The organism is Sphaerisporangium sp. NBC_01403 (assembly GCF_045040145.1).
GTDB lineage: Bacteria > Actinomycetota > Actinomycetes > Streptosporangiales > Streptosporangiaceae > Sphaerisporangium > Sphaerisporangium viridialbum.
The window spans coordinates 9,889,918-9,947,588 of the sequence record NZ_CP109534.1 but is presented as its reverse complement, the minus strand read 5'-3'; the positions used below and the strand labels follow the sequence as shown (position 1 = coordinate 9,947,588).

The following is a 57,671-nucleotide window of genomic DNA, read 5'->3' as shown; positions in this document are numbered from 1 at the left end:
CGCGTCATGTGGGAATCTCTCCGGCAGATTACGCGGGTATGCGCTACTAACGAACCTAATAAGGGTTCCCCGAATCACGGCACCCCCTAATCCCCCCTGTCACCCCCCCTCACCCACCCCACCCGATAGGGGTTCCCCTATTCGGGCGGCCGTGATTACGCTGGGCCCGAATCCGAGGAGGACGTCGATGCCCACCCGTGTCTGGGACTACCTGACGGAGTACGACGCCGAGCGCGAGGACATCGCCGACGCCGTGGAGACCGTGTTCCGCTCCGGGCAGCTCGTCCTCGGCGAGAGCGTCCGTTCCTTCGAAAGGGAGTTCGCGGCCTACCACGGAGTGCGCCACTGCGCGGGCGTCGACAACGGCACCAACGCCATCAAGCTCGGCCTGCAGGCCCTGGGCGTCGGCAGGGGCGACGAGGTGATCACCGTGTCCAACACGGCGGCGCCGACGGTGGTCGCCGTCGACGGGGTGGGCGCCACGCCGGTCTTCACCGACGTCGACCCGGACACCTACCTGATGGACGTCTCCCAGGTCGAGGCCGCCATCACCCCGCGCACCCGGTGCCTGCTGCCCGTCCACCTGTACGGGCAGTGCGTGGACCTGGCGCCGCTCGAACGGCTCGCGGCCCGGCACGACCTGGTGATCCTGGAGGACTGCGCGCAGGCCCACGGCGCCCGCCGTCACGGCAGGGTGGCCGGGTCGACGGGCGCGGCGGCCGCGTTCTCCTTCTACCCGACCAAGGTGCTCGGCGCCTACGGGGACGGCGGGGCGACGATCACCTCCGACGACGCCGTGGACGCCAACCTGCGCAGGCATCGCTACTACGGCATGGAGCAGACGTACTACGTGGTGGAGACGCCGGGGCACAACTCCCGGCTGGACGAGGTGCAGGCCGAGATCCTGCGCCGCAAGCTCCGCAGGCTCGACCGGTACATCGCCGGCAGGCGGGCCGTGGCGGCGCGCTACGCCGAGGGCCTCAGCGACACCGAGCTGGTGCTCCCCTCGGTCGCCGAGGGCAACGAGCACGTCTACTACCTGTACGTCGTGCGGCATCCCCGGCGCGACGACATCATCGAGGCGCTGCGCGCGCACGACATCCACCTCAACGTCAGCTACCCCTGGCCGGTCCACACCATGTCCGGCTTCGCGCATCTCGGTTACGCGCGCGGCAGCCTGCCGGTGACCGAGGAGCTGGCCGGCCAGATCTTCTCCCTGCCGATGTACCCCTCGCTGCCTGTCGAGGTGCAGGAGAAGGTCATCTCCACACTGCGCGAGGTGCTGAAGACTCTTTAGCCCCCCGGTTCAGGGCCGCCCGAACCCCTTCTCGACGGCCAGGCAGGCCTCGTACCTGGGCAGCATGCCGCGCTCCGCGGCGCCGGACACCGTGGGGGCCAGCATGTCGCGCTCCGACAGGATCGGGTCCCGCCCGGACGGAAGGCGCAGCCCGATCTCCGCGTCGAAGACCGACACCGCCAGCTCGTTCTTCTTCCGGTACTCCCGCGAGAGCAGGTAGCACACCACCGTGTCGTCGTCGAGCGCGGCGAAGGCGTGCCCGACGCCCGGCGGGAGGTAGACCGAGCGGCAGGTGTCGCCGGCCAGCTCCACCTGGTCCCAGCGGCCGAAGGTCGGCGACCCCACCCTGAGGTCGACCACCATGTCCAGCGCCCTGCCCCTGGTGCAGTACACGTACTTCGCCGTCCCCGGCGGGGCGAGGGTGTAGTGGACGCCCCGGACCACTCCCCGCTTCGACGTGCTCTGGCTGGCCTGCGCGACCGGGAACAGCGGGTGCCCGACCGCCTCGGCGAAGGCCGCCTCCTGGAAGGTGGAGACGAAGGCGCCGCGGTCGTCGGGGAACGTCTCGGGGACGAACTCGAAGGCGCCGGTCACCGCCAGCTCGCGGTGTCTCATGCCCGCCCGCCCGCCACGGAGACGACCGTGCGGCGCAGCGCCTCCTGGAGCGGCACCCGCGCCGTCCAGCCGGTGCGCCGCCGGAAGGCGGCCGGATCGGCCACCACGCTCTTCAGGTCCATGAGAGTCGCCCCATCCGGCGGTGGTGTGGAGATGACGGGCACGGGAGGGGCTCCGGTGTACTCGGACACGGCCTCCGCGATGGCGGTGAAGAGGTCGCGGACGCTCGTGCCCCGGCCCGTGCCGAGCAGCCAGTGCCCGCCTGCGAGCGCGTCCGCGTGGTCGAGCGCCGCCAGGAAGGCCTCGGCGGTGTCGCCGACGTAGAGCAGGTCGCGCTCGACGCCGCCGTCGCCCCACATGGTGAGCGGCTCGCCGGCCAGGGCGCGGCGCGCCATCGCCGCGACCACGCCGCGGTCGGCGTCCGGCGTGACGCCGCCGCCGAACACCGTGGGCAGGCGCAGCGTGACGCCGCGCACCACCCCCTGCGCCGTGGCCGCCTTGAGCAGGCCCTCCGCGGCCGTCTTCTGCCGGTCGTAGGGGGTCTCGGGGTCGTCGGGCTCCGTCCCGTCGATGCGGGCCGGGACCCGCGAGCCGGCCTGCGACGTCGACCCGGGGAACAGGACGACCGGCGGCGGGCCCGGCCCGCGCTCGGCCCGGATCGTCTCGACGATGTCGCTCACCACACCGCGGTTCACCTGGTCCACCGCGTCCGTGGCCGTGCGCCAGTCGCCGTGCAGCAGCATGTTGACCACGACGTCGGCCCCCGCGACCGCCTCCGCGACCTGGCCGGGGACGGCGAGGTCGGCGCGGCGTACGTCGACCTCCGCCGGGCCGCCGCCGGGGACCGGCGAGAGCCGGCGCGCCACCAGGCGCAGCCGCACGCGACGGAGGACGAGCTTCTCGACCAGGGCGGAGCCCACGAAGCCCGAGGCGCCGAGGACCACGACGAGCGGCCCGCCCGGGTCAGACAAGGCGCACCTCCGGGACGTACAGGATCCACCTGCCGCCCGCCTCCCTGAACGCCCGTTCCTTGGCCATGATCTCTTCCGCGTGGTTCCAGGCGAACAGCACGGCGTACTCGGGGTAGGGGCCCGCGAACGCCTCGGGCCCCCTGACCGGGATGCCCGACCCGGGCGTGAGCCTGCCCTGCTTGGCGGGGGTGGTGTCGCAGATGAAGGGCACCAGCTCGGGCCCGATGCCGCAGTAGTTCAGCACGGTGGCGCTCTTGGCGGTCGCGCCGTACCCGGCCACCGTGGCCCCCTTGTCGCGCAGGCCGGTCAGCAGCTCCACGAGCTCGTCGCGCGTGCGCTCGACGCGGGCGGCGAACCCCCGGAGCGTAGCCAGGTCGGTGACCCCGGCCGAGGCCTCGGCGGCCAGCAGCTCGTCCACCGCCGGGCTCCGCCGCCTCGCGCCCGCGCGCGCGAGGGTGTAACGGACCTCGCCTCCATGCACGGGCAGCCGCTCGACGCCGACCAGCTCGAACCCCGACCGCCGCGCCATCTCCTGGACGGACCCGGCGGCGAAGAAGAAGAAGTGCTCGTCGTAGATCTGGTCGAAGGAGGCGCGCTCCAGGATGTCCGCGAGGTAGGGGTCCTCGAACACGAAGACGCCGTCCGGCCGCAGCAGCGCGTCGACCCCGCTCAGGATCGACTCCATGTACGGGATGTGGCACAGGGTGTTGGCGGCGTAGATGACGTCCGCCGGGCCGTCGGCGTCGCGGATCCGGCGCGCGGTGGCCTCCTCGAAGAAGTCCTTGACCACCCGCACCCCCTTGGAGGCGGCCAGGTCGGCCACCCCGCCGGACGGCTCGACGCCCAGGTGCCGCACGCCCGCCTCGGCGATGCTCCTGAGCATCGTGCCGTCGTTGCAGCCGAGCTCGACGACGAAGGGGTCGGGCCCCGACAGCTCCGTGGCCAGCAGGGACTTGGCCAGTGCCTGGAAGTGCTCGCGCATGACCGAGGAGCCGGAGGAGAGATAGGGGTAGGCCTCGTGGAACATGCGCTCCCGGGGGACCTCCTCAAGCAGCTGCACCATCGTGCAGGTCTCGCAGATCCCTACCGCGAGCCGGAAGGAGAACTCCTCCCTGGTGTCGCCGGGGGTGACGAACGCGTCGGAGACGGGCTGGCGCCCGAAGTCCGCGAACTCGGTGAGCCGACCCGAACAGACCCGGCATGACATGAATGACTCCTTCGGTAGTGTCGACGATCCCCGGCCGACCGGGACGGCCCGCGCACCACCGGCGGCACCCTGCCGGGCCACGCTCAGACACGAGGGCGGCGGTACCTCACCCAGACGTCGCCGATCCGCACGTGACCGAAGAGCCGCAGCGTGACCGCGTCCGGAGCCGGGGGATGGTGGGGCTTGTTGTGGACGCTGCCCATCGACCTGGTGATCACCTCGTCGGCGCGGACCCGCCAGCCGTGCGGAACCAGCAGCACGATGTCCCCGAGTCCGCACTCCACCTCGACGGAGACCTCACCGTGGTGGCAGATCGCCTGGGTGAAGTCGATCCTGACCTTGCCCCACGCGACCTTGGCGCTGATGTGCGGGGGGACGACCCAGTATCCGGTCTGCCTCAGGTTCCTTCTGCCGCGCGTGTGGAGCCGCAGTATGTCGGAGGTGTCCGCCAGTGGCGCGGGCAGATCGCCCGCCTGCGGCAGGTCGGCCACGATGACGTCCAGCTCTCCGCGGGTGCGCGCCGCGTACGTGCGGTCGAGCCGTTCGTGCAGCTCTTCGATGTCGATGCGGCCCTCGCTGAGGGCGACGCGCAGCGTCTCGGCCACGTTGTCCCGGTCACGGTCGCCTGCCCGGATCTCCGCGTGATCGGTCATGGCGCCCACTCTAATGATCAGATTTTCATGCTGCCAGCCCGCCCGACCCGCGGCTCCCATAGCGATGAACGCCCCGATCGCCTCGCAATGCCCTTACCTCCATCGGATCCCGAGGCTATTAGGGGGTCGACCCGGGGAGAACCCCTGTTTCCCCGCGCCGGGCGGAATAGGGGTTCCTGAAAGCGACAGGGGGGTTGAGCGGGCCTATACCGCCGTGGCATGTTCGCCGTTGAGCGTGGATGGCCGCCACGTGTGTGAGCCGCCCGTTAGGAGCCCACCATTCCCACACTCTCCGCCCAGCCGGCACAGGTGAGAATCGCCGAGTCCGCTCTTTCGGGAGGGGCTCATTTCAGGCACGTCACGGCCGTCCGCCATTGGCTCTCCAAATTATCGGCACACTCATATATGAATGTGGACCGGCTGGCGCTCGACGAGCTGGCCGGCTGGCGCCACGACGCGGTGACAGGGAACATCGTCCACCGGAGCGGCAGGTTCTTCACCATCGAGGGGCTGGACGTCCGGTTCCCCGGTAGTCCCGTGGCGGCGTGGACGCAGCCGATCATCAACCAGCCGGAGGTCGGCATCCTCGGCATCCTGGTCAAGGAGTTCGACGGCGTCCTGCACCTGCTCATGCAGGCCAAGAACGAGCCGGGCAACCACAACGGGCTCCAGCTGTCCCCCACGGTGCAGGCCACCCGCAGCAACTACACGCGGGTGCACCAGGGCAGGCCGGTGCCCTACCTCGACCACTTCCGCAACCCCTCTGGACGCGTGCTGGCCGACGTGCGGCAGTCGGAACAGGGGGCCTGGTTCTACCGCAAGCGCAACAGGAACATGGTCGTGGAGGTCACCGAGGACGTCGAACTCATCGACGGCTTCTGCTGGCTGACGCTGGGGCAGGTGCACGAGCTGCTGTCCGTGCCGGACCTGGTGAACATGGACGCCCGTACGGTGCTGGCCTGCCTGCCGTTCTCCGGCGAGGGGACGGCCGCGACGCTGGGCTCCGGCGACGACGGGTTCCGCGCCGCGCTCGTCCGGTCCTGCGATCCCGGCCAGGGCGGCCGGCACCGCATCGAGGAGATCCTTAGCTGGACCACCGGCATCCGTTCCACGGTGGAGATCAGGACCGAGCGGATCCCGCTCAACCGGCTGCGGCACTGGCGCCGGGCCGGCGGGAAGATCTCCCACGAGACCGGCAGGTTCTTCGACGTCATCGGCGTGAGCGTCGCCGCGAGCGGCCGCGAGGTCGGCCACTGGACCCAGCCGATGATCGAGCCCGTCGGCATGGGGGTCATCGCGTTCCTCGTCCGCGAGATCGACGGGGTGCTCCACGCCCTGGTGAACGCGCGGGTCGAGCCGGGCAACACCGACATCGTGGAGCTGGCGCCGACCGTGCAGTACACCCCGGGCAACTACGACCACCTGCCGCCCGAGGCCAGGCCGCTCTTCCTGGACGAGATCCTCGGGGCCCGGCGCGGCCGCGTCCGGTTCGACACCATCCTGTCGGAGGAGGGCGGGCGCTTCTACAGTGCCAGGAACCGCTACCTCATCGTCGAGACGGACCTGGACCCCACGCTCGGCCATCCGGACTTCCGGTGGCTCACCCTGCACCAGCTGGGAGAGCTCCTCCGGCACAGCTACTACGTGAACGTGCAGGCGCGCACGCTCAGCGCCTGCCTGTACAGCCTGACCTCCGCGAGCGGGGGCGATTCTCCGCGCGCTTAGGGCCGGGGGCCCGAAACGCGCCTCGCGCGGTTTCCCGGGTGCGCACGGGAGCCTTTCGATCACCTCCCGCGCGGCCTTTCCCGGGGTGATCAAAAAGGACCGTTCCCATGGATCATGAATATCGCCCGTGTTGTGGTGCCATTTAATACATATAAGCGACTTAAATTGATGCCCTGCTGTATGCTCTGGACCCTTCGAAGTAAGTGATATTTGTGTGTTTGACTGTACTTTGACCGAGCTTTGACTACACTTTGACCGACGCCAGATATCACTAGAAATGCACGAGTCTGGGATAGGCGGGCTAAGGGGTCCACTTGCGTTACACGAGGTTGGGACAGACAGGGCCGGTCATCTCGAATATCGGACTCGGCTCACTTGCCCTCACCGGCGCCTACGGCCACGTCGACAACGCCGAGGCGCTCAGCCTGATCCGCAAGGCGCTCGACGCGGGCGTGACCCTCATCGACACCGCCGGCTTCTACGCCGCGGGCCAGGTCGAACGCCTGGTGGGCCGGGCCGTAGCCGGCAGGGCCCACGAGGTCGTGGTCTGCACCCGCGGCGGCGTGCGCCGCGCGCGGCCGGGGCGGCCCACCAGGTTCGACGGGCGGCTCGACTACCTGGAGCGGTCCTGCGAGTCCTCCCTCGAACGCCTCGGCATCGACTCCCTCGGCCTCTACTACCTCCACTGCCAGGACGAGCGCGTGCCGGTGGAGGCGAGCATGGCCCGCCTGTCCAGGCTCGTGACGGCGGGGAAGATCCGGTACGTGGGCCTGTCGAACGGCACACCCCAGCAGCTACGGCGGGCGCACGCCGTGCACCCCGTCACCGCGGTCGCCGTCGAGTACTCGCTGTGGGGGCTGCGCGCCCAGCCCGCCCTTCTCGCCGCCGCCCGGCAGATGGGCATCACCGTGGTCGCCGCCCGCCCGCTCGGCCGGGGCTTCCTCACCAGCCGCATCCGCTCCCCCGTACAGCTGGGCCCGGGCGACTGGAGACATGAGGACCCCCGTTTCCAGCCGGAGAACCTGCGGCTGAGCGTGGGCCCCCTGCGGGAGGTCGAGGCGGCGGCGGCGCAGCTCGACGTCGGCGCCGGCCGACTCGCCCTGGGCTGGCTGCTCTCCCAGGGCGACCACATCGTCCCCGTCCCGAGCACCCGCGATCCTGTGCACCTGGAGATGAACCTCGCCGCGTCGGCCGTGGAGCTCGCGCCCGCGACGCGGGACAGGCTGGGAAGGATCTTCCCCGCCGCGAGGTTCGATCAGTCGCCGTCGCTCCTGCTCTGAGGGGAGATGAGCGACGCCGCGAGGGCCTTGTTGACCGCGTCGATCCGGGAGACCGCGTTGAGCTTGACGAAGATGTTCCGCATGTGCCGCTTCACGGTCGCCTCGGCGAGACCGAGGCACCGGGCGATCTGGCCGTTGCTGAGCGCCTGGGCGGCCAGCTGGAGCACCTCCTGCTCCTTGCTCGACAGGACGCCGGAAGGAGGCCCCTTCACCTGGGCGAGGCTGTGGCGCGAGACCGCGAGCACCACCCTCGCGGGATCCTCGTGGACGCTCCGCACCGCCGCGATCAGCTCGTGGCGGTGGACGCTCTTGAGCAGGTAGCCGCAGATGCCCGCCACGAGGAGCCGGGTGAGCAGCTGCGGCCCGTCGTACATGCTCAGGATGATGATCTGGGTCTCCGGCGAGATCTCCCTTATCCGCGTGACGGTCTCGGTGACCTCGTCGCCGGGGATCTCGACGTCCAGCAGGACCACGTCCGGCCGGGTCTCCTCGACGAGGGCCAGGGCGGAGGAGGAGTCCCCGGCCTCACCCACGATGCCCATGTCCTCGACGGCCTCAAGGATCTCGCGCAGCCCTTCCCGGAAAAGCGCATGGTCGTCCACGATGGCGACGGAGATTCCGCTATTACGATTCGTCCGATTCATGGGACTGTCTCTTTAGGGGGATGAAGAGCTCGACTAAGCAGCCGTTCCCTGGTTCGCTTGAGATGGTCACCCGGCCTCCGAGCAGCTCCGCGCGCTCGCGCATGGAAGCGAGACCCACGCCTCCGCGCACCCGGGCGAGCAGCGGATCGAAGCCCTGCCCATTGTCCTGTACGGACGCGAGCAGCTCGTGCGGAGCGATGTCCACCCGCATGAGGATCACCGAGGGACGTGCGTGGGTTATCGCGTTGCGGGCGGCTTCCCTGACGATGAGAAAGGCCTGGTCGAGCACTCTGGGCTCGGCCCACGACTCGTCACCGTTCACGTCGAGCCCGACGGAGACGTGGTCGTCCTCCACCGCTTCGAGGAAGCCGAGCAGCGCCTTCTCCAAACTCTTCACCGGCACCTGGGGATAGAGCTCGGACGTCATCTGCCGCAGGTTCTCCATGGTCTCCTGGATGGCCTGCTGCGCGACCGCGATCTTGGCAGACGCCCTGGCGGGGTCCGTGGCCCGGTGGACCTCCGACAGCGCCAGTTGCTGGTGCGCGACGCTGATCCCGTGGCCGACGCGGTCGTGGAGCTCTCGCGCTATGCGGCGGCGCTCCTCTCCCTGGGCCTCCTGCACCTGGTTGAGGAGAAAGCCGTGATAGCTCTCCGACGCCTCACGGATTCGCCGGGAGAGGCTCTCCTCCATTCCGGTCGCCACGAGCGTGAAAAGCTCCCCGGGCGCCTCGGTGTCCACCGCAATTCGCCGTGCGAGGTGGGCCAGAGCGGTCCTGAAGAAAAGTGAGCCGGCCTCAAGAGATGCCTTGGGGTGAACTCCGCTGGCGGCGCGAGTACTGCCGACTTCCCAGGAGTGGAATTTATAGAGCTCGTTGACCTGCACTTTTCCGGCGCGCAGCATGGCCGCCACATCGTCGAGGACGTAGTGGGCGGTCATAAGGGCCTGGCGGGTCGCCTGCGGGTCCGAGGAGAGAACGTTGCCACTGGCTTGCAGCTCAGCCTCGAATTCCGAAAGGATTTCTTTCCGGCACGCGTCGACGAATCTCGCTGGGTCGTTCCTGGCCCCGTGTGCCGCATCCAAGGAAGTCCCCTCCGCCATGGGACGCGCGTGCCCCCAACTATCTCGCAGCTACGTCTTTAAAGCAACATATAGGATGACATATTGCTGATCAACGCGGTAATGTGCACAAGGTGTTGCGTCGCCATGAACGCTCGGTAAGGCCGCCGTTGTTGACGGCGAGTTCCCTTGGAGGAGGCGGCGCGACCGCTCACGATGACCGCCGCGGCGCCCGCGCTCATGGCGACGAACGCGCCGATCAGCGGAATGCCGAGGATCAGGATGGTGGCGCCGAATGCGGCCGCCAGCACGGCCGCCGCGACGGACATCACATACCGTGACGTCCGCTCTCCCAGTGTGACGCCGATCGTCCGCCGGCCGGCAGCGGCATCTCCCTCGATATCGGACAAGTCCTTGGCCGGTACTCCGACAAGTGTCATCCAGTAAGTGGCGGCCACCGCGAACACGATGAGTTCGAGCGGCGTGGACACCCTTTCACCGCCCGTGGAAACGAAGAACCCGCACCAGTAGGAGAGCAGACCGGAGATGCACAACACGATGATTGTGGCTCCGGATCCGCTTTTCAGATGAAATGGCGGCCCGGAGTACAGGTATCCGAGAACCAGGTTGGCCCCTACCATCCACGTCACCTGGGCGGGCAGCCCCAGCGTGGCGGCGAGCGAGAGACCGGCCGCGACCAGGACGACGGTCATCGCGGCGCGCGGTTCGAGATCGCCTCGGGCGATCGGCCTGCGGGAGCCGTTGATCCGGTCCTCGGTGACGTCGGTCACCCCGTTGAAGAGATAGATGGCGAGGGTCGACAGGACCCAGGCCACCGCCCCCTGTGCCACCCTCGCCGGGTCGGGAACGGCCGCGACGGGTACGGCGAGCGCGGCTCCCGTCAGGAATCTGAGCATCGAAATCGCTAGGACGGCAGGCCGCGCTTCGACGACGCACAGCCCCAGCACGCGAATACCGGACCGCAGGGCGGAAGCGCCGTTGGCCTGCCTCGTTGCCCATATGCTCGTCATGCCCGGATTGTTACCCGAAGCCGGCGGCTCGTTAAGAGGATGATCCGAAGGTTGTAGCCGGCACTGATTCTTTGGATACCACCCGTACCACCATCGGATATCTGCGCCGATCTCCTCGGGCACCCGTATTGTCGGGCCGCGCCCACCCCTATAGCTTGAAGCCAGCGGAAAACGCCAGAAAGGCGGGCTCCCACCTCTGACGGAGGCTGGGCAATTTCACCTTAGGGAATCTGATGCCGGATTTCAAGCTACTCGGGCCGATAGAGGTGCTCGACGAGCGCGACCGCCCTTTCACCCCCAGCGGGCCAAAGGTCCGGCAGGTCCTCTCACTTCTGGCGCTCAACGCGGGGAAGATCGTCGATGTCAACCTCTTTGTAAATGAGCTGTGGGGGGAAGAGGCGCCGAAAGACCAGCTGAACACCCTGCAGACCCACATTTATCATCTCCGCCGGATTCTCGACCGCATCGGCCCTCCCGCGGGACGGCTGGTCGCCACCCGGGCCCCGGGATACCTGCTGTGCGTGGACCCGCAGCGCGTCGACGCTCTCGTGTTCCCCCGGCTCGTCGAGGAGGGCGCACGGCACTACCGCGCCGGCGACCACGCGACCGCCGAGCAGGTGCTGCGCAAGGCCCTGGACCTGTGGTCGGGCCCCGCGCTCGCGGACGTAAGACGGGGAGCCGTGCTCGGCCCGCACGCGACCGCCCTGGAGGAGCAGCCGAACTCTCCCGCCGTGAGTCATTCAGGAAAGGAAGTTTGACGATGAAAGGCGTCGAGCGCTACGCGGGTTTCACTCCCGTCGCCCTGACCGACCGCACCTGGCCGGGCAATCGCATCGTCTCCGCTCCGCGCTGGTTGTCCACGGACCTCAGGGACGGCAACCAGTCGCTCGCCAACCCGATGACACCCGAGCGCAAGCTCATGATGTTCGACCTCCTTGTCAACATGGGCTACAAAGAGATCGAGGTCGGTTTTCCGGTCGCCAGCCGGAATGACCACGACTTCGTGCGAATGCTCATCACGCGCGACCGAATTCCCGACGATGTGCGCATCTCGGTTCTCACCCAGGCCCGCGACGAACTGATCAGAGGCACCGTCGAGTGCCTCGCGGGCGCGCCCCGGGCGACGATCCACATCTACAACGCCACGTCCCCGCTGTTCCGGCGGATGGTCTTCGGGATGACCCGCGCGGAGTGCAAGGACCTCGCCGTGCAGGGCACCCGGCTGATGATGAAGTACGCCGAGCGGACCCTCCACGACTGCGACCTCGGGTACCAGTACTCCCCCGAGCTCTTCAACGAGACCGAGCCGGACTTCTCCCTGGAGGTCTGCGAGGCCGTCATGGACGTCTGGCAGCCCGGGCCCGACCGGGGGATCATCCTCAACTTCCCGACGACGGTGGAGCGGTCGCTGCCCAACGTCTTCGCCGACCAGATCGAGTGGCTCGGCCGCAACCTCTCCCGGCGGGAGCACGTGTGCCTGTCCGTCCACCCGCACAACGACCGGGGCACCGGGGTCGCGGCGGCGGAGCTGGCCATGCTCGCGGGCGCCGAGCGCGTCGAGGGCTGCCTGTTCGGCAACGGCGAGCGCGCCGGCAACGTCTGCCTGGTGACGCTCGGCATGAACCTCTACGCCCACGGGGTCGACCCGGGCGTCGACTTCTCCGACATCAACGAGGTGCGCCGCACCGTCGAGCTCTGCAACGAGCTGCCCGTGCACCCCCGGCACCCCTATGGCGGGGACCTCGTCTACAGCGCCTTCTCGGGGTCCCACCAGGATGCCATCAAGAAGGGGTTCGACGAGCTGGAGCAGCGGGCGGCCGAGGCCGGCGCCGACGCGGGCGACCTGCCCTGGCGCATGCCGTACCTGCCGGTCGACCCCAAGGACGTGGGCCGCACGTACGAGGCCGTCGTGCGGGTCAACAGCCAGTCGGGCAAGGGCGGCGTCGCGTACGTCATGAGCGCCTGGCATGGGCTCAACCTGCCGCGGGGGCTCCAGATCGAGCTGGCGGCCAAGGTGCAGGCACGGGTGGACGAGCTGGGCGGCGAGCTCTCGCCGAGCGGCATCGGAGCGCTGTTCATGGAGGAGTACCTCCTCCGCGTGGACCCGGCGGACCCGCTGCCGGGGTGGGAGCACGTGATCGCATCGCTGTACGTCGACGGGCGGTTCGACGTCAGCGGGCCCCAGGCGGACGCCTTCCGCACCCTCGGCTCGGTGCTCGGCCGCCACGGCGTCCAGGTGCGCGTCGTGCACCGCACCGGGCTCCCTCTCGACAACGACGACCTGACGCCGGAGCGCGCCGTGTTCGACGGCCGGTCGCGGGACGAGACCGTGATCTACGCCGAGTGCCGCGCCGACGGCGCCGTGGCCTGGGGCGCCGGCATCGACAGGGACGTCGCCACGGCGGCGCTGTCGGCCGTACGCGTGGCGGGCGCGCGGCTCTCACGCGAGGGAGACCTCGCGGCCGTCGAGGCGGACCGCGAGGTGAACGTACCCGAACAGCGCCGCCCCCTGGCGGCGGCCGGACTCCGAGCGGACGGTGGAGGCCGATCATGGCCGTAGACGACCAGCGGAAGGGCATGACCTCCCTTCGGGAGCTGCTGGCCGAGGTGGTGGCGGGCAAGGGCAGGATCGCGATGGTGACGGGGGCGATCGCGACCGGCAAGAGCGAGCTGCTGTACGCGTTCACCGAGCGGGCGTTCGACCACGGCGCGCTGCCCCTCACCGCGACGGGCTCGCGCGCCGAGAGCGGACTCCCGCTCGGCGTGCTGTCCCAGCTCGTCCACGGCGCGCCCCTGACCGAAGAGCAGCGGGCGGCGACGCTGGGCCTGCTGCACGAAGGCGCGCGCTCACAGATGTCGAACGACCCGCGTGCCGAGGCCATCGAGCACGTGGACGTGCAGATCGTCGACGCGCTGTGCACGGTGCTGCTGGAGCTGTCCGAGCGGTGCCCGCTGGTGATCGCCGTGGACGACGTCCACTACGCCGACCGCGCGTCGCAGCTGTGCCTCGCCTACCTCGCGCGGCGGGTGAAGTTCGCGGACGTCATGCTGGTGTTCAGCGCGCCCGACCCGAGCGCGCACCTCCAGTCCCTCTTCCACACAGAGGTGCTGCGGCAGCCGCACTGCCGTCCGATCCGGCTCGCCCACCTGAACCTCGCGGGCGTGGAGGAGAGGGTGACCGACAGGGCGGGCGCCGAGGCCGCCAGGCGGTTCGCGGCCGAGTGCCACGCGCTGAGCGGCGGCAACCGGCTGCTGGTCGACGCGCTCCTGGAGGATCACCAGGCCACCGGCTCCCCCGGCCAGAGGTACGGCGAGGCCATCGTGGCCTACCTGCGCCGCGCGGACCGCCGCATGTCGCTCGTCGCCAGAGGGCTCGCGGTCCTCGGCGACGCCTCCTCGGTCGGCCCGCTGCTCGGCGAGAGCAAGGTGGCGGTGTCCACCTCGATCCAGGCGCTGGGCGACGCCGGCGTGCTGCGGGAAGGCCGCTTCCGTCACGAGATCGCCAGGTCCGCCGTGCTCGCCGAGCTGGACGCCTCCGAGCGCATAGCCCTGCACCGCCGGGCCGCGGAGCTGACGTACGAGGAGGGGTGCCCCCCGGTCGTGGTGGCCGAGCACCTGCTCCACGCGAGCCACGCGGGGGACCCCTGGGCCCTGTCGGTCCTGGAGGAGGCGGCACGGCAGGCGCTGCGCGACGACGGCGTCGAGTCTGCCATCGAGTACCTCAAGCTCGCCTGGCGCGCCTGCGGAGACGAGCGGCGGCGCGCGAGGATCGCCACCGCGCTCATGCGGGCGGAGTGGCGGATCAACCCCAGCACTCCCGCGGGCCACCTCGCGGAGCTGACCGACGCCCTGCACAAGGGCTACCTCGGCGGCGGCGACGCGGTGGTGCTCGCGAAGGCCCTGCTGTGGCACGGCCACGTCGACGACGCCAGGGAGGTGCTCGCCCACCTGAAGGAGCGCGAGAAGCTCGACCAGGAGAGCGCGGCGGAGCTCGCCGCGGCGCGTCCCTGGTTCAGGACCCTGTACCCCTCGTTCCTCACGCATCTGCCGGAGGTCGGCCGGGAGCGGACGGTCGCCGCCGCCTCGTCCCTGCGGGTCGGCCGCCGCATGGAGGCCGCGGACGCGCTGGCGAGCGTGATGACCGAGGGTCCGCGCGAGGACACCGTGGCGACGGCCGAGCTCATCCTGCGCGGCTCGCGCCTGGACGAGATGACCCTGGACACGGTGGAGACCGCGCTCCTGGCGCTGACCTACGCCGATCTGCCCGGCAAGGCGGCCCCGTGGTGCGACGCCTTCATCGACGAGGCGGAGTCACGACGCGCGCCGAGCCGCCAGGCCCGGCTGTCCGCCATCCGGGCGGAGATCGGCCTCCGCAGGGGCGACCTGGCGGGGGCGGCGCAGGACGCCCAGAGGGCTCTGGAGCTCATCCCGGCCGGCAGCTGGGGGGTGACCGTCGGCGGGCCGCTGGGCAGCCTCCTGCTCGCCGGGGCCGCCATGGGCAAGCTGGACGAGTACCTCCAGCATTTCAACCAGCCGGTGCCCGAGGCGATGCTGGAGACCAGGTACGGCCTGCAGTACCTGCACGCGAAGGGCCGCTTCAACCTCATGGCGGACCAGCCCCAGCAGGCGCTGCGGGACTTCCGGCTCTGCGGCGAGCTCATGAGCAGGTGGAAGCTGGACGTCCCGGGGTTCATCGCGTGGCGCACGGACGCGGCCGAGGCGCTGATCCGCCTCGGTGAGCCGGACGAGGCCATGCGCCTGATCAACGACCAGCTCTCGCGGTGCGACTCCCGCTCCAAGCGGGCACAGGGCATCGCGACGCGCCTGCTGGCCTCGGTGAGCGAGCTGCGCCACCGGGCCACGCTGCTCCGCAGGTCGGCCGACCTCCTGCAGTCCGGCGGCGACCGGTACCAGCTCGCCCGTACGCTCTTCGACCTCACCGAGGCCTACCAGGCGAGCGGGGAGTACCGGCAGGCGGAGATCTTCGGGCGGCGTACCCGGGTGCTCGCGCAGGAGTGTCACGCCGAGCCCCTCATCCGGGCCCTGTCTCGCGGTGCCGAGGACGACGAGCCCGACCCCGGCTCGTCCTCCGGCGTGACCGCGATCATGAGCGACGCCGAGCGGCGCGTGGCGGCGCTGGCGGCGGAGGGGTACACCAACCGCGAGATATCGAGGAAGCTCTTCATCACGATGAGCACGGTCGAACAGCACCTCACGCGCATCTATCGCAAGCTCAACGTCACCCGCCGCACCGAGCTGCCGGCCAGGCTCGCGGACGGCCTCTCGGCCCCGGCACCCGAATCCACGAACCACGCATTCAACTGATTTTTCGCGTATTCGGAGGAAAAGGGCGGTCTGGCGATTTTTATGTGGTTTGTTCAAATTGGCGGTGGATTGTAGATGAACGGAGGCCGGGCGTGCGGTGGCAGCCAATCCCCGTAACTTGTTGCCATCGGGGTGGCGGTCAGATACCTGGTATTACCTACCTTTACCTCCTAATCTGACGATATGCAGGTGGGATCGCTCATCGCGTCCGGACGTGACTGTCACATCTTCGAGGCCGGAACCGGCAAGGTGGTCCGGCGGGCCCGCGACGGTCGCAACCTGGAGCGGGAGGCTTCGGTCATGCGCCACGCGCGCAGGCACGGCTTCCCCGCGCCCGAGGTCTTCGACGCCGAAGGACCCGACATCCTCATGGAGCGCGTCGAGGGGGCCAACCTGATGGAGCACGGCCTACGGGAGCCGTCGCGCATGCGGGCCCACGGCCGTCTTCTCGCCGACCTCCTTCGCCGGCTGGCGGCCGTACGGGCACCGGGCTGGCTGCCCGCGGCCGAGGGATGCCCGGGGAACAGCCTGCTCCACCTGGACCTCCACCCGCTCAACGTGCTCGTCACCGGCGACGGCCCGAAGGTCATCGACTGGGCGAACGCCGGCAGGGGCGCGGCGGGGGCCGACGTGGCGTGCACGTGGCTCGCCATGGCGACCGCGCCGGTCTCCGGACCGGACGAGGAGGCGGGGCGCGACGTGGTGCTCGCCGCGTTCCTCGAAAGCATCGACCGCGAGGCCGCCCGGCCGTACCTGAGCGCCCTGGCCGGACGCCGGCTCGCCGACCGCAACACCCGGCCCGGCGAGCGGGCCGACATCGACCGCCTCGTCGCGCGAGAGACCACGGAACGGCGCGAGCCGGTGTCGTGAACCGAGTACTTCGACGCGGGCCCGCCTCGGCGCGGCCCGGGTCGTGACCCCTGGAACCGGGAGAAGGCAGAGGATGGACGAGCGGCGCGACGTGCGGGTTTCGGACAGTGATCGCGAGGCCGCCGCCGAGCGGCTCGGCTCGGCGGTGACCGAGGGCCGCCTCAACCTGCAGGAATACGACGATCGACTGGGCCGTGCCTACCAGTCGGTGACCTACGGCGACCTCGCCGACCTGTTCGTCGACCTGCCGGCCTCGGCGCCCGGCCCGGTGGCGGCGGCTCCGGCGGCTCCCCAGGCCGTGCCCGCCTCCTCCGAGGCGGAGGCCACCCTGCCGAGGTGGCTCAGGGTGGTCTGGACGATCTGGGCCGTCAAGGTCATGATCAACCTGACCGTCTGGGTCCTGGTCAGCCTGTCCGACGGCTCCCTGGTGTACTTCTGGCCCATGTGGGTCATCGGCCCTCCGGCCGCCGCCCTGCTCGTCCTGACGACGATCGTCACGCACAGCCGTCGCGACCGCTGAAAAAAATTCTCCCGGCCTGTCGATCCGGCCCTCCCTCGGTCGACGCACAGGTAGAACCAGTTGAGCGGGTCCGAAGGCACCGCGCCGGACCCGGACCAAGAGGGAGAACGACGATGCGATACCTGCTGCTCCTCAGGACCGAAGAGAACTCCACGCTGGGCGCGCCGCCCAAGGAGCTCATGGACGCCATAGCCGCGTACGGCGAGGAGTCGGCCAAGGCGGGGGTGCTGCTCGACACCGCGGGCCTCGCGCCGAGTGCCACCGGCGCCCGTGTCCGGCTGGCCGGAGGGAAGCTGACCGTGACCGACGGTCCCTTCACCGAGTCCAAGGAGCTGATCGCCAGCTACGCGATGATGGAGGTGGACTCCAAGGAAGAGGCCGTCGAGGCGGCGAGGCGCTTCATGGAGATCCACCGGGACAACTGGCCGGGCTGGGAGGGCGAGTCCGAGATCCGCCGGGTCTTCGGCCCCGCCGACTTCGACCCCACCTCCTTCCCCCAGCCCTGACCCACGCCACACCCCGCCACCGGCCAGGGCATCAGGGGTGGTTCGGAGGCATGAACATAGGCTAGCCTTACCTAAGTTCATGGCCGGGGTTCCGAAGGAGTGCGGATGGGTGCGTCGGGGCGGCATGTTCTGCGACGCGCCATCCGAGGGCAACGGCGGGATGTCACACTCGGCTCGGTGCTCGGAGCCGCGCACCAGGCCGGGGAGGCACTGGTCCCGGTCCTGATCGGCATCGTGATCGACCAGGCCGTGGCCGAGGGCGACGCGGGCGCGCTGCTGCGCTGGCTCGCGGTACTCGCCATCGTCTACGTGGGACTGTCGTTCAGCTTCCGTTTCGGCGCCCGGGCCGGGGAACGAGCCGCCGAGCAGGCCGCTCACGTGCTGCGCGTCCAGCTCGTACGGCGCGTGCTCGACCCGGGCGGCGGGGCGGAGAACGGCAGGCTGCCTGGCACGCTGGCCACCATCGCCACCGAGGACGCCAAGCGCGTCGGCGCCGTGAACATGGCGTTGATGTTCGGGATATCGGCGCTGGCGGGACTGCTCGTCGGCGCTGTCGTGCTGCTGCGGACCTCGGTGCCGCTCGGCCTGACGGTCCTGCTCGGCACCCCGGTGCTGCTCTGGCTCGGGCACCTGCTCAGCAAGCCGCTGGAGCGCCGCAGCGAGGCCGAGCAGGAGCGTGCCGCGCACGCGTCCGGCATCGCCACCGACCTGGTGGCCGGCCTTCGCGTGCTCAAGGGCATCGGGGCGGAGTCCGCGGCCGTCGCCCGCTACCGGCGCACCAGCCGTGACTCGCTGGTCGCCACGCTGCGGGCGGCTCGGGCCGAGGCGCTGCAGAGCGGCATGGTGCTCGCCCTGACCGGAGGCTTCATCGCCGTCGTCGCGCTCGTGGGCGGTCGGCTGGCCGCCCAGGGCGACATCAGCCTGGGCCAGCTCGTCTCCGCGGTCGGCCTCGCGCTGTTCCTGCTGGGGCCGCTGGAGGTGTTCTCCTGGGTCAACGCCGACTTCGCCCAGGGCCGGGCGTCCGCGGGACGTATCGCCGAGGTCCTCGCCGCGCCGCCGGCCGTGCCGTCCGGTGGCGCGCGCCTGCCGCGGCCCGTACGAGGTGCGGTACGGCTGCGCGGGGTCAGCCACGGGGGGCTGCGCGAGCTGGAGCTGGACGTGGCACCCGGCGAGGTGCTCGGTGTGGCCGCGACCGATCCGGCGGACGCGACGGCACTGCTGCGCTGCCTCAGCCGCCAGGCGGACCCCGACACCGGAGTGGTCGAGCTGGACGGCATACCGCTGCGCGACCTGGACCCGGCCGACATCCGCACGGCGATACTGGTCGCCGAGCACGACGCCGCGCTGTTCGAGGGCACCCTTCACGACAACATCACCCCCCCGAAGCCAGACCCTCCCGGCACCGACGACCCCGCCCACCCACTGGCAGCGACCGACGACCTCACTCGCGCGATGGCGGCGGCCGGGGCCGACGAGATCGTCCGGGCGTTGCGGCATGGTGGTGACACGGCGGTCAGTGAGCGGGGCCGCTCGCTGTCCGGCGGGCAGCGCCAGCGTGTGGCCCTCGCCCGGGCCCTGGCCGCCGAGCGACCCGTGCTGGTGGTCCATGACCCGACCACCGCGGTCGACGCGGTCACCGAGGCGCGCATCGCCACGGGTATCCGCGAGTTCCGCCGGGGCCGCACGACGATCCTCGTCACCACGAGTCCCGCGCTGCTGGCGGTGACCGATCGCGTGGCCCTGCTCCACGACGGCCGGGTCACCGACACGGCCCCGCACGCCGACCTGGTACGACGCCACGCCGCCTACCGCACGGCGGTGCTCGCATGACGACCACGACCGCGACCCCCGCCGGCACCGAGCGGGAGGGGGGACGGGTGTTGCTGCCCACGGCCGGTTCGGCGCGGACCTGGGCGGCCGTAAGGGAACTGCTCCGGCCGCACCGGGGGCTGGCCACCTGCGGGTTCGCGGTGATGGTCGCCGCCACCGCGGTCGGCCTGCTGACGCAGCCGCTGCTCGGCCGCATCGTCGACCTCGTCGCCGGCCGGAGCCCGGCCGACGCCCTCACCCTGCCCGCGACGCTGCTGGTGCTCGTCGCGGTGACGCAGGGGGCCGGCACCACGCTCGGGCTGTCGCTGATATCCCGGCTCGGGGAGACCGTGCTGGCCCGGCTGCGCGAGCGGTTCGTCGAACGCGCCCTGCTGCTGCCGCTGGAACAGGTGGAGAAGGCCGGTTCCGGCGACCTCACCTCCCGGGTGACCGGTGACGTCTCGCAGGTGGCCGAGGCGGTGCGGACCGCCCTTCCCGAACTGGCCCGCTCGCTGCTGGCCATCGTGCTCACCCTCGGGGCGCTCGCCGTGCTCGACTGGCGGTTCCTGCTCGCGGCGCTGCTGGCGGTGCCGATCCAGGCGCACACCGCGCGCTGGTACGTGCGCAACGCCGTGCCGCTGTACGCCGAGCAGCGCATCGCGAGCGGAGCCCAGCAGCAGCAACTCCTGGACAGCATCGGCGGCGCTACCACCGTCCGCGCGTTCCGCCTGGAAGCCGAGCACACCGAGCGGGTGACCCGGCGCTCCTGGTCGGCGGTCGAGCTGACGATGCGCGGGGTACGGCTGGTGCTGCGGTTCTACAGCCGCCTGCACCTCGCCGAGTACACCGGCCTGGCGGCGGTGCTGGTGGTCGGATTCCTCCTGGTTCGAAGCGGGTCCACGTCCATCGGCACGGCGACCGCCGCGGCGCTGTACTTCCACAGCCTGTTCGCCCCGGTCAACTCCGCCCTCGTCCTGGTGGACGACGCCCAGTCGGCCGCCGCGAGCCTCGCCCGCCTGGTCGGCGTCGCGGACGAACCGTCACATCAGCAGCCGGAGCACCCGGTGGAGCCCGCAGATCGGCAGGGTCCGGTGGTGATGGTGAAGGGAGTAGGGCACGCGTATGAGGCGGGGCGGCCTGTGCTGCATGACGTGGACCTCGTGCTGCGTCCCGGCGAGCGGGTAGCGCTGGTCGGCGCCAGCGGCGCGGGCAAGACCACGCTCGCCAAGCTCATCGCCGGCATCCACCGGCCGACCACCGGTTCCGTACGGCTGGCGGTCCCCGGGCGGGACACGACCGGCCCCACGGTCGCGCTGGTCACCCAGGAGGTGCACGTCTTCTCCGGACCGCTGGCCGACGACCTGCGGCTGGCCCGGCCCGACGCCGACGACGCCGACCTGCGCGAGGCCCTCGCCGGCGTAGACGCCCTGACCTGGGCGGAAGCGTTGCCGGACGGCCTGCGGACGGTCGTCGGCGAGGGCGGCCACCGCCTCACCGCCACCCAGACGCAGCAGCTCGCCCTCGCCCGGCTGATCCTCGCCGACCCGCCGATAGCCGTGCTGGACGAGGCCACCGCCGAGGCGGGCAGCACCGGGGCCCGCACCCTGGAGAACGCCACCCTGCGGGCGATCGAGGGCCGTACCGCCCTGGTCGTGGCCCACCGCCTCACCCAGGCCGCGACCGCCGACCGCGTCGTCGTCATGGACGGCGGCCGGGTCGTGGAGAGCGGCGGCCACGACGAGCTCCGCGCCGCGGGCGGAACCTATGCCGCCCTATGGGAGGCCTGGTCGGACACCCGATCCAGCGCTCCCCCACAACCCCCCACGCACGACGCACCGACCATCTGACGAGAAGACGAAGGACCCCCTGATGCCCCGCACGATGAGAGGCACCCGGCTCGCCGCGGTACTCACCTCCGTACTGCTGCTCTGCGGCGCCATCGCCGCCTGCGGTTCCGGCTCCGGCTCCGGCTCCGATTCCGCCACCGGCACCGCCGATCCCGGTGCCACCGCGTCAGACGGCGGCGCCTTCCCTGTGACCATCGAGCACAAGTACGGCAGCGTCACCATCCCGTCCGCGCCCAAGCGGATCGTCACGGTCGGCCTGACCGACCAGGACTCCGTGCTGGCCCTCAGCGAGGTGCCGGTCGGCACGACCGAGTGGCTGGGCGGGTACGGGGGTGCCATCGGCCCCTGGGCCACCGGCAAGCTGGGCGGCGGCGCCCTTCCGGCCGTACTGAAGGACACCGGCACGGGACCACAGGTGGAGAAGATCGCCTCGCTCGCCCCCGACCTGATCCTCTCCCTGTACTCGGGGCTGACGAAGGACCAGTACGAGACCCTGTCGAAGATCGCCCCGGTGGTGGCCCAGCCCAAGGAGTACGCGGACTACGGCGTCCCGTGGCAGCGGCAGACCGAGATCATCGGCAAGTCGCTCGGCAAGGAGGCCGAGGCCAAGAAGCTGGTCGAGGACGTCGAGGCCAGGTTCACGGCGGCGAAGGCCGAGCACCCGGAGTTCGCGGGCGCCACCGCCGTGATGGCCACCCCGTACGAGGGCATCTTCGTGTACGGGCCTCAGGACAACCGCTCGCGCATCCTGAGCTCGCTGGGCTTCACGCTGCCGTCCGGCCTGGACAAGGCCATCGGCGACGAGTTCGGCGCCAACATCAGCAAGGAGCGCACCGACCTGCTGGACACCGACGCGATCGTGTGGATCGTCGCCGACCCGGCGACGGACGCGGCCAAGCTGCACGGCGACAAGCTGTACGGCGACCTGGACGTGGTCAAGCAGGGCCGTGAGGTGTTCGTCAAGGAGAACGGGGACTACGGCAACGCCATCTCGTTCGTCTCGGTGCTGAGCCTGCCGTACACGCTCGACCGGCTGGCACCGCAGCTCGCGGCGGCCGTCGACGGCTCGCCCTCCACCGAGGTCACGCAACCGTCCTCCTGACGGCCGGCCCTCGGAGAGGGCCGGCCCGCTTCGTACACACCTGGAAAGGGCTGGGCCGCGAATCGTCTCGCGGCCCAGCCCTTCTTCGCGCCCCCCGGCGGTCAGCCGTCCTGTTCCGCGAGGGTCTTCGGGCGCATGTCGGTCCAGTTGGCCTCGATGTGGTCCAGGCACTCCTGGCGGGTGGCGGGTCCGTGGGCGACGGTCCACCCGGCCGGGACCTCCGCGAAGTCAGGCCACAGGCTGTGCTGGCCTTCGGCGTTGACCAGTACCGAGTAGACGCCTTCGGGGTTCTCGAACGGGTTGCTCATGTCGGGTTCTCTCCTCTTCGGGGAAATATCTGTGTAGGGATGCGGTGGTCATCGGTCTAGGGATGTGATGGTCATCGGTCGTCGCCCAGCGCTTCGGCACGGTCGACCAGGACTCGCAGCACCCGGAACCATGTGCCGGCCAGATCCCGGACCGCCTCCTCGGACATCACCTCGGACGCGAAGGACCAGTGGGCGGCCAGCTCCGGCCCGCCCGGGTGGTCCTCGGTCAGGGCGTTGACGGTCAGGGCGTGCGACATCGGCATGCCCGGATCCGCGTCCAGGTCGGCGGCGTCGTCCTCCGGCGCGTACGACCAGTCGGTCGCCTCGGGACGGCCGAAACGGCCCATGTAGTTGAACTCGATCTGAGGCTCGCCGAGCCGTGCCAGCTCCGGCCCCGTCACCGGGTTCAGGTGCCGCAGCAGGCCGTGCCCGATGCCCGCCGCCGGGAGCGAGGCGAGGTGCGCCTTGACCCGGGCCAGTGCCTCGTCGAGCGCGGGCCCACCGGCGAGCGCGTCGGCCAGGTCCACAGTGCCGGGATCCAGGCGTACCGGGACGACGCTCGTGAACCAGCCGACCGTACGCGACAGGTCCGCGTTGCCCGCCAGTTCCTCCTCGCGGCCGTGGCCTTCCAGGTCAACCAGTACCGCGGTGCCGGGGCTCCGCCCGTCCGTCCGGCGATGCCAGTCGGCGACGGCCAGGGCCAGAGCGGTCAGCAGCACGTCGTTGACGGTCGCCTTGAAGGCGGCGGGCACCCGGCTGAGCAGCGGGGCCGTCCGGTCGGCGGGCAGGGTGAGGGACAGGTAGCGCGTGGTGGCGACCACATCCCGCCGCGGGTCGAGCGCCGGGGCCACGGAGATCGCGTCGCCCTCGGAGAGGATCGAGGTCCACAGCGGGAGCTCGTCCTCGCGGGCCGGGTCCGTGGCACGCTCGCCCAGCAGCTCCGACCAGCGGCGGAACGACAGGTCGACCGGCGGGAGCTCCACGGGCCTGCCCGCCGCGACGTCCTGCCAGGCGGCGGCCAGGTCGGGGAGGACGATGCGCCAGGACACGCCGTCCACCACCAGGTGGTGGACCAGCAGCAGCAGCCGTCCCGGGGTGCCCCGGCCCGCGTCGAACCAGACCGCCCGCACCATCTGACCGGTGTCCGGGTCGAGGCGTGACCGGGCCGCGTGGGCGTGCTCGGCGATGGCCCTGCGAAGCGCCGTCTCATCGGCTCCCACCGTGTCCACCCGCACGAGCCAGGCCGCCACATCGGCCGTGCCCGGGGCGGGAACTCGCAACGACCATTCGCCACGGGTGCGCACCAGGCGGGACCGGAGCATGTCGTGCCGGTCGGCCACGGCCCGGAATACGGACCTGAGTCCGCGCTCGTCCAGGTCGGCCGGGGTCCGCAGCAGCGCCGCCTGGTGGTACCCACTGATCGGGCCGCCGCGCTCCCGCATGGCGTGCATGATCGGGGTCAGCGGCACCGTGCCCGTGCCGTCGTCGTGCGTACGGCCGCCGGCGTCCGGGCCCGGCACGACGGCGACGGTGGCCAGCGCCGCGACCGTACGGTGCTGGAACACCTGGCGCGGGGTGATCCGCAGACCGGCGGCGCGTGCCCGGCTGACGAACTGCATCGCGACGATGCTGTCACCGCCGAGGGTGAAGAAGTCGTCGTCGACACCGGCCTCGGGCAGTCCAAGCACCTCTGCGACGACCGCCAGCAGGGCGCGCTCGACGTCATCGGCCGGCTCGCGCCCTCCGCCGCGCGCGGTGAAGTCCGGCGCCGGGAGCGCCTTGCGGTCGAGCTTGCCGTTGGGCAGCAGCGGCAGCCCGTCCAGGACGACCACCGCCGCGGGCACCATGTACTCCGGCAGGGAGGCCGCGACCTGCGCACGCAACGCGGCCGGATCGACGGGTCCGGGGTTCTCCGCCGGGACCACATAGGCGACCAGTTGCTTGACGCGGGGCCGGTCCTCCCGGGCCACGACCACGACCTGGGCCACGGACTCGTGCCGGTCCAGCACGGCCTCGATCTCGGCGGGCTCGACGCGGAAGCCGCGGATCTTCACCTGGTCGTCGGCTCGTCCTCCGTACTCCAGCCGCCCTTCGGCGGTCCAGCGGGCCAGGTCGCCGGTACGGTACATGCGCGCCCCCGCCTCGCCGAACAGCTCCCCGAACGGGTCGGCGACGAAGCGCTCGCCGGTCAGGCCCGGGCGGCCGAGGTAGCCCCGGGCCAGGCCCGCGCCGCCGAGGTACAGCTCACCGGTGACACCGGGCGGGACGGGCCGCAGGCCGGCGTCGAGCACGTAGGCGCGGGTGTTGCCGACCGGGCGGCCTACCAGCGGGGACCCGCTGTCGCGGACGCGCGCGACCAGGGCGTCCACGGTGGCCTCCGTGGGGCCGTAGAGGTTGAACGCCTCCGTGGACCGCAGGCCGGCCAGGTCGCTCCAGAGCGAGTCCGGCACCGCCTCACCGCCGACACCGACCACGGCCAGCGGGCACTCGCCGTCCTCGATCAGGCCGGCGTCGGCCATCTGGGCGAAGAACGACGGGGTGACCTCGATGAAGTCCAGCCCCTGATCCCGGATGGCGGCGGCCGTCAACTCGGGGTCGCGGCGCGTCTCGTCGGGAAGGACGTGCAGCGCGTGCCCGTCCAGCAGCCACAGCTGCGGCTGCCATGACGCGTCGAACGAGAACGACCACGCGTGGCCGACACGCAGGTGACGGCGGCCGGTGGCGGCCTTGGCCGGGTCGTGGAGGGTCCGGCGATGGCTGTGGAAGAGGTTGACGACGCTGCTGTGGCACACCACCACGCCCTTGGGCAGGCCGGTGGAACCGGAGGTGTAGATCACGTACGCCGGGTGGCGCGGGTCGGGGGTGGTGGTGAGGTCGTCCCCGGGTTGGGCGGCGAGGCGTGCGGCGGTCCGCTGGGTGTCCAGCCGTAGCGTCGGGACACCGCCGTCCGGCAGCACGGTGGCGAACTCCTCGCTGGTCAGGAGGAGGACGGGCCTGGCGTCGCGGAGCATGTCGAGCACCCGCTCGGCGGGCAGGTCCGCGTCCACGGGCAGGTAGGCGGCGCCGGACTTCAGCACGGCGAGGATGGCCAGTATGAAGTCCGCGGAGCGCGGCAGCGACAGGGCGACGATCCGCTCCGGCCCCGCGCCCTCCTCGACGAGCAGCCGCGCGAGCCGGTTGGCCCGCTCGTTCAGCTCCCGGAAGGTCCAGCTGACCGTCCCCGACACCACGGCGACGGCATCCGGGCTCTCACCAACCTGCGCCTCGAACAGCCCAGAAACCGTGCCGGCGTCGGAGGGTTGTGGGGTGGTGGTGTCGTTCCAGGTGTGGAGGATGGTGTGGCGGTCGGCGGGGGTGAGGATGTCGAGGCGGCCGACAGGCTGGTCCGCGTCGGCCGTCATCGCCTCGAAGAGCCGCACCATCGACGCGGCCATCCGCTCGGCCGTCGTACGGTCGAACAGGTCGGGGCGGTACTCGGCGGTCAGGATGAGGCGATCCCCGGGCTCCACCGCCCAGGTGAACGGGTAGTGGGTCGAGTCCTGGTGGTCGAGCACGGCGGTGCGCAGGCCGTCACCGGCCCCGAGCGCGGGCCCCCCGGCGTCGGGGTACGACTCGAAGACGACCAGCGTGTCGAACAGGTCGCCCAGTCCAGCCCTGCGTTGGACATCGGCCAGCCCGGCGTGCTGGTGGGCGATGAGCCGCGACTGCTCGTCCTGGAGGCGGTCGAGGAACGCCGCCAGGCTCTCGCCGTCACGGACGCGGACGCGCACCGGGATCGTGTTGATGAACAGGCCGATCATCGACTCGACACCGTCCAGCTCCGGGGGGCGCCCGGAGACGGTCGCGCCGAAGACCACGTCGTCGCGGCCGGTGAGCCGGGACAGCAGGATGCTCCAGGCGCCCTGGACCAGGGTGTTGACCGTCAGCCCGCGCGAGCGGGCGAGGGCCGACAGGGCCTCGGTCACCTCCCGGGTGACGTGCGTGGTGTGCGTCTCCGGCACGACCGGAGCCCGGTTCGGGTCGGCGGGCGCCAGGTGGGTGGGATCCTCAAGACCGTCCAGCGCCTCGGCCCAGGCATCGGCCGTGACACCCGCGTCCTGCCGCGCCAGCCACGCGAGGTACTCCCGGTACGGCGCCGCGGCCGGCGAACCGGAGCCCGGGCCGTGCGCGTACAGATCACCCAGCTCGCGCATGAGCTGCGGGATCGACCAGCCGTCCAGCAGAAGGTGCTGGTGGGACAGGATCAGGCGGTGGCGGCCTGGCCCGGGGCGCACGAGCATCAGCCGCAGGAGCGGCGGCTCGGACGGTGTGAACCGGCGCCGCTCCTGAGCGAGGTAGCGGGTCCACCGGGCTTCCCGAGCGGGCTCGCCGAGCTCCGAGAGGTCGGCCTCACGCCAGGGCAGGGCGACCGTACGCGGCACGACCGCCACCGGACGGCCGGAGGACAGGTACCGGAATCCGGCGCGGAGGTTGTCGTGCCGGTCGAGCAGTGCCTGCCCGGCCTCGCGAAGCCGGGCGGCGTCCAGCGGGCCGTCGATCTCGTACGACACCTGGACCGTGTAGACGTCCGGCCCGTCGTCCCCGGAGTCGAACGAGGCGTGGAACAGCAGGCCCACCTGGAGCGGCGTGAGCGGCAGCACGCCCGCGACACCCGTGACCGGCAGCTCGGCACGCTCGCCCTCGGTGAGGGTGACAAGCGCGGCGGGCGACGCCGTGCCGTCCAGGGTGCTGTGGATACCGCCGCCCAAGGAGCCGTTCGCAGTGCCGTTCGCAGTGCCGGGCACTCCGGCGACGGCGGCCAGCGACGCGACCGTCTTGTGCCGGAAGACGTCCCGGGGACTGATCACCAGCCCGGCTCCGCGCGCCCGGCTGACGAGCTGCATGGCGACGATGCTGTCGCCGCCGAGGGTGAAGAAGTCGTCCTCGGCGCCGACGCGTTCCAGGCCGAGCACGTCGGCGAACAGCCCGCAGAGCAGTTCCTCGCGCGGGGTGCTCGGAAGGGTGCCGGTGACCTCGGTGGCGAAGTCGAACTCCGGCAGGGCCTTGCGGTCGAGCTTGCCGTTCGGGGTGAGCGGAAGGGCATCGAGCACGACGAAGGCGGCGGGAACCATGTACTCGGGCAACACGGCCCCGGCGTACTCCCGCAGCACCGCGGACCCGGGTATCGCGGAGCCCGAACCGGGACCCACGTCACCGAGCCCCGCCTGGCCATAGCCCGTGAGGTAGGCGATCAGGTGTTGGTTGTGGGCGATCACTACGGCTTGGGCCACCGCCTCGTGGCGGGACAGGACCGTCTCGATCTCTCCGAGCTCGATTCTGAAGCCCCGGATCTTGACCTGGTCGTCGGCCCTTCCGAGGAACTCCAGCGACCCGTCACGGCTCCAGCGCGCCAGGTCGCCCGTCCGGTACATGCGCGTGCCGGACGGCCCGTACGGGTCGGCGACGAAACGCTCGCCGGTCAGGCCCGGCCGGCCGAGATACCCCCGGGCGAGCTGGACGCCCGAAAGGTACAGCTCTCCCGCCACACCCGGCGGCACCGGGCGCAGCGCCGCGTCCAGCACGTACGTCCGCGTGTTCCACACCGGCCGCCCGATCGGCACGGCGACGGCCCCGGGGAGCACCCGGACCGAGGTCACGTCGACGGACGCCTCGGTCGGCCCGTACAGGTTGTGCAGCTCCGCGGGGAGCACGGCGTGGAACCGGGAGGCCAGGTCGGCCGGCAGTGCCTCGCCGCTGCACATCACCCGGCGCAGCCCCGTGCACCGCGCCGCGCCCGGATCCTCCAGGAACGCCCGCAGCATCGAAGGTACGAAGTGCACCGTGGTGACCCGCTCGTCCTGGATCAGCCCGGCCAGGTACGCCGGGTCCTTGTGGCCCTCCGGCTTCGCCACCACCAGCGCCGCCCCGGTGATCAGGGGCCAGAAGAACTCCCACACCGACACGTCGAAGCTGGACGGCGTCTTCTGCAGCACGCGGTCGGAAGCGGTCAGGCCGTACTCGTCCCGCATCCACAGCAGGCGGTTGACGATGCCCTCGTGCGGCACCACCACGCCCTTCGGCCTGCCGGTTGACCCGGAGGTGTAGATCACGTAGGCCGGGTGCCGGGGGTCGTACGACGCGGGCAGCTCGCCCGAGGGGCCGTCGGGCAGCCCGTCCCGCAGCACGCAGACCGGGCGGGCGTCCGCCAGCATGAGCTCGACGCGCTCGCGCGGGTAGCCGGCGTCCAGCGGCAGGTACGCCGCACCCGCCCGCTGCACCGCCAGCAGGGCGACCACCAGCTCGGCCGAACGTGGCAGCGCCACCGCCACCGTTCGCTCGGGACCGGCGCCCATCGCGGCCAGCGCCCGCGCCGCGCGCTCGACCCTGGCGTCCAGCTCCGCGTAGGTCAGGCGCTCGTCGCCGCAGACCAGGGCGAGCGCATCGGGCGTCCGCGCCACCTGGGCGCGGAACAGCTCGGGCAGTGTGGTGGCCTCCACCGGCCGCGCGGTGTCGTTCCACTCGCCCACGACGAGCCGGCGCTCCCGCCCGTCCATGATCTCCAGGTGCCGCACGGGAAGGCCGGGGTCGGCGACCACCTGCTCCAGCAGCCGTACGAGCCGCTCCGCGAGCCGCTCCACCGTGTCGTGGTCGAACAGGTCGGCGCTGTACTCGATCCAGCCCTCGATGCCCTCGCCGTCGCCCCGCTCGGCGAAGTCGAAGCTCAGGTCGAACTTCGCGGTCTCCTGGCCGAGCGGCTCGGGCCGCGCGTCGAGCCCCGGGAAGCCCGGAGCCCCGTTCTGGTCGGCCAGGTAGACGACCATCACCTGGAACAACGGGTGCCTGGCGAGCGAGCGGGTGGGGTTGATCGCCTCCACCAGCCGCTCGAACGGCAGGTCCTGGTGCTCGTAGGCGGCCAGGTCGGTGTCCCGCACCCGCGCCAGCAGCTCGCCGAAGCTCGGCGCGCCGGACAGGTCGGTGCGCAGCACGAGGGAGTTGACGAAGAACCCGACCAGGTCCTCCAGGCTCTCGTCGGTACGTCCGGAGATCGGCGCGCCGAGGGGGATGTCCTCCCCCGCTCCCAGCCGGTGCAGCAGCGTGGCCACCGCCGCCTGGGCCACCATGAACATGCTGACGCCGTGGCTTCCGGCGAGCCCGCGCAATCCGCGCTCCAGCTCGGGGGTCAGCGAGAGGCCGACCGCCCCGCCGAGGTGGCTGCTCTCCTGGGGACACGGACGGTCCGCCGGGAGCGCCAGCTCTTCCGGCAGCCCTTCCAGCGCGCGGCGCCAGAAGCCGAGCTGGCGCGCCGAAAGGCTGCCGGGGTCGCCGCCGTCCCCGAGCACGTCGCGGTGCCAGAGGGTGTAGTCGGCGTACTGGACGGGCAGCGACGCCCACTCGGGTGCCCTGCCCTCGCGGCGGGCCCGGTAGGCGGTGGACAGGTCGCGCCACAGGGGCCGGTCCGACCACTCGTCGCCGGCGATGTGGTGGACCACCAGGAGGAGTACGTGCTCCCCCGGTGCCACCTCGAACACGCGGGCGCGCAGCGGCGGCTCGCGGTCGAGCTCGAAGCCGTGCCCGGCCGCCTCGGCCAGGCGCCCGGCGAGCTCGTCCTCCGTGACCCGCTGGAAGCCGGTGACGACCGGGACCTCGCCGGGGTCGAGGATGCGCTGGTAGGGGCGTCCGTCCCGCTCGGGGAACACCGTGCGCAGGCTCTCGTGCCGGGCCATCAGGTCCTGTACGGCGTCGCGGAGCGCGTCCTCGTCCAGGGCGCCCGACAGCCGCCAGGCCATCGGCAGGTTGTAGGTGGCGCCCGGGCCCTCCAGCCGGTGCAGCACCCACAGCCGCCGCTGGGCGAAGGACAGCGGCAGGGGCTCCGTACGGAGTGCGGGGACGAGGGCGGGCACGCCGTCCGGGGCCTCGCGCAACCGGCCCGCGAGCCGGGCGACGGTGGGCGCCTCGAAGACCGCGCGGAGGCTCACCTCGGCGCCGAGCGCCGTGCGGACGCGGCTGACCAGCCGCATCGCCAGCAGGGAGTGGCCGCCGAGCGCGAAGAAGTCGTCGTCCACGCCCACCCGTCCGGTCCCCAGCACGGCGGCGAACAGCTCGCAGAGGATCTCCTCGCGGGCGTCGCGGGGACGCCGGCCGGAGGTGACGGCCGCCGCGTCCGGGACGGGCAGCGCGTGGCGGTCCAGCTTCCCGCTGATCGACCTCGGCAGTGCGGGAAGCTCCACGAAGGCCGCCGGGACCATGTGCTCGGGCAGCGTGGCGGCGACATGCGCCCGCAGCGCGGCGGGGTCGACGCCCCGGCCGGTCGACGGGACCGCGTACGCGACCAGCCGCCGCGCGCCCGGGGTGTCCTCGCGGATCGTCACGGCGGCCTGCGCCACGCCGGGGTGGGCGCGGAGCACCGTTTCGATCTCGCCCGGTTCGATGCGGAAGCCGCGCAGCTTGACCTGGTCGTCGGCCCGGCCGAGGAACGACAGGGTGCCGTCGGCGCGGCGCCGCACCAGGTCGCCGGTGCGGTACATGCGGCTGCCCGGCGCCCCGAACGGGTCGGCGGTGAACCGCTCGGCGGTCAGCCCGGGCCGGCCGAGGTATCCCAGGGCCAGGCCCTCGCCCGCCAGGTACAGCTCGCCAGGCACCCCGGCGGGGACCGGTCGCAGCGCCGCGTCCAGCACGTGGGCGCGGGTGTTGGCCACCGGCGCGGCCCAGGGCTCCGGACGGTACGGGGCGGGGCCGTGCCAGCCGTAGGCGTCGACGGCGCACTCGGTCGGGCCGTACAGGTCGTGCACCACCGTCTCCGGCAGCGCGCACAGCCGGTCCCAGAGCGCGGCCGGGGTGGCCTCGCCGCCCACCGCGATGACTCCGGGACGCCCCCGGCCGGGGTCGAGGAAGCCGTGGTGGATCAGTTCCCGCAGGTAGGTCGGGGTGAGATCGACGAAGTCGATGCGCTCGCCGGCGAGGTAGGCGAGCAGGGCGGCCGGGTCGGTCATGGTGGCCTCGCCGACGACGTGCAGCTCGTGCCCGGCCAGCAGCCAGAGCATCGGCTCCCAGGATCCGTCGAAGCTGAACGACGCGGCGTGCACCGCGCGCAGCGTCTCCCGTCCGGCGGCACGGCGAGCAGGCTCGATGAGATCCTCGCGGTGCGAGCCGAACAGGTTGCTCAGCCCCCGGTGCGTACCGAGCACACCCTTGGGCCTGCCGGTGGACCCGGACGTGTAGCTCACATATGCGACGGCGGACGCCGGCACACGAACCCGCACCCCACGGTCACCCGGCTCGGTGGCGGGTACGGCCGGAGCGTCACCGGAGCGGCCGTCCGGCTCGGCGGGTGGGCGTGGGTCGTCGAGGAGGAGCAGGGTGGTTCGCCCGGAGGGGAGGACGGGGGCGATGGCCATCGTGGTGAGCACGCAGGCCGGGGCCGCGTCGTCGAGCATGTGCTCCAGGCGCTCGGCCGGATAGCCGGGGTCGAGCGGGAGGTACGCGGCGCCCGCGGTGAGCACCCCGAGGATGGCCGGCACCATCTCGGCCCGGGGAAGGGCCAGCCCCACCACGCTCCCGGCCGTGACCCCCTGCCGCAGCAGCAGCCGGGCCACGCCATCCACCTCGGCGGACAGCTCGCCGAAGGTCAGCGTGCGGCCATCGGTGACCAGCGCCACCTGGTCCCGGCGGGTACGGGCGGCCTCGGCGAACAGCTCGGGCACCGTACGCCGTTCCACCGGCCGGGCGGTGTCGTTCCACGCGCCCAGCGACGCCCGGAGCTCCTCGTCCGTCAGTACGGGCAGCCGTCCGACCGGCCGGTCCGGGTCGGCGGCCAGCAGGCCGAGCAGCGAGACGGCGCGGCCGGCCATCGCCCGGGCGGTCCCGGGGTCGGCGAGGTCCTCGGCGTACTCCAGCAGCAGGGTGACGCGGTCCTCGCCCGCATGGTCGACGAAGGTGAAGTCCAGGTCGAACTTGGCGGTCCTGATGCGGGCCGGCCACCACTCGGTGGGCAGGTCCAGCACCGCCGGATCGCCGTCGGGCCGGTAGTGGTAGCCCAGCATGACCTGGAACAGCGGGTTGCGTCCCGGCACGCGCGGCGGGTTGAGCGCCTCCACCACCTGCTCGAACGGAAGGTCCTGGTGCTCGAAGGCGGCCAGGTCGGCGTCCCTGACCCTGCCGAGCAGCTCGGTGAACGTCGGGTCGCCGGACAGGTCCGTACGCAGCACCAGGGTGTTGACGAAGAAGCCCACGAGGTCGTCCAGCGCGCTGTCCGTGCGCCCGGCGATCGGGGCGCCCAGCGGGATGTCGGTGCCCGCCCCCATCCGGTGCAGCAGGGTGGCGACCGCGGCCTGGAGCAGCATGAACATGCTGGTACCTGTCCTGGCGCACAGGTCGCGCAGGGCGCGGGCGGTGTCCGTGGGCAGCTCCGCGCGCACCATGCCGCCCCGGCCGGTCGGCTCGGACGGGCGTGCGCGGTCGAGCGGCAGGGGGATCTCCTCCGGCAGCCCGGCCAGCGTCCCGGTCCAGAAGGCGAGCTGGCGCGCACCCTGGCTACCCGGGTCGGCAGGGTCGCCGAGCAGCCTCCGCTGCCAGAGCGTGTAGTCGGCGTACTGCACCGGCAGCGGGGCCCACTCGGGCGCCCGGCCCTCGCGACGGGCCCGGTAGGCGGTGCCCAGGTCGGTGAGGAACGGCCGGTCGGACCACTCGTCGGTGCTGATGTGGTGCAGCACGATCGCCACCACGTGGTCGTCCGGCCCCACCCGGAACACCTCGGCCCGCAAGGGGATCTCACTGTCCAGCTCGAACGGCCGGGCGACCGCGTCCCGAATCCTCCCCTCCACCCGATCCACCGAGCACTCCTCAACACCGAAGAACGGCTCAGCCTCCTCGGCACGAAGAATCCGCTGGTACGGCCCGCCCTCCTCGACGGCCGAGCCCAGCAGGTACGGCCCCGCCTCGGTCGGCGGAACCGGGGTCTCCTCGGTGGTGGGTGCGGTGTGCGGGGGTTCGTGCTCGGGGAAGACGGTGCGCAGGGCCTCGTGGCGGGCCACCACGTCGCGCAGCGCCTGGCGGAGGGCATCGGTGTCCAGCGCGCCGCGCAGCCGGAAGACCAGCGGGAAGTGGTAAGCGTCGCCGCCGCTGAGCCGCTCGGCCAGCCACAGCCGCCGCTGTGCCGGGGACGCCGGGATGCGCTCGGGGCGGTCCGCCACCGGCTCCACGGCCGTACGGGCCGGGCGGCCGGCGTCCGCGCGCTCGGCCAGCAGGGCGGGCGCCGGGGCCTCGAACAGGTCACGGATGGCCAGCTCGGCACCCAGCTCCGTGCGAGCCCGGCTGATGAGCCGGGTGGCGAGCAGCGAATGGCCACCAAGCTCGAAGAAGTCGTCCTCTGCGCCCACCATCGGCAGGCCCAGGACCTCGGCGAACAGGCGGCAGAGCACCTCTTCTCGCGGCGTCCTCGGCCCGCGTCCCCCGGCGAGCGGCACCGGCGCTTCGGCCTCGGGCAGCGCGCGCACGTCGAGCTTGCCGTTGTCGTTCATGGGCAGCCGGTCGAGGGTGACGAAGGCCGCCGGGACCATGTAGTCGGGCAGCACCTGCCGGAGATCCTCCCGGAGCCGCCGCACGAGGCCGCTCGTACCGCCCGCCGAGGCCGGGGTGTTGGCGTACGGGGGCGTGCCGCCGCCGGGCAGGTAGAGGCCCTCGGTGACCCGGAACTCTCCCCGCACGAAGACGGCGTCGTAGGTGCCCGGCTCGCGCGACCAGGTGGTGAGGACCCGGTAGCCCTCACTCGCGGCGAGCGTGTGAAGGTCCTCGGGCTCGACTCCCCCGGCCACCACGGCACCCCGCTCGCTGCCCGCACGGGCATCGGGCACACCGGTCACCCGCAACCGCTCCGCCCGCGACTCCCGCAAACGACGCACAAGCCCGCCGGCCCATGCCGCCGGCTCCTCCCCGGCCGTGGTGACGAGCGCGTCTGCCCAGGTCAGCGTTGGCTCGTCGCCGAGGTGGGTGTCGGGTTCGCCGTTGTAGAGGACGGCGTCGTAGCGGTAGCGGGTCAGCTCGTTGTGGTGGCGCCCGCGCTTGGTGCGAAGGTCGACGCCGAAGCCGAGGGTGGTGAAGTAGTCCGGGTCGACGAGGAGTTCCTTCTCCAGCGCGATCCCACGTTCGACGGCGGCGTGGACATACTCGGGAACGGTCTGGACGTGCTCGGGGGACGTGTGGAGGTGCCTCTGCCCGGTGTCCTTGCCGTCCTGGCCGGTGTCCTTGCCGGAGCGGGTGAGCTGGATGCCGGTGTGGAACGCGCGGGCGAGCCGCAGGTTGCGTACGTCGCCGACGAACAGGGCGCCGCCCGGCGCCAGCAGTCCCATGGCGCCCCTGATGACCTCCGTCAGATGGTCGACGCTCGGGAAGTACTGGATGACGGAGTTGATGACGATCGTGTCGAAGTAGCCGACGGGCAGCCCATCGGTCACGTTCGCGGGCATGCAGCGCAGCTCGACCTTGGCCGCCAGCTCCGGGTCCCGGCGCAGGTCCTCACCGATCTTGCGGATCACGGGTGCGGCGAAGTCCGTCGCCCAGTACGCCTCCGCCTCGGGCGCCAGGCGCGACAGCAGCAGCCCGGAGCCGACGCCGATCTCCAGGATCCGGCGCGGACGCAGCTCGCGGATGCGGGCGACGGTCTGCTCGCGCCACTCGCGCATGTGGTCGAGCGGGATGGGCAGGCCGTCGTAGCTGCTGTCCCAGCCCGCGAAGTCCTCGGTGAAGACGGCGGTGCCGATCTGCTCGTACTCGTCGGAGTAGATCTCCCGCCACTCGCCGATCCACTCCCGCTCCGCGGACTCCCGCTCCTCGCCGGTGGGCTCGGCGGGCACGACGTACCCGACGAGGCGCTGGGCGCCGGGGGCGGAGGGGTCGTCGCGGGCGATGACGGCGGCCTGGGCGACCTCCGGGTGCCGGGCGAGCGCGGTCTCGATCTCCCCCAGCTCGACCCGGTAGCCGCGGATCTTGACCTGGTCGTCGGTGCGGCCGAGGAAGTCGATGTTCCCGTCGGCGCGGCGGCGCACCAGGTCGCCCGTGCGGTACATGCGCTCGCCTGGCTCGCCGTACGGATCGGCGACGAAGCGCTCGGCGGTCAGCCCAGGCCTGTCGAGGTAGCCGCGGGCGAGGCCGATGCCCGCGATGTACAGCTCACCGGGGACGCCACCGGGGACCGGGCGCAGCCAGGCGTCCAGGATGTGGGCGCGGGTGCCCCGGATGGGACGTCCGACGGTGGGCGTGGGACTGTCGTCCGTGCCGCCGCCGAGCGTGTTGATGGTGTACTCGGTGGGGCCGTAGAGGTTGTAGCCGTAGGTGCCCTCGGTGTCGCGGAGCCGGCTCCATACCGTCTCGGACACCGCTTCGCCGCCGAGCAGCACCAGCGGCGGGCGGTGCCCGTCGAGCAGCCCCTCCTCGATCAGCAGGTGGGCGTAGGTCGGGGTGACGTTGACGACGTCCACCCGGTGGGTCTCGCAGTACGCGACCAGGGCTTCGGCGTCACGCCGCAGCTCCTCGTCGCAGACGTGCACCTCGTGCCCCTCGACCAGCCAGAGCAGCTCCTCCCACGACATGTCGAACGCGAACGACACCGTGTGCGCGATGCGCAGCCGGCGGCCACCGGCGGAGGCGATCGCCGGGGCGAAGATCTCCTTCTGGTGGTTGACCAGCATGTTCGTCAGCCCCCGGTACGGCGTGACGACCCCCTTGGGGCGGCCGGTGGACCCCGAGGTGTAGATGACGTACGCCGGGTGCTCCAGGCTGAAGCGGGGACGGTCGGCCTCGGTGACCGGGTCGCCGGGAAGCCGGGCCAGTTCCCCGGTCACCGCCGGGTCGTCGAGCCGTACGCGCGGGACGTCCGGGGCGCCCGCCTCCAGCCGGCGCGAGACGGCCGTGGTGGTCAGCAGCAGGGCCGGGCGGGCGTCGTCGAGCATCATCGCGAGCCGGTCGTCCGGGTGGTCAAGCTCCAGCGGCAGGTAGGCCGCGCCCGTACGGAGCACGGCGAACAGCGCGACGACCATGTCGATCGAGCGGGGCAGGGCGAGCGCGACGATCTTCTCCGGCGCCGCGCCCCGCGCGAGCAGCAGCCGCGCCATGCGGTTGATCCGGGCGTCCAGGTCGGCGTAGGTGAGGCTTTGACCACCGAAGACCAGCGCCGTGGCCTCGGGGGTGCGGGCGGCCCGCGCGGCGAGCAGGTCGGCGATGGTCTCGTCGGGGACGGGCACGCGGCCGGCGGCCCGCTCCCGCTCCAGCTCGGCTCTTTCCAGCGGCAACAGGTGGTCGAGGCGGCCGACGGGCGCGTCCAGGTCGTACGCCAGCCGCTCCACCAGCAGGGTGAAGCGGTCCAGCAGGGCCTGGGCCCGAGGGCGGTCGATGAGGTCGGGCCGGTGCGCGAGCGTGACCCGGATGCGCTCCCCGGGCGTCACGATGAGGTTGACGGGATAGTGGGTCGCGTCCACGTTGGCGACGGCCGTGGCGCCGTGCCGGTCCGACAGCCCGGCGAGCCGCTCCTCGGTGTCGCCGTCGCGCAGCACGAAGAGGGTGTCGAACAGCTGCCGGTGCCCGGTCTCCGCCTGCAGGACGCCAAGGCCCAGGTACTCGTACGGCATGAGGGCCAGGCGCTCGCCCTGGACGCGCCGCAGCAGGTCCAGCACCGGCTCGGCCGGGTCGAAGGCGATGCGGGCGGGGACGGTGTTGAGGAACATGCCGATGACGTTCTCGACGTCCGGCACCTCGGTCGGGCGGCCCGCCACCGTGGTGCCGAAGACGACGTCGGTACGTCCGGTCGCGGCTGCCAGGACCAGGCCCCAGGCGGTGTTGAGCACCGTGTTGAGCGTCAGTCCGCGGCGCCGGGCGGCGTCGCGGATCCGGTTCCCGAACCCAGCGGGAAGGACGGCGTCCAGGCTCTCCGGGATGACCGGCCGCCGGCCCTGGCTCGCGGTGGCGGCCAGCAGGGTGGGCTCGTCCAGGCCCGCGAGCGCGGTGCGCCAGGCGCCGGCGGCGGTCCCGGTGTCCTGGGCCTCCAGCCAGGTCAGGTAGTCGCGGTACGAGCCGGGGCGCGGCAGCCCGCGCTCGTCCCCGCCCGTCTCGTACAGCGCGAAGAGCTGGTCGAGGAAGAGCCAGGCCGACCAGCCGTCCCACAGCAGCAGGTGCCGGCCGATGACGAGCCGGTCGCCCCTGGCCTCGCCGAGCCGGACCAGCAGCATCCGGAAGAGCAGGGGCCTGGCCAGGTCGAACCTGCGGGTCCGCTCGGCGTCCATCAGCTCGCGCAGCCGCTCGTCCTGCTCGGCGGCGGGGAGGTCCGACAGGTCGGCCTCTTCGAGCGGGATCTCGGGGTCGCCCACGATGAACTGCACCGGCCGGCGCAGCCCGTCGCTGGTGAAACCGGCGCGCAGGCTGGGGTTGCGGGCAAGCAGCACTCTGGTCGCGGCGCGCAGGCGGTCGGCGTCGACGCGGGCGGCGAGGTCGAAGGACTCGTGCACGGTGTAGACGTCCAGGGCGCCGTCGTCGTACGTGGAGTGGAAGAACAGCCCTTCCTGCAACGGCGCCAGCGGCCAGACGTCCTCCACCGACCCCCCGGCGAGCCGCCGCACCCGCTCGTACTCGTCCGCGGTGAGCACGAACCCGGAGCCCGGCTCACCGGGCCCGGCACCGACGCCGCCACCGCCGGCCTTACCAAGGGCGGCGGCCAGGGCGGCGGGGGTGCGGTGCTCGAAGACGTCGCGCGGGCTCAGGCCGAGGCCCGCACGGCGGGCGCGGCTGGAGACGCCGATCGAGGTGATGCTGTCGCCGCCGAGCATGAAGAAGTCGTCGTCGACACCGGCCTCGTCCAGTTTCAGCACGGCCGCGAAGATCTCGGTGAGGACGCGCTCGCGCTCGTCGCGCGGGGCCCGCGCCCCGGTCCGTACCGCCTGGGGAGCGGGAAGCGCGTTGCGGTCGAGCTTGCCGCTCGGCGTCAGCGGCAGGGCGTCCAGCTCGACATACGCGCCCGGCACCATGGACGCGGGCAGCGCCTCGCCCAGAGCGGATTCCAGCGCGGCCACATCAAGCCCGCCCCCGACCGCCTCGCCACGGGCCGCACCGAGCCCGCGCTCACCGCCCACCGCCTCGCCATGGGCCACGCCGGAAGCGGTGTGCCGGGTCCTCGCCGGGACGACGTACGCGACGAGGGTGGACCCGTGGACGGTCACCGCCGCCTGGGCCACGCCGGGCAGGCCGTTCAGCGCGGCCTCGACCTCGCCGGGCTCGATGCGGTTGCCGCGCAGCTTGACCTGCCGGTCGGTGCGCCCGAGGTACTCGACGACGCCGTCCGCACGGCGGCGCACCAGATCGCCGGTACGGTACATGCGGCCGCCCGCCGGGCCGTACGGATCGGCCACGAACCGCTCGGCGGTCAGGCCGGGACGGGCGAGGTAGCCCCGGGCCAACTGCACGCCGGTCAGGTACAGCTCGCCGGGCACGCCGGCCGGCACCGAGCGCAGGCAGGAGTCCAGCACCCGCAGCCCGGTGTTCCACACCGGACGGCCGATGGGCACGGTGATGTCCGCCGATCCGTCGTACGGGTGGTACGTCACGTCGACGGCGGCTTCGGTCGGGCCGTACAGGTTGTGCAGCGGCACCCCGGTGAGCGCCTGCCAGCGTGCGGCGGCGGCGCCGGGCAGGGCCTCGCCGCTGCTGAGCACGCGGCGCAGGCTCGCGGCCCATGACGGGTCGGCGGTGATCTCGTCGGCGCCCAGGAAGGCTTCGAGCATCGAGGGCACGAAGTGCATCGTGGTGACGCGCTGTTCGCGGATGAGCGTGGCAAGGTACGCGGGGTCGCGGTGCCCGTCGGGCCTGGCGAGCACCACGGCGGCGCCCTCGCACAGCGCCCAGAAGAACTCCCAGACGCTGACGTCGAAGCTGGACGGCGTCTTCTGCAGCACCCGGTCGTCGGGACGCAGCCCGTACTCGCCCTGCATCCACGCCAGCCGGTTGACGATGGCCCGATGGGTCACGACCACGCCCTTCGGACGCCCGGTCGACCCCGACGTGTAGATCAGGTACGCCGGATCATCAGGCGCCGCACCCACCGGGGTGTCCGGGTCGAGCGGGGTTGTCGGGGCATCGAGGAGGAGGCGGGTGAGGTCTTCCACCTGCGGGAGGCGCGGGGAGGTGGCGGCGGTCGTCACCACCGTGCTCGCGCCCGAGTCGGTGAGCATGTAAGCGATGCGGTCCGCCGGATAGTCGACGTCGACCGGCAGGTAGGCCGCGCCCGACTTCAGCACGCCGAGCAGTGCCACCATCAGCTCCGCCGAGCGCGGCACGGCGACCGCGACGACGCGCTCCGGGCCCGCGCCCCCGGCTCGCAGGCGGCGGGCGAGGAGCTCGGCGCGGGCGTCCAGCTCCTCGTAGGTGAGGGTCTCACCGTCGTACACGACGGCCGTGGCCTGAGGGGTACGCGCCACCTGGGCCTCGAAGGCGGCTGCCAGAGTCGTCTCGGCGACCTGCCGTTCCGCACCGGCGAGCCGGGCTCGCACCGCCTCCTCGTCCGAGAGCAGGTCGACGCGGGCGGCGTTCTGCCCGGGGTCGTCGGCCAGAGCGTGCAGGATGCGGGTGAGCCGGTCCGCGATCCGCCGTACGGCCGCGCCGGGAAGGCGCTGGGCATGGTGCTTCAGCCGCAGGTCGAGCCGGCGGCCCGGCTTGACGATCAGGGCGAGCGGGTAGTGGACGGCGTCGTGGAACTCGTGACCGGTGATCCTCACCGTCCCTGAAGGGTCGGCGAGCCCGGTTCCCAACGGGTAGTTCTCGAAGACGAGCAGGGTGTCGAAGAGTTCACCGCTTCCCGCCTGCCCGGCGACGCGCTGGAGTTCCGCGAGACCGAGGTGCTGATGGTCCAGGAGCCGGGCCTGCTCGTCCTGGAGTCGCCCGGCCAGCTCGGCGAGGGTGTCGGCGGGCTGCCACCGGAAGCGGGTCGGCAGGGTGTTGATGAACAGGCCGACCATGGAATCGATGCCGTCGACCTCGGCGTCCCGGCCGGAGACGGTGGTGCCGAAGACCACGTCCTGGCGGCCGGTCAGGCGCCCGAGGAGCAGCCCCCACGCGGTCTGGACGACCGTGCCCAGGGTCACCCCGTGCTCTCTCGCGCGCGCCGCGAGCCGCGCTGTGACGTGCTCGGACAGCTCGGCACGTACCTGCCCGGGCCTGATCCGCGCGCCGTCCGCCGGGGCGTCGACCAGGCGGGTCGGTTCGTCAAGCCCCGCGAGCGCGGTGCGCCAGGCCGCGCGGGCGGCATCCCGGTCCGCCGAGGCCAGACGGCGCAGGTACGCGCCGTACGAGGCCACCTCCGGCAACGCGGCGACCTCGGCTCCGCGCGATCCTGCGCCGTCCACGGCCGAGGAAGTCCCAGCGGAAGTGGCGGGGGTTTCGTACAGGGCCATCAGCTCGCGGTGGAGTACCGGCAGCGACCAGCCGTCCGCCACGATGTGATGGAACGTCAGCAGCAGGAGGCTGTGATCGGGCCCGAGCCTGACCAGCGCGCACCGCAGCAGCGGTGGGCGGGACAGGTCGAAGCGGCGGTCGCGCTCCCCAGCCGCGACGGCGTCCACGAGCGACCGCTGCTCACCGGCGTCCCGTGCGGACAGGTCCACCTCGTGCCAAGGCAGGTCCAGCCGTTCGGCGATGATCTGCACCGGCCTTCCGTCCGGGAGCCGGCGGAAGCAGGCGCGCAGGGGTGCGTGCCGGTCCAGCAGCCCCTGGGCGGCCCGGCGCAGGGCCTCGCCGTCGACCGGACCGGTCAGCTCGATGACCTGCTGGACGACGTAGGCGTCACCGTCCGGACCGTCCACGAGCGCGTGGAAGAAGAAACCCTCCTGAAGCGGGCTCAGCGGCAGCAGCTCCTCGACGGTGACCGGGTGGTCCCGCTGGACCTCTGCGAGCTCCCCCTCCGAAAGCTGGACGAGCGGGATGCCGGCCCCGCCGTCCGCCACGCTGTCGGCGACGGCGACCTGGGCGAGGGCGGCGACCGTGCGATGGCGGAAGACGTCGCGGGACGTGAGCCGGAGGCCTGCTCCGCGTGCGCGGATGAGCAGCTGGATCGCCACGATGCTGTCGCCACCGAAGGCGAAGAAATCATCGTCGACGGAGACCGACCGCAGCCCCAGCACCTCGGCGTACAGCGAGCACAGCAGCTCCTCACGCGCGTCGCGAGGAGCGCGGCCGGAGCTGAGGGTCGCGTAGTCGGGCACCGGAAGCGCGGAGCCGTCGAGCTTGCCGCTCGGGGTGACCGGCAGCTTGTCGAGGGGGACGAACGCGGAGGGAACCATGTACTCGGGCAGCCACTCGGCCGCGTGCGAGCGCAGGGTCCTCATCAGGGTGGTGACGTCCCGGAACGGCACGGGGCGGTTGGCGTGCGGAAAGACGGCGGCCGGTCGGTAGAGGTCACCGAGAGGCGCGTCCCCGCGGGCGAAGACCACGTCCGTGCTGCCGTCGCCGGCGTGACCGTTCCAGGTCACGGCCACGCGGTAGCCGTACCGGGCGCCGAGCTCGTGCAGGGCCTCGGGATCGGCGTCGTCCACCGGCGAAGCGGGACGGCTGCCGTCCTCGATGGCGTACAGCGCGGCGAGGTCCTCGGCGAGCCGCGCGTTCGGCACCTGGTTCACCCGAAGCCGGACGGGACGCCCTGCCAGGCGAGCCTCAAGCCCGCGCACCCCGCCGATCGCACTCCACCCGACCTCCTCGGCTTCGTCACCCGAGGACGCCAGACCAGCCTTTTCCCGGTCTTCGGGCCCGGTCGGATCCGCCCCCGTACCGCTTGTGGTCCGGAGCACCACGTCGTAGCGGTAGCGGGTCAGTTCGTTGTGGTGGGTGCCGCGCTTGAGGCGGATGTCGGCGGTGAAGCCCTCAAGGGCCGTGAAGAACCCGGGGTCGAGGAGCAGCTCGCCTTCCCAGGTCACCGAGCGTTCGACGGACGCGAGCAGGGCCTGCTTGTCCTCGGGGCCGGCGCCGCGCCGGGTCTCGACCGCGGCCCGCAGGCAACGCAGCAGCCGCAGGTTCCGCACGTCGCCGACGTAGATGCCGCCGCCCGGAGCAAGGAGCGTCCCCGCCTTGCGCAGCACGTCCGCCAGGTACTCCGCGCTCGGGAAGTACTGCGCGACGGAGTTGATGACCACGGTGTCGAAGAACCCCGCCGGCAGCCCGGTGACGTCGTGCGCTGGCCGGGCGCGCAGCTCAACCCGGCCGTCGAGCTCCGGCACCGCGTCGACCTGGGCGCGCAGCGACCGGATCGCCTCTTCCGAGACGTCCGTGCCCCAGTACGCCTCGCAGTCCGGGGCGACGCGGGAGAGGATGAGCCCGCTGCCGACGCCGATCTCCAGCACCCGGCGCGGTCGCGGTTCCCGGATGCGGGCGACCGTGGCGTCGCGCCACTCCCGCATCTCCGCGACCGGGATCGGCAGCCCGTCGTACATGCTGTTCCAGCCGGCGAAGTTCTCACGGAAGCCCTCGGAACCGGCGGCCGAGTAGAGCAGTTCGTGGAGGTCCTTCCACTCCCCGACCTGCTCCGTCTCGTCGCGGCCCGGCTCGCCGTCGAGGGACGGGACGACGTAGGCGGCCAGCCGCCGGTCGCCGGGCCGGTCCTCGCGGACCACGACCGCGACCTGGTCGACGGCCGGGTGCCCCCGCAGCACGGACTCGATCTCTCCGGGCTCGATCCGGAAGCCGCGGATCTTCACCTGCGAGTCGGCGCGGCCGAGGAACGCGAGCCTGCCGTCGGCCTTCCATCGCACCAGGTCACCTGTGCGATACAGCCGCTCGCCCGGCGCGCCGAACGGGTCGGCGACGAACCGTTCTGCGGTCAGGTCCGGCCGTCCGAGGTAGCCGCGTGCCAGGCCCGCGCCGCCGAGGTACAGCTCGCCCGCCACCCCCGCCGGGACGGGCCGCAGGCGGGCGTCGAGCACGTACGCGCGGGTGCCGGGGTCCGGTCCGCCGATGGGCACGATGGCGCCGGAAGGGGTGTCGGGGTCGCACAGGCCGAGGGTCGAGTTGGTGGTCGCCTCGGTGGGGCCGTACGCGTTGAACATCATCCGGCCGCGCGCGTACCGGCCGACCAGCTCGGGCGAGACGCGCTCGGTGCCGGCCAGCAGGGTGGCGGCGGGAGGCAGCAGGACGTCGTCCGGCATGGCGGCGAGCAGGGCCGGGGGCATGATCATGAACGTGACGCCGTTGGCGTTCGCGTAGTCGGCGAGCGGCGCGCCGGGCACCCGCAGCTCGGACGGTACGACGACGAGGCGGCCCCCCGAGAGCAGTCCGAGGCACAGGTCCCAGAACGCCACGTCGAAGCTCGGCGAGGAGAACTGCAGCACACGGCTGTCCGGCCCGACGCCGAACCGCTCGCTCTGGGTGGCCACCAGCTTGGCCACGCCGGCGTGCGACAGGACCACACCCTTGGGACGGCCGGTGGAACCGGAGGTGTAGATGACGTACGCCGCGTTGAGCACGGACAGCGGTCCCCGGTCGGCCTCCGCGGGGTCGTGGGCCGGACGGGTCGCCAGCTCGCGCGCGGTCTCCGGCGCGTCGAGGACGAGTAGCCCGACGCCATCGCACAGAGGGAGGTCGGCCATGGTGTCAGCGGTGGTGACGAGGCAGGCGGGCGCGGCGTCGGCGAGCATGTACGCGATGCGGTCGGCCGGGTAGTCGGTGTCCAGCGGCAGGTAGGCGGCACCCGCCTTGAGGACGGCCACCTCGGCGACGATCAGCTCCGCCGACCGGGGCAGGGCGAGCCCCACGACACGCTCTGGCCCGGCCCCGCGTGCGATCAGCGCGTGCGCGAGGCGGTTCGCACGCCCGTCCAGCTCGGCGTAGGTGAGAACGGTGTCCTCGAAGACCAGGGCCACGGCGTCCGGGCGCAGGCGCACCTGCTCGGCGAACATCTCGGGCCAGGTGAGCGACGGGACGTCATGGCCGGTGTCGTTCCACTCGACGAGGACGCGGTGCCGCTCCTCGGGGGTCAGCGGCTCCAGCTCGGCGACGGCGACGTCCGGCCTGGCCAGCCCGTCGGCCAGCAGAGTCTCGTAGTGCCCCAGCATCCGATCGGCGGTCGCGCTTTCGAACAGGCCGGGCCTGTACGTCAACCGCGCCTCACACTCCAGCGACTCACCCGCCCGCTGTGTCACCACTTCCAGTGACATGTCCAGCGGGTACGCGGCCGGCTCCGTGGTGGGGGTGCCACCGCCGACGGCGATGGACGTGTTGAAGAAGAGGCCCCCGCCGCGGGTGGGATCGGGTCGCAGGCCGGCCGCGAGGGCGGAGAGCGGGATCCGATGCGCCCGCGCCTGCTCACAGGCGTCGGCCACGCGTCGTACCAGCTCGCCGAAGGTCGTGTCACCGTCCAGCTCGACCCGCAGCGGCAGCCCGTCGAACCCTGCGCAGATGTCACCCGAGCCGCCGTAGCGGTGCAGCAGTGCGACGTACGCGGCGAGCAGCGACGCCTCCGGCACGGCGTCGCCTGCGCGGGACCCCGTCGAGGCGTCGCCCACCTGGGAGCCGAGCGCGGCGGCCGCCGCGTGGGAGGCCGGGGAGGCGCCGGTGCGGCTCAGGGCAAGGGTGCGGCTGCGGGTTTCGCGCGCGACGGCGGGGGCCGACGGGTACGGGAAGTCGACCGGGAGGACCGTTTCCTGCGGGAGCGGGGCGAGCCGCCGGTGCCAGTACGCCGTCACTTCTTCAATAGCCGACACAGGTGACCGCGCCTCCCAAAGCTGGACGAAACAGGCTCAAACGAGCCGTGATCGCGACACATACTAAGGTAAGCATTACCTAAGTTAGTAGCCTGGCGCCAGAGGAAGCGCCCCAACTCGGGGGGCTACAGTTAAGGCCTGCCTTACCTAACAAGCGAAGGAAGTCGAAACGTGGAGACAGTTCGGTGACGCGTGGCGCGGGGCTCCGCCCCGCCGTTCTGGTGGCGCTGCTCGCCACCGTCCTCGTCGCGCTCTGCCTGCTGTCGATCGCGCTCGGCGCCCGCGGCCTTCCCCTCGACCAGGTCGTACAGGCGCTGCTCGGGCACCCGCCCAGCCGCCTGGTCGAGAACGTCGTCTGGTCGGTACGCGTCCCGCGCACGGCGCTCGGAATCGCGGCGGGCGCGGCCCTCGGGTTGTCCGGCGCGCTCATGCAGGCGCTGACGCGCAACCCGCTCGCCGACCCCGGACTGCTGGGCGTCAGCGCGGGCGCGGCCTTCGCGATCGTCGTCTCGGTCGCGGTGCTCGGCCTGGGGTCGCTGTACGGGTACATCTGGTTCGCGTTCGCGGGCGCGCTCATCGCCAGCGTCCTCGTGTACCTGCTCGGCGGGCTGGGACGTTCGGGCCTCACGCCGGTCAAGCTCGCGCTGGCCGGAGTCGCCGTGAGCTCGCTGCTGTTCTCGCTCACCAACGCCATCGTCCTGACCGACCCCGACGCGCTGAACCGCTACCGCTTCTGGTCGGCCGGCTCGCTCGCCGACCAGAACGCCGACGCGGTGCTCCGGATCCTGCCGTTCATCGCCCTCGGCACGGTGCTGGCCCTGGCCTGCGCGCCCGCGCTCAACAGCCTGGCCCTCGGCGACGACGTGGCCGCCTCGCTGGGGCGGCGCCTCGGCCTCGTACGGTTCCAGGGCGCGATCGCCATCACGCTGCTCACCGGCGCGGCGGTCGCGGTCATCGGCCCGGTCGTCTTCGTCGGGCTCGTGGTGCCGCACGTCGCGCGGATCCTCGCGCAGCAGGCGGGGCTCGGCCCCGACCACCGCTGGCTGCTTCCGCTGTCGGCGGTGCTCGCGCCCTGCCTGGTGCTCGCCGCGGACATCATCGGACGGGTCGCCGCACGGCCCACCGAGATCCAGGCCGGGATCCTCATCGCCTTCATCGGCGGCCCGTTCTTCATCGCCCTGGTCCGCCGTCGCCGACTCGCGGAAGTGTGAGCATGGTCCCCCCATCCCCCGGCGGCATGGTCGCCGTCCCAGCCCGCCGTACGTTCCGGCTGTCCGTGCCGCCGGTCTCCGGGGTGCTGCGGCCCCGGCTGGTGGTCGTGTGCGCGGCGCTCGCCGCCATCACGTTCCTGGTCTTCTGCTGGGGCGTCTCGGTCGGCGACTACCCGATCGGCCTGACCTCGGTCATGAAGGCGCTCGCCGGGTACGGAGACCCCGGGACGCTGCTGGTCGTCCGCGAGCTGCGACTGCCGCGCGCGCTGGTCGGCCTGCTGGCCGGCATCGCCTTCGGCGTCTCCGGCTCCGTCTTCCAGACCATGACCCGCAACCCGCTGGCCAGCCCGGACATGATCGGCCTGACCCAGGGCGCCGGCACCGCCGTCGTCGCGAGCATCGTGCTCGGCTGGGACGGCGGCCTCGGCCCCCAGACGCTGGGGCTCCTCGGCGCGCTGGCCGCCGGCCTGCTCGTCTACCTGCTGGCGTGGAGCCGAGGCGCCACCGGTTACCGGATCATCCTGGTCGGCATCGGAGTGTCGTGGATCTGCACCAGCGCCACCGACTACCTGGTGGCCAAGGGCGGGCGGTTCCAGGCCCAGGCCGCGCTCGGCTGGCTCGTGGGCAACCTCAACGGCCGCGACTGGGACCAGGTGGTCCCGCTGGCCCTCGCCATGGCGGTGATGGTGCCGGTCGCGCTGACGCTCGGCCGCCTGACCCGTACGCTGCAGCTGGGTGACGACGTCGCCGCCGGCCTCGGCACCCCCGTGCAGCGGGTCCGATTCGCGTTGCTCCTCACGGGGGTCGGGCTGGTCGCCTTCGGCACCGCGGCGGCCGGTCCGATCGCCTTCGTGGCGCTCGCCGCGCCGCAGATCGCGCAGCGGCTCGCCGGCACCGCCTGGCCGCCCCCGGTCGCCTCGGGGCTGGCCGGGGCCCTGGTCGTCCTCTCCTCCGACCTCATCGCACGCGAGCTGGTCCCCAGCACGGAACTGCCGGTCGGAATCGTCACCGGCGTGCTCGGCGCGCCGATCCTGCTCTGGCTGCTCATCCGCGCCGACCGCGCGGGCTCAGGAGGCTGAACGCATGTCGACCACCCACCCGGACCTGCGGGCGAGCGGCCTGCACCTGGCGTACGACGACCGGCTGGTCGTGGAGGACCTCGACGTGGTCGTCCCGCCGGGCCGCGTCACCGCCATCGTCGGCGCGAACGCCTGCGGCAAGTCCACCCTGCTGCGGGCCCTGGCCAGGCTGCTCGCGCCACGCCAGGGAGCCGTCCAGCTCGACGGCCGCGCGCTGCACTCCATCCCGACCAGGGAACTGGCCCAGCGGCTCGGCATCCTGCCGCAGTCACCGGTCGCGCCGGAGGGGCTGACCGTCATCGACCTGGTCAACCGCGGCCGCTCGCCGCACCAGACCTGGTGGCGGCAGTGGTCGAAGGCCGACGAGCAGGCCGTCCACGCCGCGCTGGCCGCCACCGGCATGACCGATCTCGCCGACCGCGCGGTCGACGAGCTGTCCGGCGGCCAGCGCCAGCGCGCCTGGATCGCCATGGCCGTCGCGCAGGGCACCCCGGTGCTGCTGCTCGACGAGCCGACGACCTACCTGGACCTGGCGCACCAGATCGACGTCCTCGACCTCATCACCGACCTCAACCGGCGCGACAACCGTACGATCGTGATGGTGCTGCACGACCTCAACCAGGCCTGCAGGTACGCCGACCACGTCATCGCCATGAAGTCCGGCCGCATCGTCGCGGAGGGGGCCCCGGCCGACGTCATCACCGCGCCGACCGTCCGGGACATCTTCGATCTGCGCTGCCAGGTCGCGACCGACCCGGTGAGCGGCACACCGTTGATCATCCCGATGAGCCGCCACCACGACACCTCACACGCGGAGCCGGTCGGCCGGCCCGTTCAGGGCTGAGCGGTGAGGTAGCCGCCCATGGTGCGGAAGTAGTCGGTGGCCGCGTGCTCCGTGCCGTCCTCGGTGCGCAGCCGCGTGAGGACGAGTCCGCGCCGCCGCCCGGTGCGGGCGTCGGCGCCGGAGACGATGACCACCCCGTCCCCCTCACGAATGAAGACGCGTCCCGGGGTGCCGCCGTAGTACGCGCGCGACACCTCCGCCGACACGACGCGGATCCGCTCGCCGCGGTGGTAGGTGAACGCGTTGGGGTACGGGTCCGACTGGGCGCGCACCAGCCGCTCCAGGTCCTCGGCCGGCCAGTTCCAGTCGATGCGGCTGTCCTCGACGGACCGCTTGTGGAAGAAACTGGCCTTGGTGCGGTCCTGCGCGACCCACTCCGCCCGGCCTGAGGCGATGAGGTCGAGCGCGTCGTGCACGATGGGCCCGATCAGGTCGACCGTCCTGTGGAACAGGTCGGTCGCGGTGTCGCCAGGCCCCACCGGCACGGCCCGTTGCAGCACGATGTCGCCGGCGTCCAGCTCGGCGTTCATCCGGTGCGCGGTGACGCCGACCTCCTTCTCTCCGTTCATCAGCGCCCAGATCAGCGGCGAGAAGCCCGCGTACGACGGCAGCAGCGAGTCGTGGATGTTCAACGTGCCGTGCGGCGGGAGGTCGAAGATGTCCGGCGGCAGCCACGTGCGCCAGTTGTTGGCCACGATGATGTCCGGCGCGGCCTCGCGCAGCGCGGCGAGCAGCTCGCGGTCGTCGGGCCGGTTGCGCAGGAGCACCGGGACGTCGTGCTTCGCGGCCAGCTCCGCCACCGAGTCGTCCCAGATCTTCTCGTAGGCGTGGTCGCTCTTGGGGTGGGTGACGACGAGCGCCACCTCGTGGCCGGACTCCAGCAGGGCTCGCAGGGTGCGATGCCCCCACGTCTGGTAACCGAACATGACGACCCGCAATGGACGATCCTCTCCTCGAATCCAATCTTGCAAGGTAAGGCTAACCTTATCTAACATGTTGCTGGCATAGGGAGGCGATGCCGCGGTGGACACACTGCAGAGTGGGCCGGATGTCATCCACGACATCCTGGGGATCGGTTTCGGGCCGTCCAATCTGGCGCTGGCCATAGCCGTCGAGGAGCACAACGCAGGAGTCCCCGCCGGGGAACGGCTCGATGCCGCATTCCTGGAGAAGCAGCCGCACTTCGGCTGGCACCGGGGCATGCTCATCGACGACGCGACGATGCAGGTGTCCTTTCTGAAGGACCTGGTCACCATGCGGAACCCGTCGAGCGACTACAGCTTCCTGTGCTACCTGCAGGAACGCGGCAGGCTGGTGGACTTTCTCAACCAGAAGACGCTCTTCCCGTTGAGAGTGGAGTTCCACGACTACTTCGAGTGGGCCGCCGCCCGGGTGAGGCACCTGGTCGCGTACGCCGCCGAGGTGGTCGCCGTCGAGCCGGTCGAGTCCGAGGACGGCGAGATCCGCTGGTTCGACGTGGTCAGCCGCGACCCGGACCACCCCGGCCGCACGTCCGTGCGCAGGGCGCGCAACGTCTGCGTGGCCACCGGGCTGGAACCCCACCTGCCGCCGGGCACCGTCCTCTCCGACCGGGTCTGGCACAACAGCGAGCTGGTCCTGCGCGTGGCCGAGCTGGCCGGATCCGGCGCTCCGGTGCGCCGCGTGCTCGTGCTCGGCGCCGGGCAGAGCGCCGCCGAGGCGGTCGACTACCTGCACCGCACGTTCGCCGACGCCGAGGTCTGCGCGGTCTTCGCCAAGTACGGGTACACCCCCGCCGACGACAGCCCGTTCGCCAACCGCATCTTCGACCCCGAAGCGGTCGACATCTACTTCAACGCCCCGCCCGTGATTAAGCAGTCGCTGTTCGACTACCACCGCAGCACGAACTACTCGGTCGTCGACATGGACCTCATCCAGTCCCTGTACGCGACGACGTACCGCGAGAAGGTGCACGGCCGGGAGCGCCTGCGCATGCTCAACGTCTCCCGCATCCGGGAAGTACGCGCCGTGGACGACCACCTGGACGTCACCGTAGAGTTCCTGCCCACCGGCGAGCGGAAGGTGCTCAGCGCGGACCTCCTCGTCCACGCCACCGGGTACCGGCCCCAGGACCTCGGCGCCCTCCTCGGCGAGGCGGCCAAGCTCTGCCTGCGCGACGACGAGGACGCGGTGCGCGTGGGCCGCGACCACCGCGTGGAGGTCGCGCCCCGGGTCACCGCGGGCATCTACCTCCAGGGCGGCACCGAGCACACCCACGGCATCACGTCCACCCTGCTGTCGACCACCGCCGTCCGCGCCGGCGAGATCCGCGACTCGCTCCTCGCCCGCCGCGCCCCCGTGGCGACCCTCGCCTGACCTGACGAACGAGAGACTCCCCAGTGACACAGCGAACCGAGGCCCGCTCCGCGCGGGCCCACAGCGAGGCCAGGGTGGAATCGGCGCTGGACGCCCTCATGCAGGCCGGCGGCCACCTCCACGAGGGCGGCAGGTTCGCCGACGTCGGATGCGGATCGGGGGACGTCGCCCTGGCCATGGCCGAGCGGGAGTTCACCGTGACGGCGAAGGACGTCTCGCCGTCGATGGTCGAGGCGACCAGGGAACTGTGCGCGGGCCATCCCGTCTCCGCCGAGGTGCAGGACCCGCACGCGCTGACGCTGCCCGAGGGCCAGTACGAGGTCGTGCACTCCTCCTGGTCGCTCCACTCGCTCGGCGACGTCCGTGCGGCCGTACGGACGATGGCGCGCGCCACGAGCCCGGGTGGCCTCGTGGTCCTGCAGTGGAGTCACGGGCAGCCGCGGTCCTCGGGGTTCGCGCTGCGCGACGTCGTGGAGTCCGTGGTCCGCCGCCCGGAGTGGCGGGAGCGGCTCGCCTCGGTCCCCTTGGGCGTCCATCAGCATCCGCTGGAAGAGGTGTCCGCCGTCCTCCGCGACGAAGGGCTGGAGATCGTGCTGGCGCGGGACGACGTCTCCGACCAGGACGAACAGGTCAGCGCGGAGGATGCCATACGCCTTGAGGTACTGGCCGCACACGCCGAGGCGCTCGGCGAGGACGGCGACCGGTTCCTGGACGAAGCCGTCCAGGCGCTGACGGAGGCCAACGCCCTGAACCTCCACGACGTCCGCCTGGCCGCCCACCGCCCCAACGATCCCCGGTCATCGGCACGGGCTCGCTCCGCGTACGTCGACCGGGCGCGGTCGTCTGTGCGGGCCTTTCCGCTGTGCGCCGGGATGCTGGAGGTCGTCTCCGGCGAGCAGCTGTCCCCGCTGATGCGACGGCTGGTCCTCCGCCTGGTGGACGCCGGCCCGCTGCCCGTCGAGGAGCCCGCCGAGACGATCACGCTCATCTGGCCGGCCGCCGGCGCGGACGAAGTCGTACTGCCCGAGTTGAAGCGCTGGCGCTTCCCTGAGACGGCCGGCAGGCAGCACGCGGTGAACCTCACCGTACGCCGCTACGACCGCGCGGCAGGGCTGGTGACCTTGGACTTCTTCCTGCACGTGGACGACGGCCCGGCTTCACGGTGGGCGCGTGACGCGGTGCCGGGCGACCAGGTGGGCTTCGCGGGCTCCCGCGTCCACTGGGTGACCGACCCGACGGCGGAGTGGACGCTGATGGTCGGTGACGAGACGGCGCTTCCCTCCATGGCCGCGATCGCGGAGACGCTGCCCGCCGGGCACCGTGCCATCGCGGTGGCCGAAGTACGGGACACCGCCGAGCACGTGGCGCTCGACGCGCCGATCCCCGAGATGTACTGGGTCCACCGCGGCGAGCGCCGGCCGGGCGAGGGCCGTGCGCTGGAGGAGGTCGTACGCGGCCTCGACCTGCCGCCCGGCCGTGGCCAGGTGTGGGCGGGCGGGGAGTCGCTCATGATCCAGAGCCTGCGCAGGCACCTGCTGCGCGACCGCGGCCTCCGGCGCGACGAGGTCTGCGCCCTCGGCTACTGGAGCATCCCCAGACCCCGCCGCACCCCGAACGCCTGAACCCACCCGTCTCCGAACGAACAGGACGCCGACCCCCGGTTCATGCCCGATACGCCGACACCCCGCGAGAACCGATCGGCGCCCGGTCAGGCCACGTACGTCGGCCGTCCCGCGAGCAGCGTCGCGGTGATCGGGATCTCGGGCAGGTCCTGGATGGGGATGTCGCGCGGATGGCACCCGGTCACCACCAGGTCGGCCTGGTCGCCGACCCGTACCCGGGTACGTCCGCCGCTGGCCGCCGCGAGTGCCGCGTCCAGGGGAATCGCCTGCTCGGCGTGCCACGGCGGCCGGTCGTCATCGGTACGCGCCACCGCGGCCGCGATGCCGTTCCAGGGATCCAGCGGCGAGACCGGCGCGTCGGAGCCGATCTCCAGCCTGGCGTCCGCCGCCAGCATCGAGGCATAGGCGTACGCCCGTCCGGTCCGTCCCGGCCAGTACTGCTCGGCCACGTCCCGGTCGTCGGGGGCGTGCGCCGGCTGTACCCCCACCGTCACGCCAAGCTCGGCGAAGCGCCGCAGGTCACCGGGGTCGACGAGTTGCGCGTGCTCGATGCGCCCGCCGTGGCCGACCTCCGCGAACGCGTCCAGCGCGATGGTGGTGGCCAGGTCGCCGATGGCGTGCACGGCCGGGGATATGCCATGCCGCGCCGCCCGTCGCATCACCGCGACCAGTTCCTCCGGCGGCAGCACCAGCTGCCCGCTGGACCCCAGCCCGGGGTACGGGTCGTGGCAGTACGCGGTCCGCGTGTTGAGCGACCCGTCCACGAACAGCTTGCAGGGGCCCATCGTCAGAAGCCCTCCCGACCCCGGGACCACGTCACCCGTCCGGCGGCCCCGCTCGATGGCGTCATCGAGCACGAAACGGGCGACGGCGCAGGCCACCCGCAAACTCGGCAAGCGCGCCACCAGCCGGCGTGACCAGTCCGCGACGGTGTCGGCGTACTCGAAGTCGATGACTCCGGTCACGCCCCTGGCCGCGGCGGCGTCGGCCGCCTCCAGCACCCACCGGTCCTGGACCTCGGCGGGAGCGGCGGGCAGCGCGGCGGTGATCTCCATGCACTCCGTCTCGGTGAACACACCGCTCGGGTGGTCACGTCCGATCAGCGCCAGGGCCGCCGGGCTGAGCCAGCAGGCGTGCAGGTCGTTGCTGAACAGGACGACGGGACGGGCGGGCAGGGCCCGTTCGAGCAGGTCCTTGTGCGGACGGTCGGGCCAGAGCCCGTCGCTGAAGTGGGCGCCGAAGACCAGCTCATCGCGAGCGACGGGGGCGGGCGGCCCGTCCAGCGAGGCCACCAGCCGATCCACGGCCTCGGCGGCGGAGCCGGCACCCGCCAGCGAGACCCTGCGCCGGGTGGCGGCCCACTGCAGCATGTGCACATGCGCGTCCACCAGCCCCGGCAGCAGCGTGCCGCCGCCGCCATGGACGACCTCGGCCCCGTCGGCCCGCTCCCCGGCCGGGGTGATCGCGACGACCCGCCCTCCGGCCATCCGCACGTCGCACGCGGCCCCGTCCGGCTCGACGACGACGTCACGCAGCAGCGTGTGCGGGCCGTAATCCGCTTCTTCCACCCGAACCCCCTCAGCACCAGCGCCCAGCCTACGGACCATCCCCCGCCCCTTTTGAACCGGTTGCACGGTATGTCCTAAGCCATCTTCGCGGGAGCCTCCGCGGACGAACGAGCCGGCCGTCGCCATGGTCGCCGCTGCCGCCGACGCGTGGACCCGCCTGCGCGCCGGACTCTCCCTGCGCCGGGCCGGAAGCCAGGCCGGCCCGGCGCGGGGTGAGCGGCGACCGCACCGAGCGTGCTCAGCCACCACAGCGCCACTCACGTCTCGGCTCGCCGATCAGCCGCAACCGTCCGCCACCGCGGCTAGGTCACCTGGGTCCGCCCTGGTGGTGGTGGCCGTAGGGACCCTGACCGTACGGACCGTGATGTCCCCACGGACCCTGATGCCCGTATGGACCGTGGTTGCCGTAGGGGCCGTGGTTGCCGTAGGGGCCGTGCTGGCAATGGTGCCAGTGGTGGTGGTAGTAGCCCTTGTAGTAGCAAGGATGCTCGTTTTGGAACGGGGCCCCGGATATGAAGGCGGGTTCGGGCTCGTGGGTTATCGCGCTTGCGCTGGCAGGCAGGGCCGACATCGTCATTGAAACGACGAGGCCCGAAACCGCCAATGCGCCGGCGGCTAGAGCATGCTTCAGCATGAAATATCACTCCATGTCTGATTGTCGAGCCCGGCGTGCTGCCGGGCTAACGGGGCGCCGACCCGGTTTCCTGGGAATATGTCGAATCGACGTCACACCTAAAGACGCTAGTTGAGGAGAATATGGACGGTCACCCCAGAGAGGTCAAAGCCTCGGTCCGGGATCATTAAGCCATCCTGCGAAACCGCACCGCGCGTTCACACCCAGCGCGAAGTCCTTACATAACCACGACGCCATAACCCCACTTTGGCATCCACATACATCTCAGACCGCCATAAACCAGCACAAATGCTGCCCGGCATCGATTGACAACACACACCAAGGTCGTACATCTCCGCCATTCACCCCAACCCTCATCAGGTAACTAACAGCGAGGTCCGCGGCAAACCACCGAACCACAACTGATGAAAACGACGGCGTGACCGGCGACTAATGCGTCCTGCGGCGCATCTATCACCGCCGCATGACGAACCGGAACGGGACCCGCCGGGATGCGATGGGGCAGGCGGCAATGTCCACGCATGGGCAATGACCCATTCGAGAAACCCCTGCCCACCACGGCCGTACCCGTCGCCGGCGCTGCGGCCGCGGCCCTGAGCCCATGCTCGCGTCACCCGGGAGAGGGCACGGGTGACCTGGGCACTCCGAAACCAACGAATACAAGCAGCGTAGCCACGACGGCGCGATGACGAGTGCGCCGTGAATGGCGATGATAGTCCTGAAGATGATTGTCATTCCCGAAGATCGGACAACCCGGCCCCGGACTGAAACTCGATGAGCACCGGTACTTCAGTAACCAGAACCGGGTCACTCTGCCGGCAAAGCCGACGCAGCGGATAACCAGTCATGCGCAGCGACTTTGTCAAAATATCATCGAGAAGGGACCTGAGAAGCCGTCCCTCTCGCCGATTTCCAGAGAAGGGGGCCAAAGACGCGGCGAAGTGTGCCATCAGCGCACCCAGTCGCCTCGCCGACATCGAGCGGGCCCTGAAAACGTTCGGATAGGGCCCCATCACCGCACCAGCCATCAGGCCAGATGATCGTGTCCCATGACCGTCCCGCGCAACCCGTTACCAGGCACCCCACGACGCAGCAGGACGACAGCACCAAAACGGTCACCGACGTCGCAGGATGACATAACTGAAACCGATCACTGAACACGTGAGAAAGCCAGGTCAGACTGTGTCTGGCCTGGCTTTCGGTGAGCACCCCCCGCAGGATTCGAACCTACGCACCCGGCTCCGGAGACCCTCCCCGGGCCAGCCACCTGCCGCTTCCTCAATGCGGCAAGCCTCCTGGCCCGGGTACGGCGCGCAGACGATCGAAGTGCGGGGGGCCACACGTGCCGGAGGCCCGACACGTGTGGCGACGGGTCAGGGGCTGGTGCAGGTGGCGGTGGGGGTGGCCGCGGTGCCGTTGGCCGTGAAGCCGAAGGTGGTGGACGAGCTCGCCGCGATGGAGCCGTTGTAGGCGGCGTTGCGTACCGTCACGGTCGAACCGGAAACGGTCTGCGTGCCGTTCCACAGACTGCTGATGGTCTGCCCGCTGGGCCAGGTCCACTTCACGGTCCATCCGTTGACCGGCGAACTGCCCGCGCGGACCGTCACCGTCGACTGGAATCCACCCTGCCAGCTGTTCACCGTCTCGATCGTCGCCGAACACGCCCCCGGGACCGGAGACGGAGTAGGAGTAGGAGTCGGGGTCGGCGTGGGAGTGGGAGTGGGCGTCGGGGTCGGGGTGGGCGAGGGGTTGGGGCCGGCGGCGTTGAGGGCGTTGAGGACCGAGGTGTAGGCGGCCTTCTTGTTGCCGTTGCCGTCGAACAGGAGCGGGGTGTCGCCCGAGCGCCAGGAGTCGCTGTCACGCACGCCCCACACCGTGATGCCGACGCACCGCGGCACGGCCAGGCAGTCGTTGACCACATTGGCGTAGGTCGTGGCCGAGGCGCCCTGGATGTCCAGCTCGGTGATGGCCACGTCCACGCCGAGCGCGGCGAAACTGGAGATCGTGGTGCGGAAGTTGCTGTTGTAGGCGCTGCCGCTGTTGAAGTGGCCCTGCAAGCCGACGCAGTCGATCGGCACGCCGCGGGACTTGAAGTCCTTGACCATGTTGTAGACGCCCTGCGTCTTGGCCCAGGTCCAGTTGTCGATGTTGTAGTCGTTGTAGCAGAGCTTGACCGAGGGGTCGGCCGCGCGGGCGGTGCGGAAGGCCACCTCGATCCAGTCGTTGCCCGTGGCCTGCAGGTTGGACTGGCGCCGGCCGCCGTTGCTGTCGTCGAAGGCCTCGTTGACCACGTCCCAGTAGGCGAGCTTGCCCTTGTAGTGGGCCATCACGCCGTTGATGTGGTTGATCATCGCCTGGCGCAGCGCGCTGCCGGACAGGGACTGCATCCAGCCCGGCTGCTGGGAGTGCCAGGCCAGGGTGTGCCCGCGGACCTGCTTGCCGTTCTGGACGGCCCAGTTGTAGACCCGGTCACCGTTGGTGAAGTTGAACTGGCCCTGCTGGGGTTCGGTGGCGTCGATCTTCATCTCGTTCTCGGGCGTCACCATGTTGAACTCGCGGTTGGCGATCGTGGTGTACGCCGAGTCACCGAGCTTGCCGGCGCTGATCGCGGTACCGAAGTAACGGCCGCTCTGTGCGGCAGCCGCGCCCAACGTGCTCGCCGCGGCACCGGCGGGAACCGACATCGCCAGCGCCGTGATCGTGCCGAGTACGCCGAGAGCGCCAGCGAGCAGCATCCGGCGGGGGCCGCTGCGTGGTCGCCGGGATCGATCGAGGGGGGTGGCGTTTGTGCTCATGCCTGAGCCTCCACAACTGAGTCACGGAATAGCGGGAAAACGCGCCGACGCCCCTGCGGGATCTGCGCCCCGACCCCAAAACCAGGACGCACACCACGA

General features: G+C 71.7%; 29 protein-coding genes. 17 read left to right on the top strand and 12 right to left on the bottom strand.

The genetic code is table 11. From position 1 onward, the window contains the following. The first annotated feature begins 187 nt into the window (after positions 1 to 187). Complete coding sequence (locus OG589_RS44790) at positions 188 to 1,297, top strand: DegT/DnrJ/EryC1/StrS family aminotransferase (protein ID WP_405145030.1); 1,110 nt, start codon at positions 188 to 190, stop codon at positions 1,295 to 1,297. 9 nt (positions 1,298 to 1,306) lie between these two features. Here the strand turns inward: OG589_RS44790 and OG589_RS44785 are convergent, their stop codons facing one another. The 4 genes from OG589_RS44785 to OG589_RS44770 form a co-directional block, all read right to left on the bottom strand. Next, the gene (locus OG589_RS44785; RefSeq protein WP_405145029.1) at positions 1,307 to 1,912 is read right to left on the bottom strand and encodes a dTDP-4-dehydrorhamnose 3,5-epimerase family protein; all 606 of its coding nucleotides are present in this window, start codon (positions 1,910 to 1,912) and stop codon (positions 1,307 to 1,309) included. After that, the gene (locus tag OG589_RS44780; protein WP_405145028.1) at positions 1,909 to 2,883 is read right to left on the bottom strand and encodes an NAD-dependent epimerase/dehydratase family protein; all 975 of its coding nucleotides are present in this window, start codon (positions 2,881 to 2,883) and stop codon (positions 1,909 to 1,911) included. The genes OG589_RS44785 and OG589_RS44780 overlap by 4 nt, the downstream gene beginning before the upstream one ends. Then, a complete protein-coding gene (locus tag OG589_RS44775; RefSeq protein WP_405145027.1) occupies positions 2,876 to 4,090 on the bottom strand; it encodes a methyltransferase domain-containing protein in 1,215 nt (404 codons plus the stop codon). Before OG589_RS44775 ends, OG589_RS44780 begins: the two co-directional genes overlap by 8 nt. Positions 4,091 to 4,173: 83 nt before the next feature. After that, positions 4,174 to 4,743 (bottom strand): DUF1707 domain-containing protein, encoded by a 570-nt coding sequence (locus OG589_RS44770; protein ID WP_405145026.1) that lies wholly within the window; start codon positions 4,741 to 4,743, stop codon positions 4,174 to 4,176. Between the two features lie 309 nt (positions 4,744 to 5,052). On the opposite strand from OG589_RS44770, the gene OG589_RS44765 reads away from it, so the two are divergent. After that, on the top strand, positions 5,053 to 6,468 hold the full coding sequence (locus OG589_RS44765; RefSeq protein ID WP_405145025.1) for an NDP-hexose 2,3-dehydratase family protein: 1,416 nt from the start codon (positions 5,053 to 5,055) through the stop codon (positions 6,466 to 6,468). A gap of 314 nt (positions 6,469 to 6,782) precedes the next feature. Further along, a complete protein-coding gene (locus OG589_RS44760; protein WP_405145024.1) occupies positions 6,783 to 7,748 on the top strand; it encodes an aldo/keto reductase in 966 nt (321 codons plus the stop codon). Here the strand turns inward: OG589_RS44760 and OG589_RS44755 are convergent. The 3 genes from OG589_RS44755 to OG589_RS44745 are packed head-to-tail and all read right to left on the bottom strand — an operon-like array spanning position 7,724 to position 10,480. Then, a complete protein-coding gene (locus tag OG589_RS44755) occupies positions 7,724 to 8,350 on the bottom strand; it encodes a response regulator (protein WP_405145023.1) in 627 nt (208 codons plus the stop codon). The two genes, OG589_RS44760 and OG589_RS44755, sit on opposite strands and share 25 nt — an antisense overlap. Before the next feature lie 22 nt (positions 8,351 to 8,372). After that, positions 8,373 to 9,473, bottom strand: a complete 1,101-nt coding sequence (locus tag OG589_RS44750) for a sensor histidine kinase (protein WP_405145022.1) — start codon at positions 9,471 to 9,473, stop codon at positions 8,373 to 8,375. Positions 9,474 to 9,529: 56 nt separating this feature from the next. Next, positions 9,530 to 10,480 (bottom strand): UbiA family prenyltransferase, encoded by a 951-nt coding sequence (locus OG589_RS44745; protein WP_405145021.1) that lies wholly within the window; start codon positions 10,478 to 10,480, stop codon positions 9,530 to 9,532. Positions 10,481 to 10,713: 233 nt separating this feature from the next. On the opposite strand from OG589_RS44745, the gene OG589_RS44740 reads away from it, so the two are divergent. From OG589_RS44740 to OG589_RS44700, 9 genes are all read left to right on the top strand, one after another. Further along, complete coding sequence (locus OG589_RS44740; protein ID WP_405145020.1) at positions 10,714 to 11,238, top strand: BTAD domain-containing putative transcriptional regulator; 525 nt, start codon at positions 10,714 to 10,716, stop codon at positions 11,236 to 11,238. A 2-nt stretch (positions 11,239 to 11,240) separates the two neighbouring features. Next, positions 11,241 to 13,040 carry a 2-isopropylmalate synthase gene (locus OG589_RS44735; RefSeq protein ID WP_405145019.1) on the top strand — a complete coding sequence of 600 codons (1,800 nt, stop codon included), beginning with the start codon at positions 11,241 to 11,243 and terminating at the stop codon, positions 13,038 to 13,040. Continuing rightward, the gene (locus tag OG589_RS44730) at positions 13,031 to 15,805 is read left to right on the top strand and encodes a LuxR C-terminal-related transcriptional regulator (protein WP_405145018.1); all 2,775 of its coding nucleotides are present in this window, start codon (positions 13,031 to 13,033) and stop codon (positions 15,803 to 15,805) included. The genes OG589_RS44735 and OG589_RS44730 overlap by 10 nt, the downstream gene beginning before the upstream one ends. A gap of 183 nt (positions 15,806 to 15,988) precedes the next feature. Continuing rightward, positions 15,989 to 16,675 carry a phosphotransferase gene (locus OG589_RS44725; RefSeq protein ID WP_405145017.1) on the top strand — a complete coding sequence of 229 codons (687 nt, stop codon included), beginning with the start codon at positions 15,989 to 15,991 and terminating at the stop codon, positions 16,673 to 16,675. A gap of 73 nt (positions 16,676 to 16,748) precedes the next feature. Then, a complete protein-coding gene (locus tag OG589_RS44720) occupies positions 16,749 to 17,195 on the top strand; it encodes a DUF1707 domain-containing protein (RefSeq protein WP_405145016.1) in 447 nt (148 codons plus the stop codon). 113 nt (positions 17,196 to 17,308) lie between these two features. Further along, positions 17,309 to 17,701, top strand: a complete 393-nt coding sequence (locus OG589_RS44715; protein ID WP_405145015.1) for a YciI family protein — start codon at positions 17,309 to 17,311, stop codon at positions 17,699 to 17,701. Between the two features lie 177 nt (positions 17,702 to 17,878). Beyond that, positions 17,879 to 19,531, top strand: a complete 1,653-nt coding sequence (locus tag OG589_RS44710; RefSeq protein ID WP_405145014.1) for an ABC transporter ATP-binding protein — start codon at positions 17,879 to 17,881, stop codon at positions 19,529 to 19,531. Further along, entirely contained in the window at positions 19,528 to 21,357 is a 1,830-nt protein-coding gene (locus tag OG589_RS44705) for an ABC transporter ATP-binding protein (RefSeq protein WP_405145013.1), read from the top strand. Before OG589_RS44710 ends, OG589_RS44705 begins: the two co-directional genes overlap by 4 nt. Before the next feature lie 22 nt (positions 21,358 to 21,379). Beyond that, entirely contained in the window at positions 21,380 to 22,459 is a 1,080-nt protein-coding gene (locus tag OG589_RS44700; RefSeq protein ID WP_405145012.1) for an iron-siderophore ABC transporter substrate-binding protein, read from the top strand. A 101-nt stretch (positions 22,460 to 22,560) separates the two neighbouring features. On the opposite strand, the gene OG589_RS44695 is transcribed toward OG589_RS44700, so the two are convergent. Both OG589_RS44695 and OG589_RS44690 read right to left on the bottom strand, forming a co-directional pair. After that, a complete protein-coding gene (locus OG589_RS44695) occupies positions 22,561 to 22,767 on the bottom strand; it encodes an MbtH family protein (protein ID WP_405145011.1) in 207 nt (68 codons plus the stop codon). A 71-nt stretch (positions 22,768 to 22,838) separates the two neighbouring features. Continuing rightward, positions 22,839 to 45,464, bottom strand: coding sequence for a non-ribosomal peptide synthase/polyketide synthase (locus tag OG589_RS44690; RefSeq protein ID WP_405145010.1), 22,626 nt, complete (start codon positions 45,462 to 45,464; stop codon positions 22,839 to 22,841). Between the two features lie 185 nt (positions 45,465 to 45,649). Here OG589_RS44690 and OG589_RS44685 point away from each other — a divergent pair, with 185 nt between their 5' ends. The 3 genes from OG589_RS44685 to OG589_RS44675 are packed head-to-tail and all read left to right on the top strand — an operon-like array spanning position 45,650 to position 48,598. Beyond that, positions 45,650 to 46,675 carry a FecCD family ABC transporter permease gene (locus tag OG589_RS44685; protein WP_405145009.1) on the top strand — a complete coding sequence of 342 codons (1,026 nt, stop codon included), beginning with the start codon at positions 45,650 to 45,652 and terminating at the stop codon, positions 46,673 to 46,675. A 2-nt stretch (positions 46,676 to 46,677) separates the two neighbouring features. Next, positions 46,678 to 47,754 carry a FecCD family ABC transporter permease gene (locus tag OG589_RS44680; RefSeq protein WP_405145008.1) on the top strand — a complete coding sequence of 359 codons (1,077 nt, stop codon included), beginning with the start codon at positions 46,678 to 46,680 and terminating at the stop codon, positions 47,752 to 47,754. 4 nt (positions 47,755 to 47,758) lie between these two features. Beyond that, entirely contained in the window at positions 47,759 to 48,598 is an 840-nt protein-coding gene (locus tag OG589_RS44675; RefSeq protein ID WP_405145007.1) for an ABC transporter ATP-binding protein, read from the top strand. On the opposite strand, the gene OG589_RS44670 is transcribed toward OG589_RS44675, so the two are convergent. After that, a complete protein-coding gene (locus OG589_RS44670) occupies positions 48,589 to 49,536 on the bottom strand; it encodes a methionyl-tRNA formyltransferase (protein ID WP_405145006.1) in 948 nt (315 codons plus the stop codon). The two genes, OG589_RS44675 and OG589_RS44670, sit on opposite strands and share 10 nt — an antisense overlap. Before the next feature lie 85 nt (positions 49,537 to 49,621). Between OG589_RS44670 and OG589_RS44665 the strand changes: the two genes are divergently transcribed. Then, entirely contained in the window at positions 49,622 to 50,953 is a 1,332-nt protein-coding gene (locus OG589_RS44665) for a lysine N(6)-hydroxylase/L-ornithine N(5)-oxygenase family protein (protein WP_405145005.1), read from the top strand. 23 nt (positions 50,954 to 50,976) lie between these two features. After that, entirely contained in the window at positions 50,977 to 52,575 is a 1,599-nt protein-coding gene (locus tag OG589_RS44660; protein WP_405145004.1) for an SIP domain-containing protein, read from the top strand. Between the two features lie 86 nt (positions 52,576 to 52,661). On the opposite strand, the gene OG589_RS44655 is transcribed toward OG589_RS44660, so the two are convergent. Further along, positions 52,662 to 54,143: an amidohydrolase family protein gene (locus OG589_RS44655; protein ID WP_405145003.1), complete on the bottom strand. Its 1,482-nt coding sequence runs from the start codon at positions 54,141 to 54,143 to the stop codon at positions 52,662 to 52,664. A gap of 2,007 nt (positions 54,144 to 56,150) precedes the next feature. Continuing rightward, entirely contained in the window at positions 56,151 to 57,572 is a 1,422-nt protein-coding gene (locus tag OG589_RS44650) for an endo-1,4-beta-xylanase (protein WP_405145002.1), read from the bottom strand. Between the last annotated feature and the right edge of the window lie 99 nt (positions 57,573 to 57,671).

Bases quoted from the DNA above. Each gene is read 5' to 3' on its own strand.
- OG589_RS44790 (WP_405145030.1), top strand. From the start codon at position 188: ATGCCCACCCGTGTCTGGGACTACCTGACGGAGTACGACGCCGAGCGC.
- OG589_RS44785 (WP_405145029.1), bottom strand. From the start codon at position 1,912: ATGAGACACCGCGAGCTGGCGGTGACCGGCGCCTTCGAGTTCGTCCCC.
- OG589_RS44775 (WP_405145027.1), bottom strand. From the start codon at position 4,090: ATGTCATGCCGGGTCTGTTCGGGTCGGCTCACCGAGTTCGCGGACTTC.
- OG589_RS44770 (WP_405145026.1), bottom strand. From the start codon at position 4,743: ATGACCGATCACGCGGAGATCCGGGCAGGCGACCGTGACCGGGACAAC.
- OG589_RS44745 (WP_405145021.1), bottom strand. From the start codon at position 10,480: ATGACGAGCATATGGGCAACGAGGCAGGCCAACGGCGCTTCCGCCCTG.
- OG589_RS44740 (WP_405145020.1), top strand. From the start codon at position 10,714: ATGCCGGATTTCAAGCTACTCGGGCCGATAGAGGTGCTCGACGAGCGC.
- OG589_RS44735 (WP_405145019.1), top strand. From the start codon at position 11,241: ATGAAAGGCGTCGAGCGCTACGCGGGTTTCACTCCCGTCGCCCTGACC.
- OG589_RS44730 (WP_405145018.1), top strand. From the start codon at position 13,031: ATGGCCGTAGACGACCAGCGGAAGGGCATGACCTCCCTTCGGGAGCTG.
- OG589_RS44725 (WP_405145017.1), top strand. From the start codon at position 15,989: ATGCAGGTGGGATCGCTCATCGCGTCCGGACGTGACTGTCACATCTTC.
- OG589_RS44720 (WP_405145016.1), top strand. From the start codon at position 16,749: ATGGACGAGCGGCGCGACGTGCGGGTTTCGGACAGTGATCGCGAGGCC.
- OG589_RS44715 (WP_405145015.1), top strand. From the start codon at position 17,309: ATGCGATACCTGCTGCTCCTCAGGACCGAAGAGAACTCCACGCTGGGC.
- OG589_RS44705 (WP_405145013.1), top strand. From the start codon at position 19,528: ATGACGACCACGACCGCGACCCCCGCCGGCACCGAGCGGGAGGGGGGA.
- OG589_RS44700 (WP_405145012.1), top strand. From the start codon at position 21,380: ATGCCCCGCACGATGAGAGGCACCCGGCTCGCCGCGGTACTCACCTCC.
- OG589_RS44695 (WP_405145011.1), bottom strand. From the start codon at position 22,767: ATGAGCAACCCGTTCGAGAACCCCGAAGGCGTCTACTCGGTACTGGTC.
- OG589_RS44680 (WP_405145008.1), top strand. From the start codon at position 46,678: ATGGTCCCCCCATCCCCCGGCGGCATGGTCGCCGTCCCAGCCCGCCGT.
- OG589_RS44675 (WP_405145007.1), top strand. From the start codon at position 47,759: ATGTCGACCACCCACCCGGACCTGCGGGCGAGCGGCCTGCACCTGGCG.
- OG589_RS44650 (WP_405145002.1), bottom strand. From the start codon at position 57,572: ATGAGCACAAACGCCACCCCCCTCGATCGATCCCGGCGACCACGCAGC.